Source organism: Micromonospora chaiyaphumensis, from assembly GCF_900091435.1.
GTDB classification, from domain to species: Bacteria; Actinomycetota; Actinomycetes; order Mycobacteriales; family Micromonosporaceae; genus Micromonospora; species Micromonospora chaiyaphumensis.
This window is the reverse complement of record NZ_FMCS01000010.1, coordinates 225,900-283,570: the sequence shown is the minus strand read 5'-3', so window position 1 is coordinate 283,570 and position 57,671 is coordinate 225,900. Positions and strand designations below refer to the sequence as shown.

Annotated in this window: 46 protein-coding genes (2 of these 46 cut by a window edge); 29 read left to right on the top strand and 17 right to left on the bottom strand. The window is 74.0% G+C overall.

The features are described from left to right. Positions 1 to 348, bottom strand: the 5' portion of a protein-coding gene (locus tag GA0070214_RS25435) for a YidH family protein (RefSeq protein ID WP_091268941.1). Its footprint begins 39 nt before the window's first position; the window shows 348 of its 387 coding nt (coding positions 1–348); the start codon lies at positions 346 to 348; its stop codon lies beyond the left edge, outside the window. A 41-nt stretch (positions 349 to 389) separates the two neighbouring features. Between GA0070214_RS25435 and GA0070214_RS25430 the strand changes: the two genes are divergently transcribed. The 9 genes from GA0070214_RS25430 to GA0070214_RS25390 all read left to right on the top strand — a co-directional run bounded on the left by GA0070214_RS25430 (position 390) and on the right by GA0070214_RS25390 (position 8,953). Next, positions 390 to 1,187 (top strand): GNAT family N-acetyltransferase, encoded by a 798-nt coding sequence (locus GA0070214_RS25430; RefSeq protein WP_091268939.1) that lies wholly within the window; start codon positions 390 to 392, stop codon positions 1,185 to 1,187. Between the two features lie 2 nt (positions 1,188 to 1,189). After that, positions 1,190 to 1,594, top strand: coding sequence for a hypothetical protein (locus tag GA0070214_RS25425; RefSeq protein WP_091268937.1), 405 nt, complete (start codon positions 1,190 to 1,192; stop codon positions 1,592 to 1,594). A 379-nt stretch (positions 1,595 to 1,973) separates the two neighbouring features. Further along, a complete protein-coding gene (locus GA0070214_RS25420; RefSeq protein WP_091268935.1) occupies positions 1,974 to 2,753 on the top strand; it encodes an electron transfer flavoprotein subunit beta/FixA family protein in 780 nt (259 codons plus the stop codon). A gap of 12 nt (positions 2,754 to 2,765) precedes the next feature. After that, the gene (locus GA0070214_RS25415) at positions 2,766 to 3,725 is read left to right on the top strand and encodes an electron transfer flavoprotein subunit alpha/FixB family protein (RefSeq protein ID WP_091268933.1); all 960 of its coding nucleotides are present in this window, start codon (positions 2,766 to 2,768) and stop codon (positions 3,723 to 3,725) included. A 453-nt stretch (positions 3,726 to 4,178) separates the two neighbouring features. Next, positions 4,179 to 5,354 (top strand): cysteine desulfurase family protein, encoded by a 1,176-nt coding sequence (locus GA0070214_RS25410; protein WP_091268931.1) that lies wholly within the window; start codon positions 4,179 to 4,181, stop codon positions 5,352 to 5,354. Between the two features lie 37 nt (positions 5,355 to 5,391). Further along, on the top strand, positions 5,392 to 6,465 hold the full coding sequence (mnmA, locus tag GA0070214_RS25405) for a tRNA 2-thiouridine(34) synthase MnmA (RefSeq protein WP_091268929.1): 1,074 nt from the start codon (positions 5,392 to 5,394) through the stop codon (positions 6,463 to 6,465). 38 nt (positions 6,466 to 6,503) lie between these two features. Further along, entirely contained in the window at positions 6,504 to 7,508 is a 1,005-nt protein-coding gene (locus tag GA0070214_RS25400) for a uroporphyrinogen decarboxylase/cobalamine-independent methonine synthase family protein (RefSeq protein ID WP_091268927.1), read from the top strand. 36 nt (positions 7,509 to 7,544) lie between these two features. Next, the gene (locus tag GA0070214_RS25395; RefSeq protein WP_208602892.1) at positions 7,545 to 7,913 is read left to right on the top strand and encodes a VOC family protein; all 369 of its coding nucleotides are present in this window, start codon (positions 7,545 to 7,547) and stop codon (positions 7,911 to 7,913) included. A gap of 26 nt (positions 7,914 to 7,939) precedes the next feature. Next, positions 7,940 to 8,953, top strand: coding sequence for an ADP-ribosylglycohydrolase family protein (locus GA0070214_RS25390; RefSeq protein ID WP_091268924.1), 1,014 nt, complete (start codon positions 7,940 to 7,942; stop codon positions 8,951 to 8,953). A gap of 123 nt (positions 8,954 to 9,076) precedes the next feature. On the opposite strand, the gene GA0070214_RS25385 is transcribed toward GA0070214_RS25390, so the two are convergent. Next, on the bottom strand, positions 9,077 to 9,631 hold the full coding sequence (locus tag GA0070214_RS25385) for a type II toxin-antitoxin system PemK/MazF family toxin (RefSeq protein WP_091268922.1): 555 nt from the start codon (positions 9,629 to 9,631) through the stop codon (positions 9,077 to 9,079). Positions 9,632 to 9,879: 248 nt separating this feature from the next. Here GA0070214_RS25385 and ligA point away from each other — a divergent pair, with 248 nt between their 5' ends. The 6 genes from ligA (at position 9,880) to GA0070214_RS25355 (ending at position 20,784) form a co-directional block, all read left to right on the top strand. Continuing rightward, the gene (gene ligA, locus GA0070214_RS25380; protein WP_091268920.1) at positions 9,880 to 12,015 is read left to right on the top strand and encodes an NAD-dependent DNA ligase LigA; all 2,136 of its coding nucleotides are present in this window, start codon (positions 9,880 to 9,882) and stop codon (positions 12,013 to 12,015) included. 144 nt (positions 12,016 to 12,159) lie between these two features. Continuing rightward, entirely contained in the window at positions 12,160 to 14,871 is a 2,712-nt protein-coding gene (locus tag GA0070214_RS25375) for a bifunctional diguanylate cyclase/phosphodiesterase (RefSeq protein ID WP_091268919.1), read from the top strand. Between the two features lie 171 nt (positions 14,872 to 15,042). Further along, positions 15,043 to 15,348, top strand: coding sequence for an Asp-tRNA(Asn)/Glu-tRNA(Gln) amidotransferase subunit GatC (gene gatC, locus GA0070214_RS25370; RefSeq protein WP_091268917.1), 306 nt, complete (start codon positions 15,043 to 15,045; stop codon positions 15,346 to 15,348). Then, the gene (gene gatA, locus GA0070214_RS25365; RefSeq protein WP_091268915.1) at positions 15,345 to 16,820 is read left to right on the top strand and encodes an Asp-tRNA(Asn)/Glu-tRNA(Gln) amidotransferase subunit GatA; all 1,476 of its coding nucleotides are present in this window, start codon (positions 15,345 to 15,347) and stop codon (positions 16,818 to 16,820) included. The genes gatC and gatA overlap by 4 nt, the downstream gene beginning before the upstream one ends. 13 nt (positions 16,821 to 16,833) lie before the next feature. After that, the gene (gene gatB / locus GA0070214_RS25360) at positions 16,834 to 18,333 is read left to right on the top strand and encodes an Asp-tRNA(Asn)/Glu-tRNA(Gln) amidotransferase subunit GatB (protein WP_091268913.1); all 1,500 of its coding nucleotides are present in this window, start codon (positions 16,834 to 16,836) and stop codon (positions 18,331 to 18,333) included. Between the two features lie 93 nt (positions 18,334 to 18,426). Continuing rightward, the gene (locus tag GA0070214_RS25355) at positions 18,427 to 20,784 is read left to right on the top strand and encodes a transketolase-like TK C-terminal-containing protein (RefSeq protein ID WP_091268911.1); all 2,358 of its coding nucleotides are present in this window, start codon (positions 18,427 to 18,429) and stop codon (positions 20,782 to 20,784) included. 3 nt (positions 20,785 to 20,787) lie between these two features. On the opposite strand, the gene GA0070214_RS25350 is transcribed toward GA0070214_RS25355, so the two are convergent. From GA0070214_RS25350 to GA0070214_RS25340, 3 genes are read right to left on the bottom strand one after another with little or no spacing between them, the layout of a single operon-like run. Further along, the gene (locus tag GA0070214_RS25350; RefSeq protein WP_091268909.1) at positions 20,788 to 22,398 is read right to left on the bottom strand and encodes a metallophosphoesterase; all 1,611 of its coding nucleotides are present in this window, start codon (positions 22,396 to 22,398) and stop codon (positions 20,788 to 20,790) included. A 54-nt stretch (positions 22,399 to 22,452) separates the two neighbouring features. Continuing rightward, on the bottom strand, positions 22,453 to 23,628 hold the full coding sequence (locus tag GA0070214_RS25345) for a PQQ-dependent sugar dehydrogenase (protein WP_091268907.1): 1,176 nt from the start codon (positions 23,626 to 23,628) through the stop codon (positions 22,453 to 22,455). Positions 23,629 to 23,685: 57 nt separating this feature from the next. Then, positions 23,686 to 25,491: a SpoIIE family protein phosphatase gene (locus tag GA0070214_RS25340; protein ID WP_091268905.1), complete on the bottom strand. Its 1,806-nt coding sequence runs from the start codon at positions 25,489 to 25,491 to the stop codon at positions 23,686 to 23,688. A 142-nt stretch (positions 25,492 to 25,633) separates the two neighbouring features. Between GA0070214_RS25340 and GA0070214_RS25335 the strand changes: the two genes are divergently transcribed. Beyond that, on the top strand, positions 25,634 to 26,560 hold the full coding sequence (locus GA0070214_RS25335; RefSeq protein ID WP_091268903.1) for a 2-hydroxyacid dehydrogenase: 927 nt from the start codon (positions 25,634 to 25,636) through the stop codon (positions 26,558 to 26,560). Between the two features lie 4 nt (positions 26,561 to 26,564). On the opposite strand, the gene GA0070214_RS25330 is transcribed toward GA0070214_RS25335, so the two are convergent. Beyond that, positions 26,565 to 26,942: a PH domain-containing protein gene (locus tag GA0070214_RS25330; protein WP_091268901.1), complete on the bottom strand. Its 378-nt coding sequence runs from the start codon at positions 26,940 to 26,942 to the stop codon at positions 26,565 to 26,567. Between the two features lie 237 nt (positions 26,943 to 27,179). On the opposite strand from GA0070214_RS25330, the gene GA0070214_RS25325 reads away from it, so the two are divergent. Beyond that, positions 27,180 to 29,447, top strand: a complete 2,268-nt coding sequence (locus tag GA0070214_RS25325; RefSeq protein ID WP_244167848.1) for a putative bifunctional diguanylate cyclase/phosphodiesterase — start codon at positions 27,180 to 27,182, stop codon at positions 29,445 to 29,447. Positions 29,448 to 29,478: 31 nt separating this feature from the next. Here GA0070214_RS25325 and GA0070214_RS25320 read toward each other — a convergent pair whose 3' ends face one another. Then, a complete protein-coding gene (locus GA0070214_RS25320; protein WP_091268900.1) occupies positions 29,479 to 30,498 on the bottom strand; it encodes a LacI family DNA-binding transcriptional regulator in 1,020 nt (339 codons plus the stop codon). A 353-nt stretch (positions 30,499 to 30,851) separates the two neighbouring features. Between GA0070214_RS25320 and GA0070214_RS25315 the strand changes: the two genes are divergently transcribed. The 4 genes from GA0070214_RS25315 to GA0070214_RS25300 all read left to right on the top strand — a co-directional run bounded on the left by GA0070214_RS25315 (position 30,852) and on the right by GA0070214_RS25300 (position 36,551). Next, the gene (locus GA0070214_RS25315) at positions 30,852 to 32,135 is read left to right on the top strand and encodes an ABC transporter substrate-binding protein (RefSeq protein WP_091268898.1); all 1,284 of its coding nucleotides are present in this window, start codon (positions 30,852 to 30,854) and stop codon (positions 32,133 to 32,135) included. Positions 32,136 to 32,215: 80 nt separating this feature from the next. After that, entirely contained in the window at positions 32,216 to 33,229 is a 1,014-nt protein-coding gene (locus GA0070214_RS25310) for a carbohydrate ABC transporter permease (protein WP_091268896.1), read from the top strand. Continuing rightward, entirely contained in the window at positions 33,226 to 34,107 is an 882-nt protein-coding gene (locus tag GA0070214_RS25305; RefSeq protein WP_091268894.1) for a carbohydrate ABC transporter permease, read from the top strand. The genes GA0070214_RS25310 and GA0070214_RS25305 overlap by 4 nt, the downstream gene beginning before the upstream one ends. Continuing rightward, positions 34,104 to 36,551, top strand: a complete 2,448-nt coding sequence (locus tag GA0070214_RS25300; RefSeq protein WP_091268892.1) for a glycoside hydrolase family 2 protein — start codon at positions 34,104 to 34,106, stop codon at positions 36,549 to 36,551. The genes GA0070214_RS25305 and GA0070214_RS25300 overlap by 4 nt, the downstream gene beginning before the upstream one ends. A gap of 66 nt (positions 36,552 to 36,617) precedes the next feature. Here GA0070214_RS25300 and GA0070214_RS25295 read toward each other — a convergent pair whose 3' ends face one another. Both GA0070214_RS25295 and ilvD read right to left on the bottom strand, forming a co-directional pair. Continuing rightward, positions 36,618 to 37,340, bottom strand: a complete 723-nt coding sequence (locus GA0070214_RS25295) for a hypothetical protein (RefSeq protein WP_244167847.1) — start codon at positions 37,338 to 37,340, stop codon at positions 36,618 to 36,620. A 44-nt stretch (positions 37,341 to 37,384) separates the two neighbouring features. Continuing rightward, entirely contained in the window at positions 37,385 to 39,232 is a 1,848-nt protein-coding gene (gene ilvD / locus GA0070214_RS25290) for a dihydroxy-acid dehydratase (RefSeq protein ID WP_091269041.1), read from the bottom strand. A gap of 111 nt (positions 39,233 to 39,343) precedes the next feature. Between ilvD and GA0070214_RS25285 the strand changes: the two genes are divergently transcribed. The 4 genes from GA0070214_RS25285 (at position 39,344) to ilvC (ending at position 45,448) form a co-directional block, all read left to right on the top strand. Continuing rightward, positions 39,344 to 41,794 (top strand): putative bifunctional diguanylate cyclase/phosphodiesterase, encoded by a 2,451-nt coding sequence (locus tag GA0070214_RS25285; protein WP_091268889.1) that lies wholly within the window; start codon positions 39,344 to 39,346, stop codon positions 41,792 to 41,794. 179 nt (positions 41,795 to 41,973) lie between these two features. After that, a complete protein-coding gene (locus GA0070214_RS25280; RefSeq protein ID WP_091268887.1) occupies positions 41,974 to 43,860 on the top strand; it encodes an acetolactate synthase large subunit in 1,887 nt (628 codons plus the stop codon). Beyond that, positions 43,860 to 44,375: an acetolactate synthase small subunit gene (ilvN, locus tag GA0070214_RS25275; RefSeq protein WP_046563652.1), complete on the top strand. Its 516-nt coding sequence runs from the start codon at positions 43,860 to 43,862 to the stop codon at positions 44,373 to 44,375. The genes GA0070214_RS25280 and ilvN overlap by 1 nt, the downstream gene beginning before the upstream one ends. Positions 44,376 to 44,434: 59 nt before the next feature. Next, complete coding sequence (ilvC, locus tag GA0070214_RS25270) at positions 44,435 to 45,448, top strand: ketol-acid reductoisomerase (protein WP_091268885.1); 1,014 nt, start codon at positions 44,435 to 44,437, stop codon at positions 45,446 to 45,448. A gap of 70 nt (positions 45,449 to 45,518) precedes the next feature. Here the strand turns inward: ilvC and GA0070214_RS25265 are convergent, their stop codons facing one another. After that, positions 45,519 to 46,907, bottom strand: a complete 1,389-nt coding sequence (locus GA0070214_RS25265; RefSeq protein WP_091268883.1) for a hypothetical protein — start codon at positions 46,905 to 46,907, stop codon at positions 45,519 to 45,521. A 269-nt stretch (positions 46,908 to 47,176) separates the two neighbouring features. Here GA0070214_RS25265 and serA point away from each other — a divergent pair, with 269 nt between their 5' ends. Continuing rightward, positions 47,177 to 48,775 (top strand): phosphoglycerate dehydrogenase, encoded by a 1,599-nt coding sequence (serA, locus tag GA0070214_RS25260; RefSeq protein ID WP_091268880.1) that lies wholly within the window; start codon positions 47,177 to 47,179, stop codon positions 48,773 to 48,775. A gap of 84 nt (positions 48,776 to 48,859) precedes the next feature. Here serA and GA0070214_RS25255 read toward each other — a convergent pair whose 3' ends face one another. Both GA0070214_RS25255 and GA0070214_RS25250 read right to left on the bottom strand, forming a co-directional pair. After that, the gene (locus tag GA0070214_RS25255) at positions 48,860 to 49,216 is read right to left on the bottom strand and encodes a hypothetical protein (RefSeq protein WP_208602891.1); all 357 of its coding nucleotides are present in this window, start codon (positions 49,214 to 49,216) and stop codon (positions 48,860 to 48,862) included. A gap of 334 nt (positions 49,217 to 49,550) precedes the next feature. Next, positions 49,551 to 50,426 (bottom strand): FAD:protein FMN transferase, encoded by an 876-nt coding sequence (locus GA0070214_RS25250; RefSeq protein ID WP_091268875.1) that lies wholly within the window; start codon positions 50,424 to 50,426, stop codon positions 49,551 to 49,553. A 223-nt stretch (positions 50,427 to 50,649) separates the two neighbouring features. On the opposite strand from GA0070214_RS25250, the gene GA0070214_RS25245 reads away from it, so the two are divergent. Then, a complete protein-coding gene (locus GA0070214_RS25245; RefSeq protein ID WP_091268873.1) occupies positions 50,650 to 51,681 on the top strand; it encodes a 3-isopropylmalate dehydrogenase in 1,032 nt (343 codons plus the stop codon). Between the two features lie 207 nt (positions 51,682 to 51,888). Next, the gene (locus tag GA0070214_RS25240) at positions 51,889 to 52,986 is read left to right on the top strand and encodes a branched-chain amino acid aminotransferase (protein ID WP_091268871.1); all 1,098 of its coding nucleotides are present in this window, start codon (positions 51,889 to 51,891) and stop codon (positions 52,984 to 52,986) included. Between the two features lie 69 nt (positions 52,987 to 53,055). Here GA0070214_RS25240 and GA0070214_RS25235 read toward each other — a convergent pair whose 3' ends face one another. The 4 genes from GA0070214_RS25235 to GA0070214_RS25220 all read right to left on the bottom strand — a co-directional run bounded on the left by GA0070214_RS25235 (position 53,056) and on the right by GA0070214_RS25220 (position 55,493). Then, positions 53,056 to 53,793: a tyrosine-protein phosphatase gene (locus GA0070214_RS25235; RefSeq protein WP_091269039.1), complete on the bottom strand. Its 738-nt coding sequence runs from the start codon at positions 53,791 to 53,793 to the stop codon at positions 53,056 to 53,058. Between the two features lie 58 nt (positions 53,794 to 53,851). Next, a complete protein-coding gene (locus GA0070214_RS25230; protein ID WP_091268869.1) occupies positions 53,852 to 54,310 on the bottom strand; it encodes a PRC-barrel domain-containing protein in 459 nt (152 codons plus the stop codon). A gap of 89 nt (positions 54,311 to 54,399) precedes the next feature. Then, entirely contained in the window at positions 54,400 to 54,930 is a 531-nt protein-coding gene (gene ahpD, locus GA0070214_RS25225) for an alkylhydroperoxidase, AhpD family (protein WP_091268867.1), read from the bottom strand. A 2-nt stretch (positions 54,931 to 54,932) separates the two neighbouring features. Next, positions 54,933 to 55,493, bottom strand: a complete 561-nt coding sequence (locus tag GA0070214_RS25220) for a peroxiredoxin (RefSeq protein ID WP_091268864.1) — start codon at positions 55,491 to 55,493, stop codon at positions 54,933 to 54,935. A 306-nt stretch (positions 55,494 to 55,799) separates the two neighbouring features. Here GA0070214_RS25220 and cimA point away from each other — a divergent pair, with 306 nt between their 5' ends. Continuing rightward, a complete protein-coding gene (gene cimA / locus GA0070214_RS25215; protein ID WP_091268862.1) occupies positions 55,800 to 57,380 on the top strand; it encodes a citramalate synthase in 1,581 nt (526 codons plus the stop codon). 3 nt (positions 57,381 to 57,383) lie between these two features. On the opposite strand, the gene GA0070214_RS25210 is transcribed toward cimA, so the two are convergent. Next, a protein-coding gene (locus GA0070214_RS25210) for an endonuclease/exonuclease/phosphatase family protein (protein ID WP_091268860.1) crosses the window boundary here: on the bottom strand, positions 57,384 to 57,671 show its 3' end. 675 nt of this gene lie beyond the right edge of the window; 288 of the gene's 963 nt are visible here — the last part of the coding sequence; the start codon falls outside the window, past its right edge — the gene reads right to left on this strand; its stop codon occupies positions 57,384 to 57,386.

Below are 57,671 nucleotides of genomic sequence, written 5' to 3'. Positions count from 1 at the left end.
CAGCGCGCCGGCCGCGACCACCAGGGCCAGGACGGCCGGGAAGCGGGACGCCGGCAGTTCCTCGCCCAGCCGGATGGCCCGCTCGGTGCGCGCCCAGTGGTCCACGGCCCGGACCGCGACCGTGGCGCCGAGCAGCAGGAGCGCGACGGCGATCACCTCGCGCAGGTGGGCCAGGGGGAGGCGGGGGAGGAACTGCGCCGCGGCCAGCCCGCCGGCGATCAGCGCCAGCCCGGTGCGCAGCCAGGCCAGGAAGGTGCGCTCGTTGGCCAGCGAGAAGCGGTAGTCCGGCGTGCTGCCGACCGACCGCAGCTCGCGCGGGTCGAACCAGCGCCTGATCGCCTCCCACACGCTGTCGATTATCCGCTTTGCCCGGTGCCTAGCCTGAAGGGATGACCGATCTTGACGCGCGGACCCTGCGCGACGCCTACGACACCCAGATCCGCCCGGAGATCCCGGACCCGCTGCCGGCCGGGGTGACCGTCGACCGGGACGGCCCGCTGGTCCGGATCCTCGGCCTGGACCACCGTGGCTTCATCACGTACCGGACGCTGGACGGGTTGGCCGGCGCCGAGCTGGACGCGCTGATCGCCCGGCAGGTCGAGTTCTTCCGCGCCCGGGGCGAGGGGGCCGAGTGGAAGCTCAACGGGCACGACGAGCCGGCCGACCTGGGCGACCGGCTGCGCGCCGCCGGCTTCGTGCCGGAGGACCTGGAGACCGTCGTGGTGGGCCCGGTCGCGGCCCTGGCCGCCGCCGTCCCGACGCCGCCCGAGGGGGTACGCCTGCGCGAGGTCACCAGCCGCGAGGACCTGGAGCGGATCGCCGCCATGGAACAGGCGGTCTGGAACGAGGACCGGAGCCACCTGGTGACCGGGCTGGCCAAGGAGATCGAGGCGGACCCGCAGTCGATCACGATCGTGGTGGCCGAGGCCGGCGACACCGTGGTCAGCGCGGGCTGGGTGCGCTACCTGAGCGGCACCGGCTTCGCCACGCTCTGGGGCGGCTCGACCCTGCCGGAGTGGCGGCGCAAGGGCATCTACCGGGCGCTGGTGGCGTACCGGGCGCGGCTGGCCGAGCAGCGTGGCAAGACCCTTGTGCAGGTGGACTGCTCCCCGGACAGCCGGCCCATCCTGGAGCGCCTCGGTCTCGTTGCGGTCACCACGACCACCCCGTACGTCTACACTCCGTGATCATGGAGCGGTTGACGGCGGACGAGCAGCTCACCCTCAAGACCGGAGCCTTCGGGGCCGTCTTCCTGGTCTCCAACGCCGTGCCCGGCATGCTGGCCATGGTGCGGGAGAGCATCGCCGCGTCCGGGGCCCTCGCGGACGCCAGCGGGGTGGTCAAGGAGGCGCTCACCACCGGCCCGCTGCCGCAGCTGCCCCGGGACTCGGCGCTGGAGATCGAGGCGACCGTGCTGCCGGCGCTGGGCCGCGCGGTGGAGATCCTGCGCACCAAGTCACCCGGGGACGTCGAGGCGTACCGGTCGGTGGTGCTGGCCGCCGCCGACCGGGTGGCGCAGGCCCACCGGGGTGTGTCGCCCGCCGAGGCGGCGGTGATCGACAAGATCAGGCATGCGCTGGCCGAGCCCGCCTGACCGGGTCGGCCGACCAGAGCGCGCGCACGCTGGCCCGGACACAGCGGTCGCGGACCCGGCCGCAGGCGCAGCGGTAGGTCTCCGGGAGCATCCGGCGGCAGGCGCGGCGGACGGTCCGCGAGCCGTCCGTCGCGCTCACCGAAACGTTCTTTTCCGACATATCCGTCACCCCCTGTTGCGGGAGCTTACCCGGCGCGGCAGGGCTCGGTGAGCTGTGTCACTCTGAGGCTCCGGAGAGCCGAAGCTACTTGTGGGTAACATAGGGCCGTGGGCAACTGCACAGCTCCGCGCGGTTGACCGAACGTTAAGTCACGCGCGAGGCTGCGCCCGAGACCGGGCGAGTGATCGCTACACCAAACAGGAGGGTCGTCGAAGCGCGATGAACATCGTCGTACTCGTCAAGCAGGTGCCCGATTCGGGCGCGGACCGCAACCTGCGTCCTGACGACAACACCGTCGACCGCGGTTCGGCGAACAACGTCATCAACGAGATGGACGAGTACGCCATCGAGGAGGCGTTGAAGATCAAGGAGGCGCACGGCGGCGAGGTCACCATCCTGACCATGGGTCCGGACCGGGCGACCGAGTCGATCCGCAAGGCGCTCTCCATGGGGCCGGACAAGGCCGTGCACGTGGTGGACGACGCCCTGCACGGGTCCTGCGCCGTGACCACCTCGAAGGTGCTCGCCGCCGCCCTGGGGCAGCTCAACGCCGACCTGGTCATCTGCGGCGCCGAGTCGACCGACGGCCGGGTCCAGGTCATGCCGCACATGATCGCCGAGCGGCTGGGCGTGGCCGCCCTGACCGGCGCGCGCAAGCTCACCGTCGACGGCGCCACCCTGACCGTCGAGCGGCAGACCGAGGAGGGCTACGAGGTGGTCACCGCCTCGACCCCGGCCGTGGTCTCCGTGTGGGACACCATCAACGAGCCGCGCTACCCCTCCTTCAAGGGCATCATGGCCGCCAAGAAGAAGCCGGTGCAGACGCTCTCCCTGGGTGACCTGGGCGTCGCCCCCGCCGAGGTGGGCTTCGACGGCGCCACCAGCGCCGTGCTCGAGCACACCAAGCGCCCGCCGCGCTCCGGCGGCGAGAAGATCACCGACGAGGGCGAGGGCGGCGTGAAGCTGGTCGAGTTCCTCGCCACCGAGAAGTTCGTGTGAGAGGTCTGGGACATGTCTGAGGTTCTCGTCGTCGTCGAAGCCACCAAGGAGTTCGGCGTCAAGAAGGTCACCCTGGAGATGCTCACCCTCGCCCGCGAGCTGGGCACCCCGAGCGCGGTCGTGCTCGGTGGCGCCGGCGCCGCCGAGGCGCTGAGCGCCAAGCTGGGCGAGTACGGTGCGGAGAAGATCTACGCCGCCGAGGGCGAGGAGATCGACGGCTACCTGGTGGCTCCGAAGGCCACCGTGCTGGCCGAGCTGGTCCGGCGCGTGCAGCCGGCCGCGGTGCTGCTCGCCTCCTCGCAGGAGGGCAAGGAGATCGCCGCCCGCCTGGCCGTCAAGCTGGAGAACGGCATCCTGACCGACGTGGTGGCCCTCGCCGCCGACGGCACCGCCACCCAGGTCGCCTTCGCCGGCTCCACCATCGTCAAGTCCAAGGTCACCAAGGGCCTGCCGCTGGTCACCGTCCGGCCCAACTCGCTCAACCCGGCCCCGGCCGCGGCCACCCCGGCCGTCGAGCAGCTCGCCGTGTCGGTCTCCGACGCGGACAAGCTGGCCAAGGTCGTCGAGCGGGTCGCCGAGCAGAAGGGCTCCCGTCCGGAGCTCACCGAGGCGTCGGTCGTCGTCTCCGGTGGTCGCGGTGTCGGCAACGCCGACAACTTCAAGCTGGTCGAGGAGCTGGCCGACCTGCTCGGCGGCGCCGTCGGCGCGTCCCGCGCGGCCGTCGACTCCGGCTTCTACCCGCACCAGTTCCAGGTGGGCCAGACCGGCAAGACCGTCTCCCCGCAGCTCTACGTCGCGCTGGGCATCTCCGGCGCGATCCAGCACCGGGCCGGCATGCAGACCTCGAAGACCATCGTCGCGGTGAACAAGGACGCCGAGGCGCCGATCTTCGAGCTGGCCGACTTCGGGGTGGTCGGCGACCTGTTCAAGGTCGTCCCGCAGGCCGCCGAGGAGATCCGCAAGCGCAAGTGACCCGCTTCACGACACGAGCCGCCGCCCGGTGATCCGGGCGGCGGCTCGCGTGTGTTGCGGCCCTTCCGTGCGGTGGAAGGGAGCTGATCGGCGGGCCGGGGAGCTGAGCCGGCCCGCCGATCAGCCCGTCAGGGTGCCCCTCGGCGGAGTGCCGCCGGAGCGGGCGGGCTCGAGGTCGAACTGTTCGACGCCTTGCCCAGGGTACCCAAGAAGAACATCCGCGGCGTCCGGGGATCGGCCGGACCTGAATACCCCGGAAAGCCCGGGAGATTCGCCCGGCGCGGGTGCGACCGGCGGTCGTGCGGAGCGGCACCCGGTGCGTCCGATGTGGCTTCCGCCCCCGAGCCCCCGGCCGGCCCGTCGGAGCCGCGCCGGCCGGGCGTCCGGCGGCCCGCACCGCACGGGTGGTCCGGCATCCGGCGGCACGCCCCTCGGCCGTTAGGCTGAACGGTGATGGCATACCTGGATCACGCGGCGACGACCCCGATGCTCGACGAGGCACTCGAGGCGTACGTCGCCACGGCCCGCGAGGTGGGCAACGCGTCGTCGCTGCACGCGGCGGGCCGGCGCGCCCGGCGGCGGGTGGAGGAGTCCCGGGAACGGGTGGCCGCCGTGCTCGGCGCCCGCCCGTCCGAGGTGATCTTCACCGGTGGCGGCACCGAGAGCGACAACCTCGCCGTGAAGGGCATCTTCTGGGCCCGCCGCGCCGCCCGGGCCGAGCGGGTCCGGGTGGTCTCCAGCGCCGTCGAGCACCACGCCGTGCTGGACGCGGTGGACTGGCTGGCCGGGCACGAGGGCGCCGAGGTCGGGTGGCTGCCGGTCGACGCCGCCGGCCGGCTCGACCCGGAGCGGCTCCGCGCCGACCTGGCCGCGCACGGCGACCGGGTGGCCCTGGTCACCGCCATGTGGGCCAACAACGAGGTCGGCACCGTGCAGCCGGTCGCCGAGCTGGCCGCGGTCGCGGCCGAGCACGGGGTGCCGTTCCACACCGACGCGATCCAGGCGGTCGGCCAGGTGCCGGTCGACTTCGCCGCCAGCGGCGTCGCCGCGCTCACGGTGACCGGCCACAAGCTCGGCGGCCCGATCGGGGTCGGCGCGCTGCTGCTGGCCCGCGACGTGGCCGCCACGCCGCTGCTGCACGGCGGTGGCCAGGAGCGCGACGTCCGCTCCGGCACCCTTGACACCGCCGGCATCGTCGCCTTCGCGGTCGCCGTCGAGGCCGCGGTGAAGGGCCAGCAGGAGTACGCGGCCCGCGTCGCCGCGCTCCGCGACGAGCTGGTCGAGCGGGTCCGGCAGGCGGTCCCCGAGGTGATCTTCAACGGCGACCCGGCCGACCGGCTCCCCGGCAACGCGCACTTCTCCTTCCCGGGCTGCGAGGGGGACGCGCTGCTGCTGCTCCTCGACGCCCAGGGCATCGCCTGCTCGACCGGCTCGGCCTGCTCCGCGGGGGTGGCCCAGCCCTCGCACGTGCTGCTGGCCCTGGGCGCCGACGACGACCGCGCCCGCTCGTCGCTGCGCTTCACCCTCGGCCACACCAGCACCAGGGCCGACGTTGACGCGCTGATCGCCGCGCTGCCGGCAGCCGTGGAGCGGGCCCGCCGCGCGGCCGCCCTCCGCACGCCCCGCTGACCCGGATACCCTCGGTGATGACGAGGGGAGCGAGCTGGTGAGGGTTCTGGCGGCGATGTCGGGCGGCGTGGACTCCGCCGTGGCGGCGGCACGTGCGGTGGAGGCCGGGCACGATGTGACCGGCGTGCACCTGGCGCTGGCCCGCAACCCGCAGACCTACCGCACCGGCGCCCGGGGCTGCTGCACCCTGGAGGACTCCCGGGACGCCCGTCGCGCCGCCGACGTGCTCGGCATCCCGTTCTACGTGTGGGACATGGCCGACCGGTTCCACGAGGACGTGGTCGACGACTTCGTGGCCGAGTACGCGGCCGGCCGTACCCCGAACCCGTGCCTGCGCTGCAACGAGAAGATCAAGTTCGCCGCGGTGCTGGACCGGGCCGTGGCCCTGGGCTTCGACGCGGTGGTCACCGGCCACCACGCCCGGCTCGGCGCGGACGGCCTGCTGCGCCGCAGCGTCGACGCGGCCAAGGACCAGTCGTACGTCCTCGCGGTGCTCACCCGCGCGCAGCTCGACCGGTCGATCTTCCCGCTGGGCGACTCGACCAAGGCCGAGGTGCGCGCCGAGGCCGCCCGGCGCGGCCTCGCGGTGGCCGACAAGCCGGACTCGCACGACATCTGCTTCATCGCCGACGGCGACACCCGGGGCTTCCTGTCGCAGCGGCTCGGCGAGGCCCCCGGCGAGGTGGTGGACGCGCTCACCGGCGCGGTGGTGGGCAGCCACACCGGCGCCTACCAGTACACCGTCGGGCAGCGGCGCGGCCTGCACCTGGACCGGCCGGCACCGGACGGCCGCCCCCGCTACGTGCTCTCCATCACCCCGAAGACCAACACCGTCACCGTCGGCCCGGCCGAGGCCCTCGAGGTCGCCGAGGTCCGGGCCACCCGCCCGGTCTGGACCGGCGGCGCACGCCCCGACGGGCCGATCGAGTGCGAGGTGCAGCTCCGGGCGCACGGCGACGTGGTGCCGGCCACCGTGTCGCTGCACGCCGACGGGCTGCACGCCGACCTGCGCCGCCCGGTCCGCGGGGTGGCCGCCGGGCAGGCGATCGTCGCGTACCGCCCGGACCCGGCCGGCGACGTCGTGCTCGGCTCGGCCACCATCACCGCCTGAGCCCTCGGTGGTCGCCGGGCGGTGGATAGGCTGCGGCGGTGAGTGAGACGACCTGGCCGTGGGGAGCGGGGACGGCGACCGGGATCGGGTCGCTGCCCGGCACCGACGTCGCCGAGGCGCAGCGCATCGTGCTCGGTGAGCTGCCCGACCTGCCGCACCTGCCCGAGCTGCCCGACCGTGGCCCCGGCGCCGACCTGATCGGCCGCACCGGCGGTCTCCTCGTCGAGCTGCCGGTCGAGCTGTACGCGGCCCGCTGGCGGATCGCCCCCCGTCCCGGCAAGGACCTGCGCCGCGCCCGCGACCTCATGGAACGCGACCTCGACCAGCTCGCCGAGCAGGCCGAGGAGTACGCCGGCCCGGTCAAGGTCCAGGCCGCCGGCCCGTTCACCCTGGCTGCCTCGCTGGAGCTGCCGATCGGCGGCCGGCTGCTGCGCGACCCCGGCGCGGTCCGGGACCTCGCCGGCTCGCTCGGCGAGGGGCTGCGCGGGCACGTGGCGGCGGTGGACCGGCGGCTGCCCCACGCCACGGTGCTGCTCCAGCTCGACGAGCCGTCGCTGCCCGCCGTGCTGGCCGGCCGGGTGCCCACCGAGAGCGGCTTCGGCACCCACCGGGCGGTCGAGTCCGAGGTGGCCCGCGCGCTGCTGCACGGTGTGATCGAGGCGGCCGGCGTGCCCACCGTGGTGCACTGCTGCGCGGCCGACGTGCCGCTGGAGCTGATCCGCACGGCCGGAGCCGTCGGCGTCGCCCTCGACCTGGCCCTGGTCACCGACCTCGACCCGCTCGGCGAGGCGATCGACGCCGGGCTCGGGCTGCTGGCCGGCGCCGCGCCCGCGCTGCCGCCGCCGGCCGGTCGCGCGCCGACCTCGGCCCAGGTCGCCGACCGGGTACGCCGGGTCTGGGACCAGCTCGGCTTCTCCCGCCGCCGGCTCGCCGAGCAGGTCGTGGTGACCCCCGCCTGCGGCCTGGCCGGCGCCGACCCGGCGTACGTGCGGGCGGTCCTCGCCGCCTGCCGGGACGCCGGCCGCCGGCTCGCCGAGGAGTGAGGTTTCCCGTCGTACGCCGGGGGCAGGATGACCGGCATGATTGGACAGCTGCGTTCCGTGGTGATCGACTGCCCTGATCCGCGCGCGCTGGCCGGCTTCTACGCGGAGCTGCTCGGCCTTCCGCTGATCGAGGACAACTCCGACGGCGACGACTGGGTGGTGCTCGGCAACCGGCCGGGCCACCAGCCGCGCCTCGCCTTCCAGAAGGCGCTCGACCTGCGTGCCCCCGAGTGGCCCGACCCGGAACGGCCGCAGCAGTTCCACCTCGACGTGACGGTCGAGGACATCGAGGCCGCCGAGAAGGCGGCGCTGGCCCTCGGCGCCCGCCGGCTCCCCGGCGAGGGGGAGGGCTTCCGGGTCTACGCCGACCCGGCCGGGCACCCGTTCTGCCTCTGCTGGGACTGACCGGGCCGGGCTTGCGCGGGCGGGGCATGATCGCCAGCGTGATCGACTCCGCCCCGCGCCGCGCGTCCGGCTCGCTCTTCGGCCTCGCCTACGGTGACGCCCTGGGCAAGCCCACCGAGTTCCTCACCGTCGCCGAGATCGTCCGCCGCTACGGCCCGGCCGGCCCGCGGGAGCTGACCGGCGACCCGGCGCTGGTCACCGACGACACCCAGATGGCGCTCGCGGTGGCCTGGGCGCTGCACGACGCCCCGGCCTTCACGGCGGAGGCGGTGGAGCCGTTGCTGCGGCGGCGGTTCCTCGACTGGGCGGTCAGCCCGGACAACAACCGCGCACCCGGGATGACCTGCCTGCGCGCCTGCGCCGAGCTGGACCGGGGCACCCGCTGGCAGGAGGCGACGGTCGCCGGCTCGAAGGGCTGCGGCGCCAACATGCGGGTCACCCCGGTCGGGCTGCTCGACGTCGACCTCGACACGCTGGCCGGGCTGGCCCAGCTCCAGGCCGGCCTGACCCACGGCCACCCGACCGGCCTGGCGGCCAGCGAACTGACCGCGTACGCGGTCCGGCTGCTCCGCGACGGCGCCGCGCTGCCGGAGGTGCCCGGGCTGCTCACCGACCGGGCCCGCGAGCAGCGCACGGTCTACCGGGGCGACTGGCTCGGCGACCTGTGGCAGCGCCCGGGCGAGTCGACGCCGGCGGAGTTCATGGCCCGGGGCTGGGACGACTGCCTGCGGGTGCTCGGCCGGCTCGACGCGGCGCTGGCCCGCCCCGACGACGGCGGCGACCCGTGCCGGCTCACCGGTGAGGGCTGGATCGCCGAGGAGGCGCTGGCCACCGCCCTGCTCTGCGCGCTGCGCCACCCCGACGACCCGGTCGGCGCGCTGGCCCGGGGCGCCACCACGGCGGGCGACTCGGACTCGATCGCCGCCCTGGCCGGTGCCTTCGTCGGTGCCGCACACGGCATGTCGGCCTGGCCGGCGGAGTGGTCCACCCGCATCGAGTACGCCGACCAGCTCACCGCCCTGGCCACCCCGCTGGACTGACCCGGGCCCACCCCACCCTGGCCCGCCCCTCACCTGGTTGATCATGAGGTTGTTGCCGTGACACGCGGGGTTCGGCACAACAACCCCATGATCAACTAACCCGGAGAGCGGGGCCGGACGGGGTCAGGCCGTGAGGTGGGGGAGGCGGCGGATGCCGCGCCAGAGGTCGGGGTCGCAGGCGCCGGCGTGGTCCGCGAAGGCGCTGAGGGGCACCGGGACGGGCTCGCTGATGTCCAGGTAGCTGTCGTGGTGGGCGTCCGGGTCCCAGCTCCGGGTCGGGATCGGCAAATGGTCGTCCCGGTGCGACTTGTCCTGGCTGGTGATCTTCAGGACGTCGGCGTCCCGGCCGTCGACGCGCAGGACGAGGCAGGGGCGCACCTTCGAGCCGGTCCCGTCGGCGTAGGGCACGTCGGCCCACCAGATCTCCCCGGGCCGGGGCCCCTCCGCCGAATCCTTGCCGGCCCGCCGAGGCCGCGGCGGCGCCCCGGCACGCCCGCGCGTCGGCTTCGCGCCGGGCCGGGTGCTGTCGGGGCGACCGCCGGGCCGGGAGTTCCGGCGTCCCGCGTTCTGGCCCGCCTCGGCGGACCGGTTCGCGGCGCGGTGTCGCCACTCGCCCCACAGCCACCCGGCCGCCACGCACGCCGCGATCACCGCCGCCCAGAGCAGCCCGTCGCGCATCCGTACCCCGCCTCTCGCCCGTGCCGGCCGACGACCGTCCGGCGATCCTCCCACGGCGCCACCTCCCACCCCTGGGCCGCGCCGGTCGATCATGAGGGTTGCGGGGTGGAATGTCCGCTTCGGTGCCGCCAACTTCATGATCGTCGGGGAAGGTGGCGGTCTGGCGGGGGCGGTTGTCAGGCCCGACCGATACCGTGCGGGAGTAGCACGATCACGGGAGGTCGACAGCGGTGTCCGAAGGCGGCAGGGTGTCCGAAGAAGCGATCCCTCAGGCGGTCAGCCCCGCCCAGGAGGCGGCGGCGGGCGCCGAGCCGACCCCCGAGGCGCGGGAGCGGCACGCCACGCTGAGCCAGGAGCTCACCGAGCACCAATACCGCTACTACGTGCTGGACGCGCCGACCATCTCCGACGCCGAGTTCGACAAGCAGCTCCGCGAGCTGGAGGCGCTGGAGGAGCAGTATCCGGCGCTGCGCACCCCCGACTCGCCGACCCAGCGCGTCGGCGGCACCTTCTCCACCGACTTCACCCCGGTCACCCACGCCGAGCGGATGCTCTCGCTCGACAACGCCTTCGCCGACGAGGAGCTGGCCGCCTGGGCCGAGCGGGTCGAGCGGGACGCGGGCGGCCCGGTGCCCTACCTCTGCGAGCTCAAGGTCGACGGCCTCGCCATCAACCTGACCTACGAGAAGGGGCGGCTGGTCCGGGCCGCCACCCGGGGCGACGGGCGCACGGGTGAGGACGTCACCGCCAACGTCCGCAGCATCCGGGACGTGCCGGCCCGGCTGACCCCCTCCGACGAGTTCCCCGACGTGCCGGAGCTCCTCGAGGTGCGCGGCGAGATCTACTTCCCGGTGGCCGCCTTCGCCGACCTCAACGCCGGCCTCGTCGAGCAGGGCAAGGCGCCGTTCGCCAACCCGCGCAACGCGGCCGCCGGCAGCCTGCGCCAGAAGGACCCGCGGATCACGGCCTCCCGGCCGCTGCGCCTCGTGGTGCACGGCATCGGCGCCCGCAGGGGCTTCCAGCCGGCCGCGCAGTCCGAGTCCTACGCGGCGCTCAAGGCGTGGGGGCTGCCGACCAGTGACCGCTGGCGGGTGGTGCCCGACCTGGCCGGGGTGGCCGAATACATCGCCTACTACGCCGAGCACCGGCACGACGTCGAGCACGAGATCGACGGCGTGGTGGTCAAGGTCGACCCGGTCTCCATCCAGGGGCGGCTCGGCTCGACCAGCCGCGCGCCACGCTGGGCCATCGCGTTCAAGTACCCGCCGGAGGAGGTGACCACCAAGCTGCTCGACATCGACGTCAACGTCGGGCGCACCGGCCGGGTCACCCCGTTCGCCGTCCTCGAACCGGTCCGGGTGGCCGGCTCCACGGTCGCCCTGGCCACCCTGCACAACGCCCGGGAGGTCGAGCGCAAGGGCGTGCTCATCGGCGACACGGTGGTGCTGCGCAAGGCCGGCGACGTCATCCCCGAGGTGCTCGGCCCGGTGGTCGACCTGCGCCCCGCCGACGCCCGCCCGTTCGTCATGCCCACCGCCTGCCCGGCCTGCGGCACCCCGCTGGCACCGGCCAAGGAGGGCGACGTCGACATCCGGTGCCCCAACTCGCGCAGTTGCCCGGCGCAGCTGCGGGAGCGGGTCTTCCACCTGGCCGGCCGGGGCGCCTTCGACATCGAGGTGCTCGGCTACAAGGGCGCGGCCGCCCTGCTCGACGCCGGGATCATCCACGACGAGGGCGACCTGTTCGCGCTCGACGCCGAGCAGCTCTCCCGCTCGCCGTTCTTCGTCAACAAGGACGGCACGCTGGGCAGCAACGCCACCAAGCTGCTCGACAACCTGGCCGTGGCCAGGGAGCGGGAGCTGTGGCGGGTGCTGGTCGCGCTCTCCATCCGGCACGTCGGCCCGACCGCGGCGCAGGCCCTGGCCCGGCACTTCCGTTCGATCGAGGCGATCGACGCCGCGAGCGAGGAGGAGCTGTCCTCGGTGGACGGGGTCGGCCCGACCATCGCGGCCAGCATCAAGGAGTGGTTCGCCGTCGACTGGCACCGCGAGGTGGTGCGCAAGTGGGCCGAGTCCGGCGTGCGGATGGCCGAGGAGGCCGGCGAGGAGGGCCCGCGCCCGCTCGAAGGGGTGACCGTGGTGGTCACGGGCACGCTGGCCGGGTTCAGCCGCGACCAGGCGTCCGAGGCGATCCAGAGCCGGGGCGGCAAGGTCACCGGCTCGGTCTCCAAGAAGACCGGTTTCGTGGTGGTCGGCGACAACCCGGGCTCCAAGGCCGACAAGGCGGCCAGCCTCAAGCTGCCCGTCCTCGACGAGGCGGGCTTCCGGGTGCTGCTGGAGTCCGGCCCGGACGCCGCCCGCGAGGTGGCCCGCATCGAGGGCTGACCGGCGGCGCTCGTCGCGCATTCCAACTTAATTACGACTACGACCGATTCGTGACTGTCGTGTCGGGGAAATCGACACCAAGGGCGTTTCATTGGCGTACGGCGTGTGACGGCGCGCGCCAGGGGCCGACCCCGGGGAGGTGCGATGGAGACGGGCGACCCGCGAAACTCCGTCCCGCCCGGGCGGACCGGGCCGTTCTTCGGCTTCGTCGGTGTGGTCGGCGTCCTGGCCGTGCTCGTCTCGGCCGGGCCGCTGGCCGCGCTCCCCGACGAGCTGCGCCACCTGCCGGCCGCCTTCTGGACCATGGCGGCGCTCGCCGTGGCCTGCGACGCCCGCCCGTTCGTGCCGCCCGGCCGGCGGCAGACCTCGGCGGTCTTCCCGTCGACCTGCTTCACCTTCGCCATCCTGCTCGGCTGGGGCCTCGGCCCGGCCGTCGCGGTGCAGGCCGTGGCGGTCGCCGTCTCCGGCTGGCGGCTCGGCTACGCGGGCTGGCGCACCGCCTTCAACGGAGCCCAGTACGCGTGCGCGCTGGCCGCCGCGTACGCGGTCACCCGGTTCGGCCCCGGCGAGTTGTTCGGCGGCGGCCGGCTGCACTGGACCGACGTGGCGGCGGTGGGTGGCGCCACCACCGCCTGGTTCGTCGTCAACTACGGCCTGGTCAGCTGCGCGATCCGGCTGCGGTTCGGCGACCGCTGGTGGCCCAGCGTCCGGCAGGGCCTCGCCTACGAGCTGCTCTCCACCGGCTCGCTGCTGCTGCTCGCCCCGGTGCTGGTGGCCGCGGCCCGGGCCAGCGCCGCGCTGATCCCGCTGGTGCTGGTGCCGCTGTTCGCGGTCTACCGGATGGCCCGGCTCTCCGCCGAGCGGGAGCAGCTCGCCGACCTCGACCCGCTCACCGGGCTGCCCAACCGCAAGGCCCTGCTCACCGAGGTGGCCGAGCAGGTGCACCTGCACGCCGAGCGGGCCGCCCGGGGCGATGCGGACGCCCACCTGGCCCTGCTGCTGCTCGACCTCGACCGGTTCAAGCACGTCAACGACGCGCTCGGGCACGCCGTGGGGGACCGGCTGCTGGTCGAGGTGAGTGCCCGGCTCATCGACGTGGTGGGCGAGGAGGACCTGGTGGCGCGGCTCGGTGGCGACGAGTTCGCCATCGTCGTACCCCGGCTCACCGGCACCGACCAGGCCCGGGAGCGGGCCGACCGGGTGGTGGCCGCGCTCGCCGAGCCGGTTCCGCTGGACGGCCTGCCGCTTGACGTGGGCGGCTCCATCGGCATCGCCCTCTTCCCCGAGCACGGCGAGGATTTCGCCACCCTGATGCGCCACGCCGACGTGGCCATGTACGACGCGAAGCACCGCAACGACACCGTCGCCGTCTACGCGCCCGAGTCCGACCACAACTCGGCCGAGCGGCTGAGCCTCCTGGCCGACCTGCGCCGGGTGCTGGACTCCGGCCCGCCCGCACCGGCCGAGGAGCCTCCCGGCGTACGCGGCGGCGACGGTGCGGCCCTGGCGCCGGCGCCCGGCCTGCCCGCGCCGGCCCGGCCCACCGGCGGCGACGCCGTGTCCCGCAACGGTGGCCGGCAGGGCTTTCCCGGTGCTCCGGGCTCGGCGCGTGTCACGCCGCGCCGGGACCTGGAGCCGCCGGCGCGGTGGCGGTTGCGGCGGCGCGAGCGGGTCGAGGTGCGGCACGACGACGAGCTGATCAACCGCATCGTCACCGGCGCCGACCCGATCCGTCGCCGGGCCGCCCGCACGGCCCCGGCGGAGAACCCCGGCGACGGCGACCGCCTCACCCCGGCGTTCGGCGGCCAGCCCGGCACGCTCCCCGAGGGGACGCCCGACGACCGGCCCGGGCTGCTCGGCGACCGGCCCGGCACGCTCCCCGAGGGCCGGCCGGAGGTGACGCCCGGCGACGTGCCCGGGGGCGATTCCGGCGGCCGGCCCGGGACGGTGAGCGCCGACCGCCCGGAGGTCGGCGGTGCCGACGTCCCGGACCGCGCCGCGGCAGGCAGCGCGCCCGCGCGGACCCGGGCGGCGGAGCAGCGTGCGGGCACCGGGCTCGACGACCCGGCCGGGGACCCGGGCGAGATCACCATGTACTACCAGCCGCAGGTCGCCATCGCGACCGGCCAGGTGGTCGGGGTCGAGGCGCTGCTGCGCTGGCGGCACCCGCGCCGGGGCATGGTCGACCCCGGGGAGCTGATCCAGGTCGCCGAGCAGAGCGCGGTGATGCGGCTGCTCACCCGCCGGGTGGTGGACGACGTGGTGGAGCAGCTCGCCAAGTGGTCCGCGGCCGGCGTCATTCTGCGCGCCGCGCTCAACGTCAGCGTCCGCGACCTGCACACCGGCGAGATCGCCGAGCAGATCGCCGACCGGCTGGCCGGGTACGGCGTCCCCCCGGACCGGCTCCAGGTCGAGATCACCGAGGGCGCGCTCATGGCCGATCCGCGGCGGGTGCTGGCCAGCATCACCCAGCTGCACCGGATCGGGGTCGGCATCGCGCTGGACGACTTCGGCACCGGCTACTCGTCGTTGCAGCACCTGCGCCGGCTCCCGCTGTCCGAGGTGAAGGTGGACCGGTCCTTCGTGCTCGGGATGGCCGACGACCCGGACGACGCGGCGATCGTCCGCTCGATGATCGAGCTGGCCGGTGCGCTCGGGCTGCGGGTGGTGGCCGAGGGCGTCGAGGACGAGCGCACCTGGCGGCTGCTGCACGCGGCCGGCTGCGACGTGGCGCAGGGCTGGTTCTACGCCCGGCCCATGCCGGCCGAGGAGCTGGTCACCTGGCTGTCCCGCTACCGCCCGGTGCACCCCGCCGTCGCGACGGACGGCGAGGGGCCGCGCCGCCCGTCCCGCTGACCGGCGCTCCCGTGGCCGGCACGGGGAGTCGGAGGCCGGCACCGGGAGTCGGAGGCGTCGGCCGGACCGGAGGGCAATAGACTCGCTCCGGTCACCGCGTGTCATCGTCCCCGGCGAGCGCGCGGCCGGCACACCGCAGACGCAGCAGGACAGCCACGAAGGGGGCACCCGATGGCCGCCATCTCCCGCGAGGAGGTCGCGCATCTCGCGCGACTGTCGCGGCTCGCCGTCACCGAGGAGGAGTTGGACACCTTCGCCGGCCAGCTGGACGTGATCCTCCAGTCGGTCGCCCAGGTCGGCGAGGTCGCCGCGGCGGACATCCCGCCGACGTCCCACTCGGTGCCGCTGACCAACGTCCTCCGCGAGGACGTGGTGACGCCGTGCCTGACCCCGCAGGAGGCGCTGTCGGGCGCGCCCGACGCCGAGGAGCAGCGGTTCCGCGTCCCGCGGATCCTGGACGAGGATGTGGCTTCATGACTGACCTGACCCGGCTCACCGCCGCCGAGATCGCCGGCCTGGTGGCGACGGGCGAGACCTCCGCCGTGGAGGTCACGCAGGCCCACCTGGACCGGATCGCCGCCGTCGACGAGCAGGTCCACGCCTTCCTGCACGTCGACACCGAGGGCGCGCTGGCCGCCGCCCGGAGCGTGGACGAGCGCCGGGCCGCCGGCGAGGACCTGGGCCCCCTCGCGGGCGTGCCGGTCGCCGTGAAGGACGTGCTCACCACGAAGGGTGTGCCGACCACCGTCGGCTCGAAGATCCTGGAGGGCTGGCGCCCGCCGTACGACTCGACGATCGTCGAGCGGCTGCGCGCCGCCGGCACGGTGATGCTCGGCAAGACCAACATGGACGAGTTCGCCATGGGCTCCTCCACGGAATACTCGGCGTACGGGCCGACCCGCAACCCGTGGGACCTGGAGCGGATCCCGGGCGGCTCGGGTGGTGGCAGCGCCGCGGCGCTCGCCGCGTACGAGGCGCCGCTGTCGATCGGCTCGGACACCGGCGGCTCGATCCGCCAGCCCGGCGCGGTCACCGGCACCGTCGGCGCGAAGCCCACCTACGGCGGCACCTCCCGCTACGGCCTGGTGGCGTTCTCCTCCTCGCTGGACACCCCCGGCCCGTGCGCGCGCAACGTGCTGGACGCCGCCCTGCTGCACCAGGTGATCGGCGGCCACGACCCGCGCGACTCCACCTCTATCCCGGCCCCGGTGCCGGACGTGGTGGCCGCCGCGAAGCTCGGAGCGAGCGGCGACCTGACCGGGGTGCGGCTCGGTGTGGTCACCGAGTTCACCGGCGAGGGCGCCGAGCCGGGCGTGATGGCCGCGTTCCGCGAGTCGGTGGAGGCCCTCGCGAAGCTGGGCGCCGAGATCGTCGACGTCTCCTGCCCGCACTTCCAGTACGCGCTGCCGGCCTACTACCTGATCGCGCCGAGCGAGTGCTCCTCCAACCTGGCCCGGTTCGACGGCGTCCGGTTCGGCCTGCGGGTCGGCGACGACGGCAACCGGTCCCTCGAGGAGGTCATGTCGCTGACCCGGGAGGCCGGCTTCGGCCCCGAGGTGAAGCGGCGCATCATGATCGGCACCTACGCGCTCTCCTCGGGCTACTACGACGCCTACTACGGGCAGGCGCAGAAGGTCCGCACCCTGATCACCCGGGACTTCACGGCCGCCTTCGAGCGGGTGGACGCGCTCATCTCGCCGACCACCCCGTTCGTGGCCTTCCCCATCGGGGCGCGCACCGCCGACCCCTACCAGATGTACCTGGCCGACCTGTTCACCATCCCGACCAACCTGTACGGCGGACCGGCCATCTCGGTCCCGTGCGGCCTCTCCGAGGGCCTCCCGGTCGGTTTCCAGATCATGGCCCCGACCATGGCCGACGACCGGATGTACCGGGTCGCCGCCGCACTGGAGTCCACGGTCGGCACGTTCACCCCACCGGCACTGTGAGGCAGGAGCACCGATGACGACGACACTGCCCGCGTACGACGAGGTCGTCGCGCGCTACGAACCGGTGATCGGCCTGGAGACCCACGTCGAGCTGGGCACGAACACCAAGATGTGGTGCGGCTGCCCGACCGACTTCGGCGGCGAGCCGAACACCCGGGTCTGCCCGGTCTGCCTGGGCCTGCCCGGCTCGCTGCCGGTGGCCAACAAGGCGGCCATCGAGGCGACCATCCGGATCGGCCTCGCGCTGAACTGCTCCATCGCCGAGTGGTGCCGGTTCGCCCGGAAGAACTACTTCTATCCGGACATGCCGAAGAACTTCCAGATCAGCCAGTACGACGAGCCGCTCTGCGTCGACGGCCACCTGGACGTCGAGGTCAACGGCGAGACCGTGCGGATCGGCATCGAGCGGGTGCACCTGGAGGAGGACACCGGCAAGACGCTGCACGTCGGCGGCGCCACCGGCCGGATCCACGGCGCCACGGAGTCGTTGGTCGACTACAACCGGGCCGGCATCCCGCTCGTCGAGATCGTCACCAAGCCGATCCCCGGCACCGGCGCGCTCGCCCCCGAGGTGGCCCGGGCGTACGTCACCGAACTGCGCGACGTGATCCGCTCCCTGGGCGTCTCCGACGTCCGGATGGAGGAGGGCTCGCTGCGCTGCGACGTCAACACCTCGCTGAACCTGCCGGGCGAGGAGTGGGGCACCCGTACCGAGACCAAGAACGTCAACTCGCTGCGCTCGGTCGAGCGGGCGGTCCGCTCGGAGATGCTGCGCCAGGCGTCGGTGCTCGACGCCGGCGGCAGCATCACCCAGGAGACCCGGCACTTCCACGAGGACACCGGGGACACCACCCCCGGCCGGTCCAAGGAGACCGCCACCGACTACCGGTACTTCCCGGAGCCGGACCTGGTCCCGCTCGCGCCGGACACCGCCTGGGTGGCCGAGCTGAAGGCCGCCCTGCCGGAGCTGCCGCGGCTGCGCCGCAAGCGGATCCAGCAGGAGTGGGGCCTGTCCGACCTCGACATGCAGTCGGTGGTCAACGCCGGCGCGGTCGAGCTGATCGAGGCGACCGTGGCCGCCGGTGCCACCCCGGCCGCCGCCCGCAAGTGGTGGCTGGGCGAGCTGTCCCGCCGGGCCAACGAGACCGGCGTGGAGCTGGCCGACGTCGGCGTCAGCCCGAGGCACGTCGCCGAGCTGCAGGGTCTGGTCGACGGCGGCAAGCTCAACGACAAGCTGGCCCGGATCGTGCTGGAGGGCGTGATCGGCGGCGAGGGTTCGCCGGCCGAGATCATGACCAACCGGGGCCTGGAGGTCGTCTCCGACACCGGGGCGCTGACCGCCGCCGTGGACGAGGCCATCGCCGCCAACCCGGACGTCGCGGACAAGGTCCGCAGCGGCAAGGTCGCGGCGGCCGGCGCGCTGGTCGGCGCGGTCATGAAGACCACCCGCGGCCAGGCCGACGCCAAGACCGTCCGCGAGCTGATCCTGGAGCGTCTCGGCGTCCAGGGCTGAGCCCGCAGGGAAGGGCCCCTTCGCCACGAAGGGGCCCTTCCTGTCCGCCAACCCCTCGGTGGGCGTCAACGGCGACGCCCGGATGGAGTCACCGTGAACCAGCACGACCTCGACGTCCTCGACGAGATCCAGCGGCGGGTGCTCTGGCTCGCCACGCGCATCGTGGACGCGGCCAACCACGACCGGGACACCGGCGACGGGGTGAAGGTCGGCGGCCACCAGGCGTCCAGCGCCTCGCTGGTCACGGCGATGACCGCGCTCTGGTTCGCCCACCTGGACGCCGAGGACCGGGTGGCGGTCAAGCCGCACGCCTCGCCGGTCTTCCACGCCGTCCAGTACCTGCTCGGCAACCTGGACCGGTCCTACCTGCCGAAGCTGCGGGCGCGCGGCGGGCTCCAGTCGTACCCGTCGCGGACCAAGGACCCGGACGGGGTGGACTTCTCCACCGGCTCGGTCGGCCTGGGCGCGGCCGCTCCGCTGTTCGCGGCGGTGACCCGCCGCTACGTCGACGCGCACTTCGGCGAACGGCCGCACTCCCGCTTCATCGCCCTCATCGGCGACGCCGAGCTGGACGAGGGCAACATCTGGGAGGCCGTCGCCGACCCGGCGACCACCGGGCTGGGCAACGTGATGTGGCTGGTGGACTTCAACCGCCAGTCGCTGGACCGGGTCGTGCCCGGGGTGCGGATCAACCAGTGGCGTGGCCAGTTCGAGGCCGCCGGCTGGCACGTGGTCGAGGTCAAGTACGGGCGCAGGCTCGCCGAGGCGTACGAGCGGCCGGGTGGCGCGGCGCTGCGCGACTGGATCGACCTCATGCCCAACGAGCAGTACCAGTCGCTGTTCGGGCTGGCCGGGCCGGCCCTGCGCAAGCAGTTCCTGGACGGCGCCCCGGCCGAGGTGGCCGCCTTCGTGGCCGACATTCCCGACGACGAGCTGGGCCCGCTCGTCACCGACCTGGGCGGGCACGACCTCCAGGCGATGCTCGACGCGTACGCCCAGTGCGACGCGGTCACCGACCGGCCCAGCGTGGTCTTCGCCTATACGGTCAAGGGCTGGGGCCTGCCGATCGCCGGCAATCCGCGCAACCACTCGGCGCTGCTCACCACCGAGCAGGTCGACGCGCTGCGCACCGCCCTCGGCCTGACCCGCGACACCGAGTGGGACCGCCTCGACCCGGCGTCCCCGGCCGGCATCCGGGCCGGCGAGCGCCGGGAGGCGCTGGCCCGCGCGCCGCGCGAGCGGGCGCTGGGCGTCACCGTCCCGGAGACCACCAGGGTACGGGTGAACAAGCCCGTCTCCACCCAGGAGGTCTTCGGCCGGGTGCTGGTCGACCTGGCCCGCGATCCGAAGGTCGCCCCCTACCTGGTCACCACCGCGCCGGACGTGGCCACCTCCACCAACCTGGCCGGCTTCATCAACAAGACCGGGGTGTTCGCCCCCACCGAGCAGCGCTCCTGGACCGAGGACCGGATGCTGCGCTGGACGGAGACCCCGGCGGGCCAGCACATCGAGCTGGGCATCTCCGAGATGAACCTGTTCCTGCTGCTCGGCCAGCTCGGCCTGTCGTGGGACCTGTCCGGGCAGCCGCTGCTCCCGGTCGGCACGGTCTACGACCCGTTCGTGCTGCGCGGCCTCGACGCGTTCCTCTACGGCACCTACTCCGGTTCCCGGTTCGTGGTGGCCGGCACGCCGTCCGGCATCACCCTCGCCCCGGAGGGCGGCGCCCACCAGTCGACCATCACCGCCTCCGTCGGCCTGGAACTGCCCGGGGTCACCTTCTGCGAACCCGCGTACGCCGGCAGCCTCGACTGGCTGCTCTGCGACGCGCTCGGCCAGATCGCCGGGGGAGCGGCGCCGGCCGCCACCGCCGCGCCGGCCGAGGACGGGGCGTACTACTTCCGGCTCAGCACCCGGCCGATCGACCAGGCGCCCTTCGAGGCGGCCCGGGCCCGGATCGGCGACGCGGTGCTGCGCCGGCAGGTGGTGGCGGGCGCGTACCGGCTCGTCGACGCGCACGAGGCGTACCCCCACCTCGCCGACGCCCCGGTCGTGCAGCTCGCCGCCTCCGGCGCGGTGCTCCCGGAGGTCCTCGCGGCCGCCGCGGAGCTGGCGGAGGAAGGCGTCGCGGCGCACGTGGTCGACGTGACGAGCCTGGACCGGCTCTACCGGGCGTGGCAGCGCACCCTGCGCCAGGGCGTGCGGACGGCGACCGTGCCGAGCGTGCCCGGGGCGCTGCGGTCGGCCTTCGCCGACCGGGTGCCGGTGGTCACCGTGCACGACGCCGCCTCGCACGCGATGGCCTGGCTGGGCTCGGCGCTCGGCGCCCCGGCCGTGCCGCTCGGCGTGGACGAGTTCGGCCAGTCGGGCAGCGTCGGAGAGCTGTACGAGCTGCACGACCTGCTGCCCGGCAGCATCGTCAACGCCGCGCTGGCCGCCCTCTCGCTGCGCTGAGCGTCAGCCCGTCGGGCTGGGCGTCGCGGTCGGGCTGCCGTTCGGGGCGGGCGAGACGGGCCCGCCCCGGGTGGGCGTCGGGGTGACCGGCACCTGGTCGCCCTTCGTCGGGTCCTGGATGATGTGCCGCTCCAGGTTGACCTGCGACTGCCCGGTCCCGCCCACGGTGATGTCGTCGTAGGCCTGGAGCAGCTTCTGCTTGTCGAAGTAGAGCACCGTCATCGACAGCGGGGTGGGCTTCTCGCCCTCCAGGCCGCGCAGCCCGGCGCCGCCCGTGGAGCCCTCGACGAAGAGCTGGGTGGGCTGCTTGCCCGGCACCTGCGGCAGCTTCGACACCTGGCGGGCGTGGGTGTGCCCGGCGAGCACCAGCGGGCAGGTGCCGGAGAGCGGGCCGGCCGAGGCGGGGTCGTGCACCAGCGCGATGTTCACCGGCTTCGGCGAGCTGGTGACGGTGGCGGCGAGCTGCTCGCCGGCCCCGATCACCTGGTCGGCGACCACCTTGGTGAGCCCGCTGCCGGCCGGCGAGGTCTCCTTGTCGGGCGTGAACCGGGGGTCGCCGATGCCCGCGATGGTCAGGCCCGCGACCGTGGCCGTCGAGTTGTCCAGCACCACGGCGTTCGGCTGGGCGGCCACCGCGGCGGCGGTACGCGCCGAGTCGTGGTTGCCGCGGATGTAGACGTAGGGCTTCTTGAGCAGGCCGATCGAGCCGACGAAGGACGCCTCGGGCTCGCTGCCCCAGTCGGTGATGTCGCCGGTGTCGATCACCACGTCGATGCCGAACTGCTCCACCACGGTGCGGATGAGCTGCCAGCCGGTCGGGTTGAGGTGCATGTCGGAGACGTGCAGCACCCGCGTGGTGCCCGGTGACGGCTGGACCACCGGCAGCGAGGAGACCGTGGTGTAGAGCTTGCTGACGTTGCCGACGAGCCGCTGGAGCTGCTCGGCGTACTTCGTGTAGTCGTTGGCGATCCGCCGCGCGTCACCGACGATCGCCGGGGCGTTGACCAGCAGCCCCTCGTAGCGGGGCTCCTCTATCGCCTGCGGCCGGATGGTGGCGGCGGCCAGGCCGAGGCTGCCGGCGGTGACGACCAGCGCCAGCCCGCCGGCCCACGCGGTGCGGCGCGCGTCGCGGAAGACCAGCCCGGCCAGCAGCAGGGTGGCCAGCACCGCCGAGGCCAGGGTCTTGAGGCCGAGGCGCATCACGCCGGCCCGGACGTCCTCGACCGCGGACTGGCTGGCCCGGCTGATGCTCGCCGGGTCGTCGATCAGCGCCTCGGTGCGTCGCTGGTCGAGCGCGCCCAGCTCGACGGTCAGGTAGGCCGGCCCGTCGTGGCTGTCCAGCAGCAGCGCGCCCAGCGGCGGGATGTCGACGGTGGTGCCGCCGCTCAGCGACGGGCTGAGGTTGAGCTGGGCGCGGAACGGCCCGATGTCGGTGCCCACGTGCCCGCCCGCGTACGTGCCGGCGACCACCCCGCTGAAGGTGACCACGAGCAGGGCCAGCACCGCGCCGAGCCGGCGCAGGTTGGTGCCGGGGCGCCACCGGCGGCGGGCGCGCCCCTCCTGCGGGGCCGTCTCGCCCCCGGCGTCGTGCTGCTCGTTCTCCTGGCCGTCCATGCTGAGATTCTGACCTGCCCGTTGAAGGATCTTGGCAAACCCGGGGAAGCGGGATCAGCTGCGCCCGGCGCCGCCGTCGGCGAAGACCAGCCGCAGGATGCGGTCGTCGTCGCCGGCCGGCTTGCCCCGCCCGTCCCGGTTGGAGGTGCTCACCCAGACCGACCCGTCCGGCGCCACGGCGGCGGCCCGCAGCCGGCCGTACCGGCCGGTGAGCAGCTCGCGCGGCTGCCCGAGGACCGTGCCGTTGCCGGCCAGCTCGACCAGCCAGAGGCGCTGCCCGCGCAGGCAGGCAGTGATCAGCAGCCGGTCGACGGACGCCAGGCCCGAGCAGGACGCCTCGCCGGTGCGCCACTGCACGATCGGGTTAACGTAGCGCTTGTCGTCGCCGCGCCCCTCGACCTGCGGCCAGCCGTAGTTGCCGCCCTTGTTGATCTGGTTGATCTCGTCCCAGGTGTTCTGGCCGAACTCCACGGCGTACAGCTTCTTGTCCGGCGTCCAGGCGAAGCCCTGCACGTTGCGGTGCCCGGTCGACCAGACCGGGGAGCCGGCGGTGGGGTTGCCGGGGGCCGGCTTGCCGTCCCGGGTGAGCCGCAGGATCTTGCCGCCGAGGCTCTTCGGGTCCTGCGCGTTCGCGGTGCGCCCGGCGTCGCCGGTGCTGGCGTAGAGGAAGCCGTCCGGGCCGAAGCCCAGCCCGCCGCCGTTGTGGTTGCCGGCCTTGGGGATGCCCGTGACGATCGGGGTCGGTGGCCGGCCCAGCTCCAGCTTCGCGATCCGGTTGTCCTCGGCGCTGGTGTAGTAGACGAAGACCGTGCGGTCCCGCGCGTAGGCCGGGGAGACCGCGATGCCCAGCAGCCCGCCCTCGCCGGCGGCCGCCACGTCCGGGACGGTCTGCACGACCCGGACCGTCATCCCCTCGGGCCCCGACTCCGGGCCGACCTGGAGGATCCGCCCGCTGTCCCGTTCGGTGACCAGCGCGGCGCCGTCGGGCAGGAAGGCGATGCCCCACGGCACCGCGAGCCCCTTCGCCAGCACCGTGGCCACCACCTGCTGGCCGGCCCCGCCGGGGCTGGCCGAGGTCGACGGCGACGGGAGGTTGGGCGGCTCACCGGCCGGGTCGGGATCCGGGTCGCCGAAGGCACAACCGGCGGTGCCCAGCAGCAGCGTCGCGCAGGACGCCGCCAGCGCCGCCCGGAGGCGGCCGGTGCGGGGGTACGGGGGACGCGGCCTCACCCGGCCCAGCGTAGCCGGGCCGGGTGCGGAACCGGGCCCGACGAACCGAGTAGTGGCTCAACGGGCGCGCAGGGCGAGCAGGGCGACGTCGTCCTCGCGCCGGTGGGCGGCCGCGAGCAGCTGGTCGCAGAGGGTCGCGAGGGGGAGCCTGGCGGCACCGGCGAGCTGCGCGATCAGCTCGACCTCCCCCTCGTCGATCGACCGGTCCCGGCTCTCGGTCAGCCCGTCGGTGTGCAGCAGCAGGGTGTCGCCGGGCGCGAGGGTCAGCGCCTGGCGGGTGCGCCTGGGCGGGTGGGTCAGGCCGAGCAGGGTCCCCCGGTCTCCGTCCAGCGCCCGCACCGGCCCGTCGGCGGGGATCAGCAGCGGCGGCGGGTGGCCCGCGTTGCACCAGGAGACCCGTAGCCCCGGGGCGGCCGGGCTGACCCGGGCCAGGACGGCGGTGGCGACGGTGGGGACGGGCAGGCCCCGGATCGCCCGGTCGAGGTGGGTCATGATCTCGTCGATCGGGTCGTCCCGCCCGTACGCGTCGCCCCGGACCAGGTTGCGGAGCTGGCCCATGGTCGCGGCGGCCTCGATGTCGTGCCCCGCCACGTCGCCGATGGCGGCGACCAGGTCGCCGTCGGGCTGGACGAAGGCGTCGTACCAGTCGCCGCCGACCTCCACCCGGTCCGCCGCCGGCAGGTAGCGGGCGGCCAGCTCGACGCCCGGCACCACGGGCAGGGTGGGCAGCATGCTGTGCTGCAGCACCTCGGCGACGTGCCGCTGCTCGCCGTAGAGCCGGCTGTTGCCCACGGCCTGTTCGGCCCGGCGGCCGACGTCCAGCGCGGTCCGCAGGTCGCTCTCGTCGAACCCGCGCCGGTGCGGGCCGTTGACCAGCGTGACGGCGCCGATGGCCCGGCCGCCGGTGGCGGTGATCGGCACGCTGAGGTGGGAGCCGAAGCCCAGCCGCTCGGCCAGCGGCACCAGCTCCGGATGGGTGGCCCCCCGCTCGACGTCGGCCAGGGCGGCCGCTTCGCGCCGGACCGGCCGCCCGGTGCGCAGCACCGACCGGATGATCGAGTCGGGACCGAGGCCGGTGGCCAGCAGCGCGGCGAACCGGGCGGTGTCGGCCGCCCGCTCCGGGTCCCGGTGGAATCCCGCCACGGTGCGGGGCCGGCCCGCCGGGTCGACAAGGGTGATGAGGCACCAGTCGGCCAGCAGCGGGACCATGGAGTGCCCGAGCCGGTCGACCGCCGTGGCCACGTCGAGCGTGCCGCCCAGCGTCTCGCTCATCCCCGCCAGCATGGCGAGCCGGTCGTGCGCCTCCTCGGCGCGGCGGCGGGCCTGCTCGGCGGTCTGCACGGCGATCCGCAGCCGCAGCTCGGAGGAGCAGGCCGCGGCCAGGTCGGCGAGGGTGCGCAGCTGCTCGGCGGTCCAGGCCCGGGGCTTGCTGTCGATGGCGCAGAGCGAGCCGAGCACCCGTCCGTCCAGGTCGGTCAGCGGCATCCCCGCGTACGCGACGACGCCCAGGTCCTCGATGGCCAGGTTCCGCCGCACCCGGGGGTAGAGCCGGGCGTCGGGCAGCACCATGGGCACCTCGACGTCGACCACGTGCTGGCAGAACGAGTGGGTCAGCGGGGTCTCCCGACGGCCGGCCCACGGCTCGGGCAGCCCGGTCGCGCCGGGGAAGAACTGGCGGTCGGCGGTGACCAGCGAGACCAGGGCGACCGGCACGTCGAGCAGGTCGCCGACCAGCCGCGCGAACCGGTCGAACGCCTCGTCGGGTGCCGCGTCGAGCCGCGTCTCCGCGAGGGACCGCAGCCGCTCGGGGTCGGTCAGCGCCGGGATCGGCACGACCACCCTTCCGGCGCTGTCCTCGCTCATGACCACCCGTCTCCGGTGCGCGGGGCGCCGGCCGACGCTCCGCCCTCGGTTATACCTCGCGCGCTCCGCCGCCAATCGTGCCAGCGGTGGTCGTCACGACCCCGCGCACCCGGGCCGTCCCGGGCGGCTATCGTCGGCGGTCGTGAAGGTATGGATTCCGCACCCGGCCGGCCGGGGCCTCATCGGCGAGCTGCCCCCGGGCGTCACCGTCGAGGTGCTGGAGGACCCGGCCCGGCAGCCGTCGTCCCCGACCGGCGTGCGGTTCTGGGTGCCGCCCTTCCTCGCCGGCCCGGACGCCGGCGCGCTCCTGGCCGAGCTGCCGGACCTGGAGGTCGTGCAGCTCCTCTCCGCCGGCGCGGACGCCTGGGTGGGGCGGGTTCCCGAGGGCGTGACGCTCTGCGACGCCCGGGGCGTGCACGACTCGGCCACCGCCGAGTGGGTGGTCACCGCGATCCTGTCGGCGCTGCGCGGCTTCGGCCCACTGGCCCGCGCCCAGGCCCGCGGCGAGTGGGCGTTCGACGAGGTGGCCCCGACGGACGAGCTGGCCGGCAAGCGGGTGCTGATCGTCGGCGCCGGCTCGATCGGCGCGGCCGTCCGGGCCCGGCTGGCCCCGTTCGAGGTGACCTTCACCCTGGTCGCCCGGACGCCGCGCCCGGCCGAGGAGGTGCACGGGGTGGACGAGCTGCCCGCCCTGCTGCCCGAGGCGGACGTGGTGGTGCTGCTGGTGCCGCTGACCGAGCAGACCCGGGGGCTGGTCGACGAGAAGTTCCTCGCCGCGATGCCGGACGGCGCGCTGCTGGTCAACGCCGCCCGGGGCCCGGTGGCCCGCACCGACGCCCTGGTCGCGGAGCTGGCGTCGGGCCGGCTGAGGGCCGCGCTGGACGTGACCGACCCGGAGCCGCTGCCCGCCGACCATCCCCTGTGGGAGCTGCCGAACGTGCTGCTCACCCCGCACGTCGCCGGGTCGGTCCGGGGCCTGCTGCCGCGTGCGTACCGGCTCGTCGGGGAGCAGGTGCGCCGGTTCGCCGCCGGCGAGCCGCTGACGAACCGGGTGGTCGACGGCTACTGACGGATCATCGGGCGGACTCGGGCAGTTCCTGCCCGGTGGCGGAGACCAGCCGGGGCAGGTCGGCGGCGCGGACCGCGGGGAGCACCAGCGTCTCGCCGTCGTCGAGCCGGGCGACCGCCCGGCCGCGCGGGTCGGCGGCCAACTCGGCGACCCGCGCCCAGGGCACCCGCCGCTGGCCGAGCAGCGCCCGCAGCCGCAGCTCGCGGGCGTCCGCGTCGGTGCCGGCCCGCCACGCCCAGAGGCCGATCGCGAGCGGGATCAGCAGCACCCAGAGCAGCCACCAGCGCGCGGTGGCCAGCGGCAGCGCGCCGAGGAACGCGACGATCGCGGCGACGAGGATCGCCTGGCTGTGGCGGAAACGGACGGTGTCGGCGCGGCTCACCCCCCGATGATCCCACCCCGGACCGGCGGCGGTTCCGGCGGGCGGCAGGCGCGGACCGGAGCCTGGGTGTGACGGGCGTCACGTGAGGTGTCGCGTAACGGCAGGTGTCCGGGATCGTTGATGGGCGTGGCCGCACCGGTCCCCGTCCGGCGCCGGTCGCACCCGCCTCCGACCCGTTGACCCCGCACGTCGTACCGCAACCGCACCGCCCCGTGCCCCCTCACGAAGGCGACCGCCGTGCCCGTCACCCACCCCTCCGCCGGCCCCCGCCGCCGGCCACCGCTGCCCGACCTCCTCGTCTCGCTCGCCGGTGCGCTGTTCGTCCTCGCCGGTGCCGCCGGCCTGGTCCCCGGCCCCGCCGCCGTGGCGCTCGCCGTCGCGGGTGGCTCCGCCCTGGCCTGCGTCCGGCTCGCCTGGCTGGCCGGTGCCCCGCCCGCGCCGCCCGACCCGGCCGTCGCCACGCCTGCCGGGCGACAGGCCCGCCGGGTGGCGCTGTCCCGCCGGGTCGCCGGGATCCTCGACGCGGCCGTGCTGACCGCCGGCCTCACCGTCGCGGTGCTGCCGCTGAGCGACCCCGTGCACCGGCTACCCGTCGCGCTGGCCGGCCTGGCGATCGCCGCCCCGCTGTTCGCCCTCGCCCTGCTGCGGTTGCCCGGCCGCTCCCGCCTCTCCGGCGGTGAGCGGCTGCGCCGCGGCGTGGATGTGGTCGGCCTCGGCGTCAGCCTGGTCTTCGCCGGCTGGGTGCTGCTGCCCTCCGGCCCGGTACCCCCGGCCGCGCGGATCGCCAGCGTCGGCGGTGCCGTCGCGCTGGCCGTCCTGCTGGTGGCCGCGGTCGCCGAGCGGCGCCGGCGACCGGGTGCGGCCCGCTGCCACGCCGGTGCGGCCGCCACCCTGGGCGCGCTGGCGCTGCTCGTGGTCCTGCTCGCCTACGCCGCCCCGGACCGGGCCGCGCTGGCCGTCGCGCCGCCGCTGCTCGCGGGCGCGCTGCTCACCGCGGCCGGCGCCCGGCGTACCGCCGCCGGCGAGCGGCCGCGCCGGGACGCGGCGCCCGCGGCGTGGCCCGGGCTCACCGCGCCGGCCGGCATCGCGGCGCTGGCCGCCGGCCAGCACCTGTGGACGGTGGGCGAGTTCACCGCCCCGGCGATCGCCCTCGGGCTGTCCGTCATACCGCCGATGGTGGTGCGGGAGGTGCTCGCCGCGGCCGACCAGCGGCGCCGGGCCGAGCGGCTGGCCGCCAGCGAGGCGCGGCTGCGGCACCTCGTCGGGGAGGACCGCCTGCCCGCCGACGCCCCGCCGGCCGACCGGGCGGAGCTGGTCCACGCCCTCACCCGGCGGGCCGGCGGCGCGCTGCTCGTGGTCGACCTGCACGGGGCCGACGAGACGGCGGTGCTGGACGGGCCGGTGCTGGCCGAGGTCGTCCACCGGCTCCGGTCCGGCTCCGGTGCGCACGACCTGGTGGCCCGGCTCACCGACTCCGAGTTCGCCGTGCTCACCGACCTCGGCCCGGTGCCCGCCTACGCACTGGGCACCCGGCTGCTGACCGCCCTGGCCGAGCCCTGTCCGCGGCCCGGCGGGGCGAGCCGGCTCCGGGCCAGCATCGGGCTGGCCGAGACCACCGGCGGCGAGCCGGAGGATGTGCTGCGCCAGGCCGACCTGGCCCGGCGGCGCGCCGTGCAGCTCGGCCGGGACCGGGTCGAGTGGTACGACGCCTATCTGGAGGAGCAGCTGGTCCGCCGGCTGGACCTGGAACGCGAGCTGCCGGGCGCGGTCGCCCGGGGCGAGCTGGACCTGGTCTACCAGCCGGTGCTGGCGCTGGCCGACCGGCAGCCGGTGGGCACCGAGGCGCTGCTGCGCTGGCGCAGTCCCGCCCTGGGCACGGTGCTGCCGGACGAGCTGCTGCCCGTCGCGACCGATCTCGACCTGCTGGGCGAGGTTGGCCGGTGGGTGCTGGACCGGGCCTGCCGGCAGCTCGCCGACTGGTCGGGAAGCGGCCGGGAGCTGTGGATGGCGGTCAACGTCACGCCCCGGGAGCTGGCCGCGCCCGACTTCGTGGCCCGCACGGCGACGGCCCTGGCCGCGTACGACGTGCCGCCGGAGCGGCTCGTGGTGGAGGTGGCCGAGCCGGCGGTGGCCCCCGAGCTGTCCACCGTGGTGGCCCGGCTCGCCGGCCTCCGCTCGCTCGGCGTCCGCACCGCGCTGGACGACTTCCGTGCCGAGCACGCCTCGCTCGCCCAGCTCCGCCGGCTCCCGATCGACCTGCTCAAGGTGGGCCCGCACATGGTCGGGCCGGGCGCCGACGGGCAGCGCCCGCTGATCGACGTGGTCGCCAACCTGGGCGACCGGCTCGGGCTGGAGGTGGTGGTCGAAGGGCTGGAGTCCGACGCTCAGGTGGCCGGCGCGCGGCGGGCCGGCTGCCGCTACGGGCAGGGCTTCGCGCTGGCCCGGCCGGCCCCGGCCGAGCGGGTGGAGGCGTGGTTCGAGGAGTTCCCCTCGGCACCCCGCTGACCTGGCCGTACCGCCAGACCACTGAACCGGTTCACCGGGGGCGCGGCGGCGCGGTGCTCCCGCGCGGGGTGAGATGGGCGGTCTCGTCCTGGAGGCCGGTGACCGGCTCGCCCGCGATCACGGCCAGGAGCTGGCGCGCGGCGTGCGCCCCGTACGCCGGGATGTCCCGCCCCAGGGCGGTGAGCGGCGGGTGCACGAGCTGGCAGAGCGGGGAGTCGTCCCAGGCCACGATGGACAGGTCACCGGGCACGGCCAGCCCCATCTCCTGGGCCACGGAGAGCCCGGCGATCGCCATCACGTCGTTGTCGTAGATGACCGCGGTGGGCCGGGCGGCGGAGCTGAGCAGGCGGCGCGTGGCCCGGGCCCCCTCCTCGCCGGTGTAGTCGGACCAGACCGTGGTGGCCTCGTCGAGCCCGAGCCGCCGGCACACCTGCGCGAACGCGTCGGTGCGGATCTCGGTGTGCAGCAGGGAGGGCAGCCCGCCGACCCGGGCGATCCGCCGGTGCCCGAGCGCGACCAGGTACTCCACCGTCTCCACCAGGGCCGCCGCGTCGTCGGACCAGACACTGGCCAGGCTGCCGGTGTGGCCGGGCCCACCGATCACCACGGCCGGCAGTTGCAACTCCTCCAGCGCGGGCACCCGCCGGTCGTCGGTTCGCAGGTCGCAGACGAACACGCCGTCCACCCGGCGCTCGGCCCACCAGCGGCGGTAGACCGCGATCTCGGCGTCCTGGTCCGCCACCACCTGGAGGGTCAGCGCGTAGGAGCGGGCCGACAGCTCGGCCTCCACGCCGCTGATCAGCTCCATGAAGAAGGGCTCGATGCCCAGTATCCGGGCGGGCCGGCACAGGGTCAGGCCGACCGCCTTGGCGGTGGCGCCGGAGAGCGCCCGGGCGGCACTGCTCGGGCTGAACCCGATCTCGGCGGCGATCGCCAGGATCCGCTGGCGGGTCGCCTCGGACACGCCGGGCTGGCCGTTCAGCGCGTACGACACCGCGCCCTTCGAGACCCCGGCCCGCCGGGCGACATCGGCGATGGTCGGCCGCTTCACCGGCGCTCCTTCACTGGTCCGGGCCCTCGCGGGCCTGTTTCCGCCGCCGGGGGTGGACCGGCGGCTGTCACGCTACTGCACCGGCCTGCGGCGCCGTCGGTCCGGCGCGGTGGCTCGCCGCTTGCGCGGTTAAGCGTACGGGGTCGAGCGTCACCCAACCCGGCCCACGTCTCCCGTTGGTGCGCGGGAAAGCGCTCCAACAGGCAGGAATGGCGGCGGTCGGGTTACCGGTCGGTTCGGGTCGTAACCGGCCGTTGACAGTCCAATGGGTCCCCCGTACGGTGTGCTCACTTATCCGGTTCAGTCAACGTCTCTCGATCTCGGGAGCGTTCCCATTCGGCGCGGAGGATGACATGAAACGGTCCTGGAGGCACTGGGCCCGGGCGGCCACCGCGGGCGCCGTCAGCCTGGTCATGGTCACGGCCTGCAGCGGCAAGAGCACCACCGGCGGCTCGGACGCCGCCGACGGTCAGGTCACCGTGAAGATCAACTTCTGGGGTGACTTCGGCCTCCAGGACCTCAAGACCCGGTACGAGGCCGAGCACCCCAACGTCAAGATCCAGCTGAACTCCGGCGAGTACAACGCGCAGCACGAGGACCTGCAGAAGAAGCTTGTCGCCGGCAACGGCGCGCCGGACATCGCGGCGATCGACGAGGGCTTCATGGTCCAGTTCCGCAGCCAGTCCGACAAGTTCGTCAACCTGCTGGACAAGGGCGCCGGTGAGTACGAGAGCAAGTACCTGCCCTGGAAGTGGAAGCAGTCGCTCTCCGCCGACGGCAAGACCCAGATCGGCCTCGGCACCGACGTGGGCGGCCTGGCCATGTGCTACCGCACCGACCTGTTCAAGGCCGCCGGCCTGCCCACCGATCGCGACCAGGTCTCCGCCCTCTGGCCCGACTGGGACAGGTTCCTCGAGGTCGGCCAGCAGTACACCGCCAAGACCGACAAGAAGTTCATCGACGCCGGCACCAACCTGTTCAACCCGATCCTCGGCCAGCAGCAGGTCGGCTTCTACGACGACCAGGAGCAGCTGCGGATGGACGGCGGCCCGAAGGTCGCCTTCGACTACACGGTCAAGGCCGTCCAGGCCGGGCTCTCGGCCAACCTGGTCAGCTTCCAGGCCGACTGGGACAAGGGCTTCACCAGCGGCGCCTTCGCCGTGCTCGCCTGCCCGGCGTGGATGCTCGGCCACATCAAGGACACCGCCCCCGGCACCCAGGGCAAGTGGGACATCGCGGCGGTGCCCGGTGGCGGCGGCAACTGGGGCGGCTCGTTCCTGACGATCCCCAAGCAGGGCAAGCACGTCGACGAGGCGTACGAGCTGCTGCAGTGGCTGGTCGCGCCCGAGCAGCAGATCGAGATCTTCAAGAAGGTCGGCAACCTGCCCTCGCAGCCGGCGCTCTACGCCGACCCGGCCATCGCGGACTTCAGGAACCCGTTCTTCAACAACGCCCCCGTCGGGCAGATCTTCCCGAAGATGGCGCAGGGTCTCACCCCGCAGTACCTGGGCAAGCGGAACGGCCCGACCCGGGTCGCCGTGGAGAACGTCATCCGGCGGGTCGAGAACAAGAGCCTCAAGCCGGACGCCGCCTGGGGCGAGGCGGTCAAGGAGGCCGACAAGGCCGCCAAGTCCTGACCGGATCGGGGACGGGGCGGGCCGCGGCCCGCCCCGTCCCCGCCGCACCGCCCGACCCGCCTCGGCCCTGGAGTGATCCGATGTCCACCACCCGTGCCGCGCCCGCGTCGTCGAGCCGCCGAGCCGCACCGGAGCGCGGCCGCTCCGGAGGCGACGACCGGCGGCTGAGCTGGCGCAACCGGCTGTACCGCTTCGACATGCGCTACATGCCGTACCTCATGATCGCGCCGTTCTTCCTGCTCTTCGTCGTGTTCGGGCTCTTCCCGCTGCTCTTCAACGCCGTGGTCTCGCTGCGCAACTACCGGCTCGACGACCCGACGCTGCCCTACTGGGCGGGCGTCGAGAACTTCAGCCGGCTCCTCGGCGACGAGGACTTCTGGAACGCCCTCTACAACACCTTCGGGATCTTCCTGCTCTCCTCGGTGCCCCAACTGCTGCTCGCGCTCGTGGTCGCCGCGCTGCTCAACCGCAAGCTGCGGGCGCAGACCTGGTGGCGGGTCGGGGTGCTGCTGCCGTACGTCACCCCGATCGTCGCCTCGACCATGGTGTTCAGCGTCTTCTTCTCCCGCGACTTCGGCATGGCCAACTGGGTGCTCGGCCTGTTCGGTCTCGGCGGCCCGGACGATCCGATCGACTGGCGGGCCGACAAGCTGCACTCCTGGATCGCCATCGCCACGATGGTCAACTGGAAGTGGATCGGCTACAACGCGCTGCTCTACCTGGCCGCCATGCAGTCCATCCCGCGCGACGTCTACGAAGCGGCGGCCATCGACGGCGCCGGGCCGTGGAAGCAGCTCTGGCGGATCACCGTGCCGATGATCCAGCCCGTGGTGCTGTTCACGGTCATCCTCTCCACCATCGGCGGCCTCCAGCTCTTCACCGAGCCGATGCTGTTCGACCCGAACGCTCAGGCCGCCACCGGTGGCCCGAACGGCGAGTGGCAGACCATCGCCCAGCTCATCTACAAGGTCGGCTGGAAGGACCTCAACCTCGGCTACGCCGCGGCCATGTCCTGGGCCCTCTTCCTGATCATCCTGATCGTCGCCGGCGTCAACTACGTGGTGACGAACCGACTGTCCGGAGGGCGTAAATGACCGCCGTCGCACCCCCGCGCCGCCGGCCACGGCTGGTGGCCCGGGCCCCGCAGGAGACCCCGGCCGGGCTCTGGACCTACCTGTTCCTCGCGCTGACCATGCTCTTCGCCGCGTTCCCGCTCTACTGGATGTTCGTCATCGCGACCAGCGACGACCAGGCCCTCGCGAAGCTGCCGCCGGCGGTCGTCCCCGGCGACCGGTTCCTGACCAACGTCGACGAGGTCTTCTCCCTCCAGGACGTCTACTTCGCCGCCTCCCTGGTCAACAGCGTCATCGTCGCCACCGTGGTGACCGCCTCGGTGCTGTTCTTCTGCTCGCTGGCCGGGTTCGCCTTCGCCAAGCTGCGCTTCAAGGGCAGCAGCGCCCTCATGCTCTTCGTGGTGCTCACCCTGACCGTGCCCAACCAACTCGGCATCGTGGCGCTCTACATCGTGATGGGCAAGCTCGGCTGGAACGGCACGCTGCTCGCGGTCATCGCCCCCGGGCTGGTCACCGCGTTCGGGGTGTTCTACATGCGGCAGTTCATCGTCAACACCGTCCCGGACGAGCTGGTCGAATCGGCACGAATGGACGGGGCCACGACCATGCGGGTGTACGCCAGCATCGTGCTGCCGGCGATCCGCCCGGCCCTGGCCGTGCTCGGGCTGCTCACGTTCGTGGCCACCTGGAACGACTTCCAGTGGCCGCTCATCACCCTGAGCGGCACCGACTTCCCGACCTCGATGGTCGCGGTCTCCGACCTGGCCAGTGGAAACTATGTGATCTACCGGCGGGTGCTGGCCGGGGCGTTCATCGCCACCGTGCCCCTGCTCGTCATGCTGTTCATCGGTGGACGCCAGATCGTCCGCGGAATCATGGAAGGCGCGGTGAAGTCGTGAGCCGTCAGACGTTGCACGAGGGTTGGGTGCTGCGGGCCGTGCCCGGTCCGCAGGTGCCGCCGGAGGTCGCCGGGCAGGCGGTGCCGGCGACCGTCCCGGGAGAAGTGCACACCGACCTGCTGGCGGCCGGCCTCATCCCCGACCCGTACCTCGACGACAACGAGGAACGCCTGCACTGGATCGGCCGCACCGACTGGGTCTACGAGACCGCCGTCGAGCGGCCGTCCGGCGACGACGAGCGGATCGACCTGGTCTGCGCCGGCCTGGACACGGTCGCCACGGTCAGCCTCAACGGCACCGAGGTCGGCCGCACCGAGAACCAGCACCGCGGTTACCGGTTCCCGGTCGGCCCGCTGCTCCGGCCGGGCGCCAACACGCTCACCGTGCGCTTCGACTCCCCGTACCGCTACGCCGAGGCGCACCGGGACCGGCTCGGCGACCGGCCCAACGCCTACCCGGAGCCGTTCCACTTCATCCGCAAGACCGCCTGCAACTTCGGCTGGGACTGGGGACCGACCGTGGTCACCGCCGGCATCTGGCAGGAGATCGGCCTGCACGCCTGGTCCACGGCGCGGCTGGCCACCGTCCGGCCGCTGGTCACCGTCGAGGACGGCGCCGGCCGGGTGGAGCTGCACGTCGAGGTCGAGCGGACGCAGGACGGCCCGCTGACCGTGCGGGCCACCGTGGCGGGCGCCGCCGTCGAGATCACCGTCCCGGCGGGCGAGCACCGGGCCGTGGCGACCCTCACCGTCCGCGACCCCGCGCTCTGGTGGCCCGTCGGGTACGGCGACCAGCCGCTCCACGACCTCGACGTGACCCTCCTCGCCGCGGACGGCCGGCCGCTGGACCGCTGGACCCGGCGGATCGGCTTCCGCTCGGTACGCCTGGACACCGCCCCGGACGCGCACGGCTCCGCGTTCACCCTGCACGTCAACGAGGTGCCCATCTTCGTGAAGGGGGTCAACTGGATCCCCGACGACGCCTTCCCCAACCGGGTCACCCGGGCCCGCCTCGCCGAGCGCTTCGCGCAGGCGGCCGGCGCGAACGTCAACCTGCTGCGGGTGTGGGGCGGCGGCCGCTACGAGTCGGCGGACTTCTACGAGCTGGCCGACGAGCTCGGGCTGCTGGTGCAGCAGGACTTCCTCTTCGCCTGCGCCGCCTACCCCGAGGAGGAGCCGTTCCGCACCGAGGTCGAGGCCGAGGCGCGGGAACAGGTCACCCGGCTCGCGAGCCACCCCTCGCTGGTGCTCTGGACCGGCAACAACGAGAACATCTGGGGCTGGCACGACTGGGACTGGCAGGAGCCGCTCGCCGGCCGCACCTGGGGGCGCGGCTACTACCTCGGCCTGCTGCCCGCGGTGGTCGCCGAGCTGGATCCGACCCGGCCGTACTGGCCGGGCAGCCCCTGGTCGGGCAGCGAGGACGTGCACCCCAACGACCCGGCGCACGGCACCACGCACATCTGGGACGTGTGGAACACCGACGACTACACGAAGTACCGGGAGTACGTGCCCCGCTTCGTCGCCGAGTTCGGCTACCAGGCGCCGCCCGCGTACGCGACGCTGCGCCGGGCCCTCTCCGACGAGCCGCTCGCCCACGACTCGCCCGGGATGGCGCACCACCAGAAGGCCGCCGACGGGGACCGGAAACTCCAGCGTGGCCTCGACGCCCACCTGCCCGCCCCCGCCGACTTCGACGACTGGCACTACCTCACCCAGCTCAACCAGGCCCGGGCCATCCAGCTCGGCGTCGAGCACTTCCGGTCGCACCGGCCGGTCTGCATGGGCACGATCGTCTGGCAGCTCAACGACTGCTGGCCGGTCACCTCCTGGGCGGCGGTCGACGGCGACGGCCGGCGCAAACCCCTCTGGTACGCGCTCCGCCGCGCCTACGCCGACCGCCTCCTCACCGTGCAACCGCGCGACGGCGGGCTGGCGCTGGTGGCGGTGAACGAGACCGGCGAGGCGTGGCGCGCGCCGGCCACGGTCACCCGGCTCACCGTCACCGGGGAGCCGAGGGCGAAGACCTCGGTGGACCTCGACGTCCCGGCGTACTCCTCGGTGGTGCTGGCCCTGCCGGCGGAGCTGGCGCGGCCGGACGAGGCCCGGCGGGAGCTGCTGGTCGCGGAGGCCGGGGAGAGCGCGGAGCGGGCGCTGTGGTTCTTCGCCACCGACCGGGAGGTCGAGTGGCCGGCGGCGGAGCTGTCGGCGACGGTCGAGCCGGCGGGCGACGCCCAGCGGGTCCGGGTGACCGCGCGGACGGTGCTGCGTGACCTGACGCTCTATCCGGACCGCCTGCACCCGTCCGCGGAGGTCGACCGGGCCCTGGTCACCCTGCTGCCAGGGGAGTCGGCGGCGTTCACCGTGCGCGCGGACGTCCCGCTCGACGCGGCCGCGCTGACCACCCGCCCGGTGCTCCGCTGCGTCAACGACCTCACCCGGTAGCCGTTCAGATCTTGGAGAGTTGTCGTTCGCGCCGAACGGCAACTCTCCAAGATCTCTCGCTCGGGTCTAATTGGGCAGGGCGGCCAGACCGGCCAGCAGCTCCCAGCGCTCGGCGTCGCTGAGCACCGCGTACACGCGCTCGTCGCGGCGGTCGGTCTCCGCCTCGATGGCCGCGCGTTCCGGCCCGTCCGGCAGCGCCCGGATCCCGTCGGCGGTCAGCCCGGCGGCCCGCCACGCCGCCCGGTGCGCGTCGGCGCGGTGGTGACGCAGCGACCCGAGCCGGGTGATCAGCAGCAGCGCCGGGGAGGCGCCGTCCGGCTCGTACGGCGGGGACATGGCGCGGAATACCGGCCCGCCGGTGGCCTGCCCGTACGCGAGCACCCGGCCCACGAGGTCGGCCAGCCGGGGCACGACGCTCAGGCCGGGCAGCATTCCCGGCATGTCCGACCACAGCTCCTCGGCGGCCTCGGCGGTCGCCCGCTGCGCGAACAGCGCCAGCTCGCGGCCCAGTTCGGTGAGGTGCCAGGTGCCGTCGGCGTCCACCGTTGTCACACCCTGGGCCAGCTCCCGGCTCATGTCGCCGTCGGTGTAGGCCAGCCCGTCGGCGAGCGCCTCGGCGGGCATCGGCCGGGCCAGCACCCCGGAGAAGAACGAGTTCTCGTAGCCGAGATCGGCACCGCGCTCGGCGTAGAACCTCTCCATCCGGGGCCGGGCCGCCCAGCGGGCGCCCACGTACACCCGGTCGATGGCTGGTCGGATCAGTCGCGCGTAGCTCACCGTCGTCTCCACGCCGCCGGACCCTACCGGCGGCGCGGAGACCGGTGGGGGCGGCCTTACTCCGGGACCCGCCGGTAGGCGCCGTCGCTGGCCGAGGTGGCCATCGAGGCGTACGCGCGCAGTGCCGCCGACACCGGCCGGACCCGGTCCGCCGGGGTGTAGGGGCGGTCCCGCTTCTCCTCGGCCACCCGGCGCGCCTGGAGCACGTCGTCGGGCACGTTGAGCTGGATCGACCGGGCCGGGATGTCGATGACGATCTCGTCGCCCTCCCGCACCAGCGCGATGAGCCCGCCCGACGCCGCCTCGGGGGAGACGTGCCCGATGGACAGGCCGGAGGTGCCGCCGGAGAACCGGCCGTCCGTGAGCAGCGCGCAGGAGCGGCCCAGCCCGCGGCCCTTGAGGAACGAGGTGGGATAGAGCATCTCCTGCATGCCCGGGCCGCCCTTCGGGCCCTCGTAGCGGATCACCACCACGTCCCCGGCCACGACCTCCTTGGCCAGGATGGCCGTGACCGCGTCGTCCTGCGACTCGTAGACCTTGGCCGGCCCGCGGAAGGTCAGGCACTCCTCGGGCACCCCGGCGGTCTTCACCACACAGCCGTCCGGCGCGAGGTTGCCGTGCAGGATGGCCAGCCCGCCGTCGGCGCTGTACGCGTGTTCGCGGTCCCGGACGCAGCCGCCGGCCGCGTCGGTGTCCAGGGAGGACCACCGGTTGGTGGTGGAGAACGGCTCGGTGGTGCGGACCCCGCCCGGTGCGGCGTGGAACAGCTCGACCGCCTCCGGGGTCGGCGAGCCGCCGCGGACGTCCCAGTCGGCGAGCCACTCCTGCAGCGAGGGGGAGTGCACCGCGTGCACGTCCCGGTGGAGCAGGCCGGCGCGGTCCAGCTCGCCGAGGATGGCCGGGATGCCGCCGGCCCGGTGCACGTCCTCCATGTGGTACTGCGGGGAGTTCGGCGCGACCTTGGCCAGGCAGGGCACCCGCCGGGAGATGGCGTCGATGTCGGCCACGCCGAAGTCCAGCTCCGCCTCGCGGGCGGCGGCCAGCAGGTGCAGCACGGTGTTGGTCGAGCCGCCCATGGCCACGTCGAGCGCGACGGCGTTCTCGAAGGCGGCCCGGCTGGCGATCGACCGGGGCAGCACGGAGGCGTCGTCGGAGTCGTACCAGCGCTTGGCGATCTCCACGGCGGTGCGGCCGGCCTCGACGAAGAGCGACCGGCGGGCGGCGTGGGTGGCCAGCGTCGAGCCGTTGCCGGGCAGGGCCAGGCCGATGGCCTCGGTGAGGCAGTTCATCGAGTTGGCGGTGAACATGCCGGAGCAGGAGCCGCAGGTCGGGCAGGCGGAGCGCTCGATCTCGCCGAGCTGGTCGTCGGTGACCGCCTCGTTGGAGGACGCGATCATGGCGTCGATCAGGTCGATCTTGGAGTGGACGACGCCCTCGATCGCCACCGTCTTGCCGGCCTCCATGGGCCCGCCGGAGACGAAGACGGTCGGGATGTTGAGCCGCAGCGCGGCCAGCAGCATCCCCGGGGTGATCTTGTCGCAGTTGGAGATGCAGACCAGGGCGTCCGCGCAGTGCGCGTTGACCATGTATTCGACCGCGTCGGCGATCAGCTCGCGGCTGGGCAGCGAGTAGAGCATCCCGCCGTGGCCCATGGCGATGCCGTCGTCCACCGCGATGGTGTTGAACTCGCGGCCCACCCCGCCGGCCTCGGCCACCGCGTCGGCGACCAGGCCGCCGAGGTCCTTGAGGTGTACGTGGCCCGGGACGAACTGGGTGAAACTGTTCGCGATGGCGACGATCGGCTTGCCGAAGTCGTCGTCGGTCATCCCGGTGGCCCGCCACAGGGCCCGGGCGCCGGCCATCGTCCGACCGTGGGTGGAGGTCCTCGACCGCAGCTCAGGCATGCATACCAGTCTGACACCGCCGGCGCGGTGGCCCCCGGGCACACGCGCCGTGTCCCAACAGTTGCACACCCGGTCCCCCACGGGGAGCGCCGATCCGGCACAGTTGAGGTCGTGCAGTCGTCCCCGGGGATGGTCATCGTCGCGGTGCTGAGCGGGCTCGCCGCGGCCGGCGCCGCCGCCCTGCTCGCCGCCTCGGCGCGCCGGCGGGGCGGGCCGCACCGGCGGGCCCACGTGCTGCTCGCGGCCGCCGCCGGGGTCGCCCTCCTCAGCCTGCTGCTCGGGCTGGCCGGCACGCTGGCCGCCGGCGACCACTGGGCGCACCGGCAGGGCCAGCGCACCGGCTGGGCCACCCTCGTCTCGATCGGCACCACGGCCGCCGGCCTCGGCCTCGGCGTCGCCCTGCTCCGGCTGCCCGGCACGGCCGCGGCCCGGGCGGCCACCGCCCGGCTGCTGCTCGACGGCGTGATCATGGCGGGCGCGCTCTGGTTCGTCGGGTGGGCGCTGTTCAGCCCGCCGACCCGGCTGCTCGGGGACGCGACCCCGGTCGCCTGCCTGCCCATCCTGCTGGCCACGGTCAGCGCCGCGCTCACCGCCGGGCTGACCCTGATCATGGTGTTGCGGGCGGCCCCGCCGCGCGGCCGGCTGGTCCTGCTGGGCGCCGGCGCGACCGGCGTGACCTGCGGCGGCCTGGGCCTGTCGGCCGGGCTCTGCCAGGCCGGCGCGGGCCTGGCGTTCGCCGGCGCCGCGGTGATCGCCGCCGGCCTGCTGGCCACCGCCCTGGCCGCCCACCGGGTCGACCTGCCGCAGGTCGACGTCGACCTCATCCGCCGCGACGGCGAGTACGCCTTCGTGCCGATGTTCGCGATGGCCGCCTCCGCCATGTACCACCTGGTGCAGGGCGGCCGGTTCGACGTGTTCGGCATCGCGGCGGGCAGTGTCGAGGGCTTCGCCCTGGTGGCCCGGCAGTACCTGGCCCTCAACGACGTCCGCAACTACGCCGGCCGGCTGGCCGAGCGGGAGGCGCACTTCCGCGAGCTGGCGCACACCGACCCGCTCACCGGCCTGGCCAACCGGCGCGGCCTGCTGCGCGCGCTGCACCGCTGCGCCGAGGCCGGCGTCCCCTGCGTGCTGCTCGGGCTCGACCTGGACGGCTTCAAGAACGTCAACGACATGCGCGGGCACGACGTCGGCGACGCGGTGCTGGCCGAGGTGGGCCGGCGGCTGCGCGGCAACCTGCGCCCGGGCGACCTGGCCGCCCGGCTCGGCGGCGACGAGTTCGCGGTGCTCATGCACGGCACCACCGAGCCCGGGCCGGTCGCCGAGCGGCTGCTCGGCGTGCTCGGCCGCCCCTACGAGGAGGCGGACGGGCCGGTCTTCCTCTCGGTCAGCATCGGGGTGGCCGGCGCCTGCGGGGAGACCGACGTCGAGCTGCTGCTGCGCAACGCCGACCTGGCACTGCGCTACGCCAAGCAGCGCGGCAAGAACCGGATCGAGCGCTACGACGCCACCTACGACCAGCTGCTGCGCCGGCGCACCATGCTGGAGCACGAGCTGCGCGGCGCCATCGAGCGCGACGAGCTGCGGCTGGCCTTCCAGCCGGTGGCGTCGCTGCCCTCGGTCCGCCCGGTCGGCGCCGAGGCGCTGCTCCGCTGGCACCACCCGGAGCTGGGCAACGTGCGGCCCGACGAGTTCATCCCGCTCGCCGAGGAGTGCGGGATGATCTCCAAGCTCGGCGCCTGGGTGCTGCACCAGGCCTGCTACCAGCTCTCCCGGTGGCTGGCCGACGGGCACGACGTCTGGGTGTCGGTCAACGTCTCGCCCCGGGAGCTGCACGCACCGGAGTACGTGGTGCAGGTCGCCGACGCGCTGCGCGCCCACCACGTGCCGCCGCAGCGGCTCGTGCTGGAGGTCACCGAGCACGCCGTCGCCACCGACCTGGACGAGCTGATCCGCCGGCTCACCGCGCTCCGCCTCACCGGCGTGCGGATCGCGCTGGACGACTTCGGCGCCGGCTACTCGTCGCTGGGGCAGCTCCGCCGGCTCCCGATCGACATCCTCAAGATCGACCACAGCCTGGTGGCCGAGCACGAGCCGGTCCGCCCGGTCGGCCGGGACGGCCCCGCCTTCGCCCCCATGGTCGACATCGTCATGCGGCTCGGGCACCAGCTCGGCCTCGAGGTGATCGCCGAGGGCGTCACGACCCCCACCGAGCTGGCCGCCGTGGTGGCCGCCGGCTGCCGCTTCGGCCAGGGCGCGGCCTTCGGCTGGGGGGTGCCCGCCGAGCACCTGGAGGCGATGCTGGAGGCGGCCACCTCGCCCGGCAACCGCCCCGCCTCGGCGCCGCCCGCCGCGCCGGCCCCACCGGCCCGGATCGGGCCGTCCCCGCTGCTGCCCCGGCTCCGCTCGAACCCGCCCGCCCAGGTGCCCGCGCCGCGTACCTCGAATGAGGGATCTTCGCAGGTCGGGCCGGGCGCGGAGAGCGCTCCGGGAGGCGACACGCCCACGTCCGTGAACCAGAATGTGGGATCAGTTGACTCATCGCGTGAGATGCGTCAGGCTTAGCCGCATGTCGTCGAACCGGTCGCTGCGAGTACTTACCTGAGCGCACTCTCCCCACCGAGAGTGCGCTGGCCCCGTGCATCTGCACGTGGGCTTTTTTGTTGCCGTCGGACCATCGCCGGGACGCCCGCGTCCCACCCTGAGAAGCGCATCACCCACTCCAGCCGAAGGCCTGAACCGCCATGACGAGACCCACGCCAGAGACCCTCGCCCACTCCGCCCGGCGAGCCCGCCCGGCCACCGAGCCGGCCGGCGACGCCGACCACGCCCCCGCCCCCCGCACCGGTGCCGCGCCGGCCACCCCGGCCGTACGGCAGCCCGCCACCGCGCAGGTCTCCGGCGCCGGATCGCTGGTGCGGTCGCTCGAGGCGCTCGGCGTCGACGTCGTCTTCGGCATCCCGGGCGGCGCGATCCTGCCGGCGTACGACCCGCTCTACGACTCGACGGTCCGGCACATCCTGGTCCGGCACGAGCAGGGCGCCGGGCACGCGGCCACCGGCTACGCCCAGGCCACCGGCAAGGTCGGCGTCTGCATGGCCACCTCCGGCCCGGGCGCGACCAACCTGGTCACGCCGATCGCCGACGCGTACATGGACTCGGTGCCGATGGTGGCGATCACCGGCCAGGTCGCCCGCCCGTCGATCGGCACGGACGCCTTCCAGGAGGCGGACATCCAGGGCATCACCCTGCCGATCACCAAGCACAACTTCCTGGTGCAGACGGCCGAGGAGATCCCGCAGGTGCTCGCCGAGGCGTTCCACCTGGCCTCGACCGGCCGGCCCGGCCCGGTCCTGGTCGACATCCCCAAGGACGTCCTCCAGGCGCCGACCACCTTCACCTGGCCGCCCACCCTGGACCTGCCCGGCTACCGGCCCACCCTGCACCCGCACGGCAAGCAGATCCGCGAGGCGGCCCGGCTGATGACCAGCGCCCGCCGCCCGGTGCTCTACGTCGGCGGCGGCGTGCTCAAGGCCGGCGCCACCGAGGGGCTGCGCCGGCTGGCCGAGCTGACCGGCATCCCGGTGGTCACCACCCTGATGGCGCTCGGCGCGTTCCCCGACTCGCACCGGCAGCACCTGGGCATGCCCGGCATGCACGGCACCGTCGCCGCGGTCTACGGCCTCCAGAAGTCCGACCTCATCGTGGCCCTGGGCGCCCGCTTCGACGACCGGGTCACCGGCAAGCTGGACTCGTTCGCGCCGGACGCCACCGTGGTGCACGCCGACATCGACCCGGCCGAGATCGGCAAGAACCGGCACGCCGACGTCCCGATCGTGGGCGACGCCCGGCATGTCATCGACGAGCTGATCGCGGCCGTCACGGCCGAGCAGGCGGCCCGGCCGGCCGCCGACCTCGCCGACTGGTGGAACCAGCTCGACGACCTGCGCGGGCGCTACCCGCTGGGTTACGAGGAGCCGGCCGACGGCACGCTCTCCCCGCAGTACGTGATCAAGCGGCTGGGCGAGATCGCCGGCCCGGACACCGTCTACGTGGCGGGCGTCGGCCAGCACCAGATGTGGGCCAGCCAGTTCATCTCGTACGAGAAGCCGTACACCTGGCTCAACTCCGGCGGTCTCGGCACCATGGGCTACGCCGTCCCGGCGGCGATGGGCGCCAAGGTCGGCAAGCCGGACACCACGGTCTGGGCGGTCGACGGCGACGGCTGCTTCCAGATGACCAACCAGGAGCTGGCCACCTGCGCCCTGGAGGGCATCCCGATCAAGGTCGCCGTCATCAACAACGGCAATCTGGGCATGGTCCGGCAGTGGCAGACCCTGTTCTACGGGGAGCGCTACTCCAACACGGAGCTGGGCACCCACAAGCACCGCATCCCGGATTTCGTGAAGCTCGCCGAGGCGCTCGGCTGCGTCGGCCTGCGCTGCGAGAACGCCGCCGACGTGGACAAGACCATCGAGGCGGCCATGGCGATCACCGACGCCCCGGTGGTCATCGACTTCGTGGTCGGCAAGGACGCCATGGTGTGGCCGATGGTCGCCGCCGGTACCAGCAACGACGAGATCATGTTCGCCCGGGGCGTGCGCCCCGCCTTCGACGAGGACGAACTCTGATGACCATGCACACGCTGTCCGTGCTGGTGGAGAACAAGCCGGGTGTCCTGGCCCGGGTCTCCGGGCTGTTCTCCCGGCGCGGGTTCAACATCGACAGTCTCGCGGTGGGGGAGACGGAGAACCCCGACGTCTCCCGCATCACCATCGTGGTCAACGCCGAGTCCTCGCCGCTGGAGCAGGTGACCAAGCAGCTCAACAAGCTGGTCAACGTGCTCAAGATCGTCGAGCTGGACCCGCAGGTCTCGGTGGCCCGGGAGCTGCTGCTGGTCAAGGTCCGCGCGGACCGCAACGCCCGGGGCCAGGTGCTGGAGACGGTCGCCCTGTTCCGCGCCCGGGTGGTCGACGTCGCGCCGGACACGCTGACCATCGAGGCCACCGGCACCCCCGACAAGCTCGACGCGCTGCTGCGTGACCTGGAGCCGTTCGGCATCAAGGAGATGGTCCAGTCCGGCACGGTGGCCATCGGGCGTGGCTCCCGCTCGATCACCGCCGGCCCGGCGCTGCGCGCCGCCTGATTCGCACCCCACCAGATTTTCGACGGGCCGACGGGCACCGCCGTAGGAAAGGGAAGTCAATGAGCGTTGAGGTGTTCTACGACGACGACGCCGACCTGGGCCTGATCCAGGGCCGTAAGGTCGCCGTGATCGGCTACGGCAGCCAGGGCCACGCCCACGCGCTGTCGCTGCGCGACTCCGGCGTCGACGTGGTGATCGGCCTGCCCGCCGGGTCGAAGAGCCGGCCGAAGGCCGAGGAGCAGGGCCTGCGGGTGCTCACGCCGGCCGAGGCGGCCGCAGAGGCCGACGTGATCATGATCCTGGCGCCGGACACCGCCCAGCGCGGCCTGTACGCCGAGGCGATCGCCCCCAACCTCGCCCCCGGCAAGGCGATCTTCTTCGGCCACGGCTTCAACATCCGCTACGGGCTCATCAAGCCCCCGGCCGACGTGGACGTGGCGATGGTCGCCCCGAAGGGCCCCGGCCACCTGGTCCGCCGCCAGTACGTCGACGGCAAGGGCGTGCCCTGCCTGGTCGCCGTCGAGCAGGACGCCAGCGGCAACGCGTTCGGCCTGGCCCTGGCCTACGCCAAGGCGATCGGCGGCACCCGGGCCGGCGCGATCCGCACCACCTTCACCGAGGAGACCGAGACCGACCTCTTCGGCGAGCAGGCGGTGCTCTGCGGCGGCGCGGCCGCGCTGGTGCAGACCGGCTTCGAGGTGCTCACCGAGGCCGGCTACGCCCCCGAGGTGGCCTACTTCGAGTGCCTGCACGAGCTGAAGCTCATCGTCGACCTCATGTACGAGGGCGGCATCGCCCGGATGCGCTACAGCATCTCCGACACCGCCGAGTACGGCGACCTCTCCCGCGGCCCCCGGGTCATCGACTCCCGGGTCAAGGAGGAGATGCGCAAGATCCTCGGTGAGATCCAGTCCGGTGAGTTCGCCCGCGAGTGGGTGGCCGAGGACGAGGCCGGCCGGCCGAACTTCGCCAAGTGGCGGGCCGAGGGCGCGGCGCATCCGATCGAGGAGACCGGCCAGAAGCTGCGCGCCATGATGAGCTGGGTCGACCGGCCCATCACCGAGACCGCCTGACCCCGGCTCGGGCAGCTCCGACGCGGCCCGCGACCCGACGCTCTCCCCAGCGTCGGGTCGCGGGCCGCCGTCATTCCGGCGCCGACGACAGGTTCTCCGCCTCGGCGGCGGCGCGCTCCGCCTCGGCGGTGCGGCCCTGCGCCGCGAGGGCGCGGGCCAGGTGACGCAGTGACCGCACCAGCAGCGCATGGTGGCGCGGGTCGGCCGTGGCCAGGTTGCGGGCCAGTTCCACCGCCTCACGCCCGGCGGTCACCCCGCCCAGCCCGGCGATCCGGTCGCGTGGCGCGTCCAACGCCGCTGTGAGCAGGAGGTTCAGCGCCTCGACGAGCAACGGGCGGAACACCTCCGGCAGGTCGTCGGCCCACCGCCGGCAGACGGGGAGCAACTCGTCCAGCAGCGGCTCGACCGCGTCCCACCGCCGGCCCGCGATCCACGCGGCGGCGAGCCGGGCCAGGGCGGCGGCCAGCTCGATGTCGTCGGCACCCCGGGCCGTCCGGACCGCCTCGGCCAGCCGGTCGACGGCGTCCGGGCGCGGCCCGAACCGCAGCAGCAGCTCCCCGTGTACGCGCAGCGCCGCGGCCAGCTCCCCGGGCCGGGCGGGCTCCTGCTCCCGCCGTCGGTCCACCGCTTCCCCGGCCGCCCGCAGCGCCGCGTCCGGCTCGCCCAGCTCGGCCCGGCACTCCGCCTCCACCAGCAGCGCCTGTGCCGTGAGCGCCCGCCCGCGCGCCGGCTGGACGATCCGCAGCATCTCGCGGTCCTCGCGGGAGGCGTGGAGGAGTGCGAGCGCGTCCCGCGCGTGGCCGGTCGCCGCCAGGCTGCCGGCGAGGTCCGTCGCCGCGAACGCTCCCACCGCATGCCACCGCAGCCGCTGCCAGCGGGAGAGCGCCCGGAACGCGTCCCACGCCTCCTGCCGTACGGCGAGCGCCGGCTCGGGCCGGCCCAGCGTCGCCCGGCAGTCGCCGAGCACCAGCAACGTCCGGACCCGCCGCATCCGGTCCCACCCGTCGAGCGGGGCGGCGGCGTCCCAGGTGGCCCGGGCGCGCAGCGCCAGCGTCAGCGCCTCGCGTACGTCACCGCGGGCGGACAGGTTGCCGGCCAGCCCTCCCCGGGCGGCGGCCAGCACCACGAGCGCCGCCCGGTCGGGCGGGTCCTCGACGTACCCGATCGCCTCCCGGAGCTGGTCGATCGCCTCCGCCATGGGCTGCGCGTCGGGGACGCCGACCCGGGCCACGAGCGCGCGGGCCAGGTCCGCGCGGTGCCGGTCCGGACGGTCCGCGGCGAGCCGGCGGCACAGCGCCACGGCCTCCTCGGCCGCGGCCCGGCGCCGGGCCGTCCCGCCGGGCAGTCCGCTCACCAGTTGGGACCGGGTGACCAACGCCTCGGCCAGCCGGGGACCCCAGCGGAGCGGGCGGCGGCGGGCCAGGGGGCGGAGCAGCGCGATCCGGACCACGAGCGACATGGGCGCCTCCTCCGGCGCGACGGCTGACTCCTGTTGTAACGGGGCCACGCCAGCCGGTCCGCGGGTGAACGGCCGGTGACGGGCATGCGACGAGGCTGTGTGAGGGCGCTCACCCCGCGGTCCGCGACCCGGAGGGCGAACCGCCCCCTACCATCCTTTGTTAGGTGCTCCCGCCGGCACCTGACGGCCATGGCACGGATCGGCGCGGGGCGCAGCGAGGCGTCCCGACGCTCCAGGCCGACCAAGAAACCGAGCGTCTACGAGGACCGATGAATCCTGTCGTACTGATCGCCGAAGAACTCGCTCCCGCCGCCATCGAGGTGCTCGCGCACGACTTCGACGTGCGTCACGTGGACGGCACCGACCGCCCCGCCCTGCTCTCCGCGCTCTCCGAGGCCGACGCGGTGATCGTACGCAGCGCCACCCAGATCGACGCCGAGGCGATCGCCGCCGCGCCCCGTCTCAAGGTGGTCGCCCGCGCCGGCGTCGGCCTGGACAACGTCGAGGTCCCGGCCGCGACCGCGCGGGGCGTCATGGTCGTCAACGCGCCCACCTCCAACATCGTGTCCGCCGCCGAGCAGGCGGTGGCGCTGCTCCTCGCCGTGGCCCGCAACACCGCGAGCGCCAGCGCCGCGCTGAAGGCCGGGGAGTGGAAGCGGTCGAAGTACACCGGCGTGGAGATCCAGGGCAAGACCGTCGGCGTGGTCGGCCTCGGTCGCATCGGTGTGCTCTTCGCGTCTCGCATCGCCGCCTTCGGCACCCGCCTCATCGCGTACGACCCCTACATCCAGCCCGCCCGCGCCGCGCAGCTCGGCGTCCGGCTGGTCGGCCTGGAGGAGCTGCTCCGGGAGAGCGACTTCATCTCGATCCACCTCCCCAAGACCCCGGAGACCGTGGGCCTCATCGGCGAGAAGGAGCTGGCGATCGTCAAGCCGGGCGTCCGGATCGTCAACGCCGCCCGCGGTGGCCTGGTCGACGAGCAGGCGCTCGCGAACGCGATCGCCGAGGGGCGGGTCGGCGGCGCCGGTGTCGACGTCTACGCCAAGGAGCCCTGCACCTCCTCGCCGCTGTTCGCCTTCGACAACGTGGTGGCCACCCCGCACCTGGGCGCCTCCACCAACGAGGCGCAGGACAAGGCCGGCCTGGCCGTGGCGAAGAGCGTCAAGCTGGCGCTCCAGGGCGAGTTCGTGCCCGACGCGGTGAACGTGCAGGCCGGCGGCGTGGTCGCCGAGGACGTCCGGCCGCTGCTGCCGCTTGCCGAGAAGCTGGGTCGGGCCTTCACGGCCCTGGCCGGCGGGGTGGCCGCCAGCGTCACCGTCGACGTGCGCGGCGAGGTCGTCGCCAACGACGTGTCGGTGCTCAAGCTCGCCGCCACGAAGGGGCTGTTCAGCTCGGTGGTGGAGGAGCAGGTCACCTACGTGAACGCGCCCCACCTGGCCGCCGAGCGGGGCGTCGAGGTCACCCTCGCCACGCAGGCCGAGACCGTCGACCACCCGAACCTCGTCACCGTCCGCGGCGCGCTGCCGGACGGCCGGACGGTCAGCGTCTCCGGCACGGTCACCCAGACCGGCACCCGGGACGTGCTCAAGCTGACCGAGGTGGACGGTTTCGACGTGGAGATCGGCGCGGAGGGCATCCTGGTCTTCCTGCGCTACGTCGACCGGCCGGGCGTGGTCGGCACCGTCGGCACCCTGCTCGGCGAGGCGGGCGTGAACATCGCCGCCATGCAGGTGGCCCGCCGCGAGGCCGGTGGCGAGACGCTCATGACGCTCACCGTCGACCAGGCCCTGGGGGCGGACCTGCTGACCTCGGCGGCCGACTCGATCGGCGCGGTGGCGGCCAGCGCTGCCGACCTGCGCGACGAGTAGTCCGGCCACGACGCATCGGGGGCCCGGCCGCACGGCCGGGCCCCTCGTCGTATCCCGGGTCAGGGCCCCTCGTCGTATCCCGGGTCAGGGCTCGACGCGGGCCGGCGGCGGGTAGACCGAGCCGTCCTGGGCGTCGAAGAGCATCAGATCGTGCTCGCCGGCCAGCCGCTCGATGTCCAGCAGCACCTCGTCGGCGCAGGTGGGGAAGAGGTTCATCTCCACGTGGTCGCCGGCCGCGTGCAGCGGGGCGACCTCCCAGGGCGTACCCGGACCGGCCGGCCGGTCGGGATAGCTGGCCGTGATGGCCCGGTAGAAGGCGACCACCCGCGGGTCGGGGTGCTGGTCGCCGTGCCACCCCTCGCGGCACCGCCGCACCGCCGCCCGCACCTCGTCCGGTGTGGCCCCGGGCCGCAGGGCCCACACGCTCAGATCGAAACTCACGGCGGACAGCGTGCCATCCCCGGTCCGCGGCGTCACCCCTGCCCCGCCGCAGGTTAACTCGCCGATCACCGACAGCACTCCGGACGGTCCGCTGTGGAGACTCTTGCGTCGAGTTGCGTCGATTCGCTAGCGTACCCGTGCGGTCACTGGCTGAGTCGATACTCCGGCCCGTCTTCGGGTGGCGCGGTCGGCCACCGGCCCACCGGCCCGCACCCCTCGATTGCGCGAGCCACGCGCACTCGTCGCTGACCGGCCCCCACGGTCGTTGCCGAGACCGTGGGGGCCGATCGCGGTCGACGTCCCGGGTGCGAGGGCGGGGCGGCGCGCCGCGCGGTCAGCGCCGGCGGTGAGCGAAGAGCGCCCGGTATTCCGAGCCGTTGCGGAACCAGTCCAGCCCGGCCGGGCCGGCCGCGTACAGGGCGGTGGCGTAGGCGTCGGCCACCGCGAGGTCCGGGCCGACCACCGTGGCGGCGACCAGCTGGTCGGCCGGTTCACCGGTGTGCGGGTCCACGACGTGTCCCCGCCGCCCGGTCACCCCCGAGGTGCCCACCGCGCCGGCGGTCATCTCCAGCACCAGCGGCGCCCGGCGCGCGTCGGTCGGGTGGTGCACGGCGATCCGCCACGGGCCCCCGTGCGCGGCGTGGCCCCGCACGGTCAGGTCGGCGCCGGCGAGCACGGCGTAGTCGTGGACGCCCGCGGCGCGCAGCCGGGCCGCGGCCCGCTCCACCGCCCAGCCGCCGAGCAGGCCGCCGGGGTCGAAGCCGCCGGGCACCGCCCAGGCGTCGAACCACCCGTCGGTCGCCGCCCGCATCGCGGCGCAGCGGTCGACCAGGTCGGCCAGCGGCGGGTACGACTCGGGGCCGATCTCGCCCCGGCGCAGCTTCGACACGAGGCTGTCCGGCTGGTTCGGCCCGTAGGTGAGGTCGATGGCGCGCAGTTCCGCGACCGCGTCGCGGAGCGCCTCCCCGACGCCCCGGCGGCCCAGCCACTCGGGCGCGTTGAGCAGCAGCGAGTATTCGGCCGTGGAGGTGCGCACGGTGTGCCGGACGCTGATCCGGTCCCCGGCGGTGCCGCCGGCCCGCTCCAGCCGGTGGCTGCGGGTGCCGAGGCGCAGGTCGGGGCGGCGGTGCCGGAAGGCCGACTGGTCGATCCACCGCGTGCGGGGCTGCTCGTCCGCCCAGCGGGCCCGCCGCTGCTCCTCGATCGGCATGACACTGCTCCTCGCTGACCACGCCGCAGCGCCGCGGCGAAAGCCGGTCACGGGCCCCCGTCGACCCTGTCGCCACCGACCCTAAGCAGTGGACATGACCGCACCATGAATGCCACCTGGGAGACTCCTGTGCATCCGGCTTTCCCGAATACTGGAAGACGCGTACCGGGAGCCGGGACGGCGACGTACGGTTGCGCCAGAGCGACGAGGTGAGGAGCGCCAGGTGGCACGCATCGCGGTGGTGGCCGGGGACGGCATCGGACCCGAGGTGGTCGGGCAGGCCCGCAAGGTCATCGACGCGGTGCTCCCCGGGGTCGAGGCGACCGAGTACGACCTGGGGGCGGCCCGCTACCACCGCACCGGCGAGGTGCTGCCCGAGTCGGTCCTCGACGAGCTGGCCGGGCACGACGCCATCCTGCTCGGCGCGGTCGGCGACCCGACCGTGCCGCCGGGCGTGCTGGAGCGGGGCCTGCTGCTCAAGCTCCGCTTCGCCTTCGACCAGTACGTCAACCTCCGCCCCTCCCGGCTCTGGTCCGGCGTCGCCGGCCCGCTGGCCGCCGTCAAGCCCGGCGAGGTCGACCTCGTGGTGGTCCGCGAGGGCACCGAGGGCCTCTACGCGGGCGCCGGCGGCTCCCTGCACCGGGACACCCCGGCCGAGGTGGCCACCGAGGAGAGCCTGAACACCCGGCACGGCGTCGAGCGGGTGATCCGCGACGCGTTCGCCCGGGCCCGCCGCCGCGAGCGGCGCAAGGTCACCCTGGTGCACAAGACCAACGTGCTCACCCACGCCGGCTCGCTCTGGGCGCGCGCCTTCGCGGCCGTCGCCGCCGAGTTCCCCGACGTGACCACCGAGTACCAGCACGTCGACGCGGCCGCGATGTTCCTGGTGACCAACCCGTCGCGCTACGACGTGGTGGTCACCGACAACCTCTTCGGCGACATCCTCACCGACATCGCCGCCGCGGTGACCGGCGGCATCGGGCTGGCGGCCAGCGGCTGCATCAACCCGGAGGGCCGCTACCCCTCGATGTTCGAGCCGGTACACGGCTCCGCGCCGGACATCGCCGGCCGGGGGGTCGCCGACCCGGTGGCCGCCGTGCTCTCCGCCGCGCTCCTGCTCGACCAGCTCGGCCACGCCGACGCCGCCGCGCGGGTCACCGCCGCGGTCGCCACCGAGCTGGCCGGGCGTACGTCGGGTGCGCCGCTGCGCACCGAGGAGGTCGGTGACCGCCTCGCCGGCCACGCCGTAGCCTGACCCGGGCCGTCACACCGGCCCGGATCCGGGCCGCCAGACCCGTACCCGGGCCGCTCCCGTTCCGGTCCCCGGCCGGGCCGCCCGTCCGGTGCGCCCGCGGTGGCGGGGCGGAGGTATCCGCTGAACGACCGTTCGGGGTAAGTTTCTGGCACCAGTGACGTCGGCGTGCGATCCCGCATGCCGTGAACCCGCAGGGAGGTCAGCGCGATGAGCGGTGGTGACAAGCTCGATTTCGAGATCCGTCCGAATCCCGCGCCGGTATCCGCCGCCGACCGGGCCGCCCTGCTGGCGAACCCGGGCTTCGGCCGGGTGTTCACCGACCACATGGTGACGATCCGCTACGCCGAGGGCAAGGGCTGGTACGACGCCCGGCTGGAGGCGCGCGCGCCGATCCCGATGGACCCCGCCGCCGCGGTCCTGCACTACGCGCAGGAGATCTTCGAGGGGTTGAAGGCCTACCGGACCGGGGACGGGTCGGTGACCATGTTCCGCCCGGAGGCCAACGCGGCCCGCTTCGCCGCCTCGGCGCACCGGCTGGCCATGCCGGAGCTGCCGGCGGAGACGTTCGTCGAGTCGCTGCGCCGGCTCGTCGAGATCGACCAGGACTGGATCCCCGAGCACGAGGACGCGAGCCTCTACCTGCGCCCGTTCATGTTCGCCAGCGAGGTCTTCCTCGGCGTCCGCCCGGCCAACGAATACCTCTACTGCGTGATCGCCTCGCCGGCCGGGGCGTACTTCGCCGGTGGGGTCAAGCCGGTCACCGTGTGGGTCTCGCCGGACTACACGCGGGCGGCGCCCGGCGGCACCGGCGCGGCCAAGTGCGGCGGCAATTACGCCGCCTCGCTCGCCGCCCAGGCCGAGGCCATCGAGGCCGGCTGCGACCAGGTGGTCTTCCTGGACGCGGTGGAGCGGCGCTTCGTCGACGAGCTGGGCGGCATGAACGTGTTCTTCGTCTACGACGACGACACCCTGGTCACCCCACCGCTGACCGGCACCATCCTGCCGGGCATCACCCGCGACGCGATCCTCACCCTGGCCGCCGAGTCGGGCCACACGGTGCAGGAGCGGCCGGTCAGCTTCGCCGACTGGCAGGCCGACGCGGCCAGCGGCCGGCTGCGAGAGGTGTTCGCCTGCGGCACCGCCGCGGTGATCACCCCGATCGGCGGCGTGCGCTTCCCGGACGGCGAGTTCCTGATCGGTGGCGGCGAGCCGGGCCGCTCCACCATGGCGCTGCGCCAGAAGCTGGTCGACATCCAGCGCGGCCGGGCCGAGGACCGGCACGGCTGGGTCACCCGCGTCCTCTGACCGTCCACCCGCTCCTCCCGCACGGCCGGCCCGTCCCCGCGGCGTCGGCCGTGCGCCGTTCCGCGCCGGTCAGTCGAGGAGGTGGGTGCGGAGGGCCGTCAGTTGCTCCTCCGTCACGCCGGCGTGGTGGAGGTAGCCCTCGACCGAGCCGTGGCCCGCGCGCAGCTCGGTGAGGAAGAGCATCATGGCCTCGGCGGGGGAGGCGAGGAACGGCGGCGGCGGCTCCTCGGCGTCCGGCACGGTGGCCCGGACCCAGGCGCTGAACCGGTCGGACGCGGCGGTGCTGAGCGCGTAGTCGGCGGCGATGTCGTCGTCGGGCACGCCGAGCACGGCCAGGGTGAGCCCGCAGACGATCCCGGTGCGGTCCTTCCCGGCGACGCAGTGCACCACGACCGGCGCGTTGGCGCTGTCGGCGATGAGGCCGACCGCCTCGGCCAGCCCGGCGGTGCCCGTGCGGGCCAGGTCGGCGTAACGGTCGGCGAGGTAGCGGGCCAGGTCGCTGCCCGGCTCGTACGTCCGCGCGGCCCAGTCCTCGTGCTCGGGGTGGATGTGCCGGTAGGTCAGCCCGTCGTAGGCCGGCACCCGGCCGTCCCTGGCCACCTCGGTGGGGCGGCGCAGGTCGATGACGGTGCGGATGCCCAGCGCGCTGAACGCCGCCCGGTCCGTCTCGTCGATGCGGTGCAGCGAGTCGGAGCGGTAGAGCCGGCGGTGCCGGACGGTGCGCCCGTCGCGGCTCCGGTAGCCGCCGATGTCGCGGAAGTTGAACAACGCGGGGAAGGGGGTCTCCAGGGCGTCCACCCCTGACACGGTAACGGCCGGCGGGGCCACGATGTGCCCCGCCGGCCGCCGGTTGCAGGTGTCTCCGTTACCGGGCCGTGCCCGGCGGGATCGACGAGTAGGTGTCGTCGTAGTAACCGCCGAGCTTGTCCCGGTACGCCGGGTCCGTGTCGGTGGCCTCGTCGTACTCGGGCGCGGCCTTGATCTGGTCCTTGCTCCGGTCGACGTAGACCTTCCGGTCGTCGTGGTCGACGTGGTTGACGGTGCCGGCCGGCAGCATGACCTTCTTGCCGAAGATCCACGGACCGGTGTCCACCACGAGGAAACTGGAGTTCACCTCGTGGCTTGCCCGGTCCACCTTGCCGATACCGCCGTCACTCGCCTCGACCTTGTAGCCGACCAGGTCGACTCCGGTCACCCCGGCGTCGTCCCGGTAGCTCCACGGATCGAAACGCCCGGCGGGCGCGCCGCCCGCGAAGGCGCCCTGACCACCCTGGGTCAGCGGATCCGGCGTCCCGTGGGTCGTTCGAGGGTCGAGCCGCTCCATGGCGTCAACACTCCCTTTCTCGACTTCTGGGGGATGTGCCTGTCGGATCCCTTCCTACCCGGATGCGGAGATCGATACACCGGACCGGTTCAGGCCAGTGCGGCCTCGGCGTCCAGGGCCACCGCGGCGGCGTGCACCACGGCCGCGATGCGCAGCCCCTCGTGCACCTGGTCCCGGCTGAACCCGGCGGCACGCAGGGTCTTCTCGTGCGACTCCAGGCAGACGCCGCAGCCGGTGATCGCCGAGACGGCGAGGCTCCAGAGCTCGAAGTCGGCCTTCTCCACCCCGGGCCGGGCGATGATCTGCATCCGCAGCCGGGCCGGCAGCGAGGCGTACTGCTCGTCGCCGATCAGGTGCTTGGCCCGGTAGTAGACGTTGTTCATGGCCATGATGGTGGCCGCGCCCTTGGCCGCCTCGACCGCCTCGGGCGTGAGGTGCCCGGCCGCCTCGGCGGCGATCTCCCGCAGCACCACCGGGTTGCCTGCCGCGACCGCGCAGGCCAGGGCGGTGCCCCAGGCCTGCTCCGGCTTCAGCGTGGAGGTGGTGATGGTGGAGCCGAGGTTGAGCTTGATGTCCTTGGCGTACTCGGGCAGGGCCGCCTTGACCGCGTCCAGACCCATGCTCAGGCCCCGGCGCCGGCGAGCAGCGCGTTGGCGTCCAGGGTGGCGCCGCCCTTGTTCCAGTTGCACGGGCAGAGCTCGTCGGTCTGCAGGGCGTCGAGCACCCGCAGCACCTCGGAGACGTTCCGGCCGACCGAGCCGGCGGTCACCATGGCGAACTGGATCTGGTTGTCCGGGTCGACGATGAAGGTGGCCCGCTGGGCGACGCCGTCCTCGCCGAGCACGCCGCAGTCGGCGGTCAGCTCACGCTTGATGTCGCTGAGCATCGGGAAGGGCAGGTCGCGCAGGTCCGGGTGGTCCTTGCGCCAGGCGTAGTGGACGAACTCGTTGTCCACGGAGACGCCGAGGACCTGGGCGTCCCGGTCGGCGAACTCGCGGTTGAGGCGGCCGAACTCGGCGATCTCCGTCGGGCAGATGAAGGTGAAGTCCTTCGGCCAGAAGAAGACGACGCGCCACTTGCCCTCGTAGGTCTTGTGGTTGATCGTCTCGAACGCCTTCTCGGCGTCGAGCGAAACGCAGGCGGTGAGTTCGTACTCCGGGAAGCGGTCACCGACAGTGAGCAACGGTCCTCCTTGAGGGCGGCCCGGCGGTGCCGCCGGGCCGGTAACTGGATCTGTTCCAGATGCTTCCGCAGCCCGCTTCCCGCCCGACGCCGGGCAGGTGCCCTGTTAAGTCGATCACCGGCCTGTCCCGCGATGTGGGTTTCTCCTCCCAAAACCCGGAGCGGAGTGGCAGAGTACGGACCGTGACCAGCTCCGTCCTGATTATTGGCAGCTAGCGCGCCGGCCCACCCCCTCGCCGAGCGCGCAGACCTCCCGCATCCGCGGGGGGTCTTTTTGTTGCCCCGCAGGTTCGAGAAGAGGACTCCCATGACCTTCCAGGTGTACGACACGACGCTGCGCGACGGCGCCCAGCGCGAGGGCCTCACCTACTCGGTGGTCGACAAGCTGGCGGTGGCCCGCCTGCTCGACGACCTCGGGGTCGGCTTCATCGAGGGCGGCTGGCCGGGCGCGGTGCCCAAGGACACCGAGTTCTTCCGCCGGGCCCGCACCGAGCTGGAGCTGCGGCACGCCGTCCTGGTCGCGTTCGGGGCCACCCGCAAGGCCGGCCTCGCGGTCGAGGACGACCCGCAGGTGCGCGGGCTGCTCGACGCGGAGACCCCCGCCGTGGCGCTGGTCGCCAAGGCCGACCTGCGGCACGTCGAGCGGGCGCTGCGCACCACCGCCGAGGAGAACCTGGCGATGATCCGCGACACGGTGGCGTACCTGGTGGCGCAGGGACGGCGGGTGTTCGTCGACGGGGAGCACTTCTACGACGGCTACCGGTACGACCCGGCGTACACGGCCGTGGTGGCGGAGACCGCGCTCGCCGCGGGCGCGGAGCGGTTCGTCCTCTGCGACACCAACGGCGGGATGCTGCCCTCCCAGGTCACCGCCGCGATCACCGACCTGACCGCGCGCACCGGGATCGCCCCGGAGCGGCTCGGCATGCACGCCCAGAACGACACCGCCTGCGCGGTGGCCAACACGATCGCGGCGGTCGAGGCCGGCGTCCGGCACGTCCAGGGCACCGCCAACGGCTACGGCGAGCGCCCCGGCAACGCCGACCTCTTCGCGATCGTGGCCAACCTCCAGCTCAAGCTCGGCATGCCCGTCCTACCGGAGGGCTGCATGGAACAGATGGTGCGGGTCTCGCACGCCATCGCCGAGATCGCCAACATCGCCCCCGACACCCACCAGGCCTACGTCGGGGCCGCCGCCTTCGCCCACAAGGCGGGGCTGCACGCGAGTGCGATCAAGGTCGACCCGTTGCTCTACAACCACGTGGATCCCTCGGTGGTGGGCAACGACATGCGGATCCTGGTGACCGAGATGGCCGGCCGGGCCAGCGTCGAGCTCAAGAGCCGCGAGCTGGGGCTGGATCTGGCCGGCCATCCGGACGCGCTGTCCAAGGTGACCAGCCGGATCAAGGAGCTGGAGGCCGGCGGCTGGTCGTTCGAGGCCGCCGACGCCTCGTTCGAGCTGCTGGTCCGCTCCGAGCTGCCGGACGCCGCGCCGGCCCGGCCGTTCGCCCTGGAGTCCTACCGGGTGCTGGTCGAGCACCGCGAGGACGGCGCCGTCGTCTCCGAGGCCACCGTCAAGATCCGGGTACGCGGTGAGCGCGTCATCGCCACGGCCGAGGGGAACGGCCCGGTCAACGCGCTCGACGAGGCGCTGCGGGTGGCGCTCGCCCGGCACTACCCGGAGCTGCGCGAGTTCGAGCTGGCCGACTACAAGGTGCGCATCCTGGAGGGCAGCCACGGCACCGGCGCGGTGACCCGGGTGCTCGTGGAGACCGCCGGGGCCGGCCGCGACTGGACCACTGTCGGCGTCCACCCCAACGTGGTCGAGGCGAGCTGGCACGCGTTGGTTGACGCCCTCACCTACGGCCTGGACCGCGCGCGGGTCTGAGCCTCACGCGGCGGGCAGCCGCAGCTCGGCCAGCACGGCCCGGTGGTCGCTGCCCCGGACGTCGTGCACGCTGACCGCGCGCACGGCGATGCGCCGGTCGACCAGCACGTGGTCGATGGTCACCGGCGGGATCGGGTCGCCGTCGTAGGGACCCCAGGTGCCCGAGAAGCCGGCGCCGGCCGCGTCGGCGGCGTCGACGTAGCCGGTGTCGATGAGGTCGCGCAGCGGCGCGTGGTCGAGGGTGGCGTTGAAGTCGCCGGCCAGCACGCTCAACCCGCCCTCCGGGGTGGC

Bases quoted from the DNA above. Each gene is read 5' to 3' on its own strand.
- GA0070214_RS25430 (WP_091268939.1), top strand. From the start codon at position 390: ATGACCGATCTTGACGCGCGGACCCTGCGCGACGCCTACGACACCCAG.
- GA0070214_RS25425 (WP_091268937.1), top strand. From the start codon at position 1,190: ATGGAGCGGTTGACGGCGGACGAGCAGCTCACCCTCAAGACCGGAGCC.
- GA0070214_RS25420 (WP_091268935.1), top strand. From the start codon at position 1,974: ATGAACATCGTCGTACTCGTCAAGCAGGTGCCCGATTCGGGCGCGGAC.
- GA0070214_RS25415 (WP_091268933.1), top strand. From the start codon at position 2,766: ATGTCTGAGGTTCTCGTCGTCGTCGAAGCCACCAAGGAGTTCGGCGTC.
- GA0070214_RS25410 (WP_091268931.1), top strand. From the start codon at position 4,179: ATGGCATACCTGGATCACGCGGCGACGACCCCGATGCTCGACGAGGCA.
- GA0070214_RS25395 (WP_208602892.1), top strand. From the start codon at position 7,545: ATGATTGGACAGCTGCGTTCCGTGGTGATCGACTGCCCTGATCCGCGC.
- GA0070214_RS25390 (WP_091268924.1), top strand. From the start codon at position 7,940: ATGATCGCCAGCGTGATCGACTCCGCCCCGCGCCGCGCGTCCGGCTCG.
- GA0070214_RS25385 (WP_091268922.1), bottom strand. From the start codon at position 9,631: ATGCGCGACGGGCTGCTCTGGGCGGCGGTGATCGCGGCGTGCGTGGCG.
- GA0070214_RS25375 (WP_091268919.1), top strand. From the start codon at position 12,160: ATGGAGACGGGCGACCCGCGAAACTCCGTCCCGCCCGGGCGGACCGGG.
- gatC (WP_091268917.1), top strand. From the start codon at position 15,043: ATGGCCGCCATCTCCCGCGAGGAGGTCGCGCATCTCGCGCGACTGTCG.
- gatA (WP_091268915.1), top strand. From the start codon at position 15,345: ATGACTGACCTGACCCGGCTCACCGCCGCCGAGATCGCCGGCCTGGTG.
- gatB (WP_091268913.1), top strand. From the start codon at position 16,834: ATGACGACGACACTGCCCGCGTACGACGAGGTCGTCGCGCGCTACGAA.
- GA0070214_RS25350 (WP_091268909.1), bottom strand. From the start codon at position 22,398: ATGGACGGCCAGGAGAACGAGCAGCACGACGCCGGGGGCGAGACGGCC.
- GA0070214_RS25340 (WP_091268905.1), bottom strand. From the start codon at position 25,491: ATGAGCGAGGACAGCGCCGGAAGGGTGGTCGTGCCGATCCCGGCGCTG.
- GA0070214_RS25315 (WP_091268898.1), top strand. From the start codon at position 30,852: ATGAAACGGTCCTGGAGGCACTGGGCCCGGGCGGCCACCGCGGGCGCC.
- GA0070214_RS25310 (WP_091268896.1), top strand. From the start codon at position 32,216: ATGTCCACCACCCGTGCCGCGCCCGCGTCGTCGAGCCGCCGAGCCGCA.
- GA0070214_RS25305 (WP_091268894.1), top strand. From the start codon at position 33,226: ATGACCGCCGTCGCACCCCCGCGCCGCCGGCCACGGCTGGTGGCCCGG.
- ilvD (WP_091269041.1), bottom strand. From the start codon at position 39,232: ATGCCTGAGCTGCGGTCGAGGACCTCCACCCACGGTCGGACGATGGCC.
- GA0070214_RS25280 (WP_091268887.1), top strand. From the start codon at position 41,974: ATGACGAGACCCACGCCAGAGACCCTCGCCCACTCCGCCCGGCGAGCC.
- ilvN (WP_046563652.1), top strand. From the start codon at position 43,860: ATGACCATGCACACGCTGTCCGTGCTGGTGGAGAACAAGCCGGGTGTC.
- ilvC (WP_091268885.1), top strand. From the start codon at position 44,435: ATGAGCGTTGAGGTGTTCTACGACGACGACGCCGACCTGGGCCTGATC.
- GA0070214_RS25265 (WP_091268883.1), bottom strand. From the start codon at position 46,907: ATGTCGCTCGTGGTCCGGATCGCGCTGCTCCGCCCCCTGGCCCGCCGC.
- serA (WP_091268880.1), top strand. From the start codon at position 47,177: ATGAATCCTGTCGTACTGATCGCCGAAGAACTCGCTCCCGCCGCCATC.
- GA0070214_RS25250 (WP_091268875.1), bottom strand. From the start codon at position 50,426: ATGCCGATCGAGGAGCAGCGGCGGGCCCGCTGGGCGGACGAGCAGCCC.
- GA0070214_RS25240 (WP_091268871.1), top strand. From the start codon at position 51,889: ATGAGCGGTGGTGACAAGCTCGATTTCGAGATCCGTCCGAATCCCGCG.
- GA0070214_RS25230 (WP_091268869.1), bottom strand. From the start codon at position 54,310: ATGGAGCGGCTCGACCCTCGAACGACCCACGGGACGCCGGATCCGCTG.
- ahpD (WP_091268867.1), bottom strand. From the start codon at position 54,930: ATGGGTCTGGACGCGGTCAAGGCGGCCCTGCCCGAGTACGCCAAGGAC.
- cimA (WP_091268862.1), top strand. From the start codon at position 55,800: ATGACCTTCCAGGTGTACGACACGACGCTGCGCGACGGCGCCCAGCGC.